Consider the following 55088-nt stretch of genomic DNA (forward strand, 5'->3'; position numbering starts at 1 on the left):
GGGGCGCGGAACGTATTCTTCGTATTGGCGGCTTTCGTGGCGGCGCGGCCGCTGCGGGCGGTAGTCGTCGTCATAGTCGGCGTCGAAGGGAACGACGCAGGCGGACAGCAGCAGGGTCAGCGAAGCGGGAACGGCCAGATAACGTAGTTTCATAATGGTTTTCCTGTGTGGTTGAGAAAATCTGCCGTGCGATGGCGGCGCCATCTTAGCCCAAGCCCCGTGGGGCGGCAGCAGGGTTAACTGAGATTTACGCCGTGCCGCCCGGCGTGTTGCGGCGGTGCTTTCAGACGGCCTTTTGCGTAAAAGGAACGATAAAAATATCCGTATAAACATGGTGTTGTTTTATTTTCTGTTAATATCTGTAAGAATTTCGCGGCAAGGGCGTCCAATACGTATCCCGTTCCCGATGTGCGGAACGTTTCCCTTCGATAACCGACAAAGGAATAAACATGAAACAGAAACTGCTCCCTTTATTGTGTGTTTTGGCTGCGGCGGCCTGTACGCCGAATCAGGACAACGCAGCCCAATCTGCGGCGGCATCGGCCGTTCAGACGGCCTCCGCCGCGCCGCAGGCCGCAGGCGCTTGGACGGCGGACGGCGCGCTGGTGCGCTTTGTCAGCAAAAAAACCAACACGCAGCAGAAAACGGTTGAGGAAGAATCGGCGTTTTCCGCGTCTTCGGCCAAGCTCGATGCGGACGGCGCGTTTGCCATGACCGTGGATTTGGCCAGCGTGAAAACCAATATCGACATCCGCGACCAGCGTTTGCGCGACTGGGTGTTTGAAACGGCGAAATTCCCGCAGGCAATGATTTCCGGCCGTTTGGACGCGGCGGCTATAGATGCTTTGAAAACGGGCGGAGAAACGGAGCTGAAACAGCCGCTGGTGTTGGAAGTGCATGGGCAGAAGCTCGACATCACTGCCGATTTGCGCCTGAAGCGGACGGCGGACGATACGGTGGAGGTGTCCACCGCGCAGCCTGTGGTGCTGGACGTGCAGCAGATGGACATGGCCGGCGGCGTGGCGAAGCTGGTGGAAGTGATGGGTTTGGCGTCGATAGACGGGCAGATTCCGGTGATGTTTGCCGGTACGTTTGTACGCAAGCCGTAAGCAAATCGGCAAAAAGGCCGTCTGAAAATCCTTGCGGGGTTTCAGACGGCCTTTGTCGCCTGACGCGGCAGCAGGCGGGAGGCCGTCTGAATGGTTCAAACAGGCTTTCAGAAGCGCCATTCGCGAGCAGACGGGAGTGGCCTTTGTTCTGCGTTTTGCTTGATGCGGCAGAGCCTGCCGATGAAACAAAAAGGTCGTCTGAAAAGTTTTTTCGGGTTTCAGACGGCCTTCGGGCGGATAGCAGGTATCACATGGAACGCGTGCGCCGCGGGGCGGCACACTCTGCGCACGATATAGCGAGCCAAAATAAAAAATATACGACGTTGCCGCGCCTTAGCTCAAAGAGGGCGGTTTTCTACGACATTGGAAATGCCAAGAAAACCAGTCTCGTATTACTCATACTGTCTGCGGCTTGCTGCCTTGTATCTTTTCTATTTTGGCTCACTATACAAAAGGAAAGGCCGTCTGAAAAACCTGTGCGGGGTTTTCAGACGGCCTTTTTATCCGTGCGGCGGGGTCAGCATGCGGTGTCGGTTTCGTTTTCGCCGCTGTCGGCTTTGCCCTGGCGGCGGGAAAACTGTATGCCGAGCTGTTTCAGTTTGCGGTAGAGGTGGGTGCGCTCGAGGCCGACTTTCTGCGCGACGCGGCTCATGTTCTGGCCTTCCTGCGCGATGTGGTACTCGAAATAGCGGCGTTCGAGTTCTTCGCGCAATTCGCGCAGCGGCATGTTGAAGTCGAAGCCGCCCATGATTTCGGCGGCGGGCGCATTGTCCTGCTGCGGGCGGCCGAGCAGGGCGGCGACGGCGTTTTCGCCGATTTCGCCGTCTTCGCCGGCCAGTATCAGGCTTTTGACGACGGTGTGGAGCTGGTCGAAGTTGCCCGGCCAGTCGTATTGCTGCAGGGCGGCGAGGGCGGCGGCGCTGAATTTAGCAACGGGGATTTTTTGGGTTTCGGACAGCTCGGTGGCGATTTTGTTGACGAGGAAGGCAATATCTTCGGGCTGGCTGCGCAGGGGCGGGATGGCGATGGTGAGGCCGGAGAGCAGGGCGGCCAGGCGGGTATCGTAGTTGGGATTGTCGAGCATTTCTTCGGGGCGGCGGGTGCTCGGGCAGATAACGCGCACGCCGAGGCGCTCGGCTTTGTCGAGCAGGAAGACGATGCCCTGCTGGATGGTTTTGCTGTATTGGGCGATGTCGTTGAGGTAGAGCACGCCGCCGGCGGCTTTTTGCAGCAGCTCCATCGGGGTGTCGACGATGTATTCGGTTTTCGGTTCGACCCAGGCGGTGCCGGTTTTGTGGAAGTAGCGGGCGACGGTTTCGAAGGGGGAGCCGGTTTCGCCGGTGAGCAGGACGGCGCCGCTCTGGCGCACGGCGGCTTCAATGCGGCGGTTCATTTCCTGCACGGCGGGGCTGTTGCCGAGTTTGTCGAGCGAGAGGCCGGCGGCAGCCTGCATTTCGCCGTATTTGAGGGCGCGCTCGACTGTGCCGAGCAGCTTTTTCAGGGCGATGGGTTTTTCGAGGAAGTCCATCGCGCCAATTTTGGTGGCTTCCACGGCGGTGTCGATACTGGCGTGGCCGCTCATCATGACGACGGGCATGGTGAGCTGGCCGTTTTTCGCCCATTCTTTGAGCAGGGTGATGCCGTCGCAGTCGGGCATCCAGATGTCGAGCAGCACCATGGCGGGACGGGTCTGGTTGCGCAGCTGCCGCGCTTCTTCGGCGTTTTCGGCAAGGGCGACGGTGTAGCCTTCGTCTTGCAGAATGTCGGACAGCAGGTCGCGGATGCCGATTTCGTCGTCTACGATAAGGATGTCGTTACTTCTCATGGTCGCTTTCTACCAGTGCGGGTAAGGTGATTCTGACGCAGGCGCCGCCTTCGGGCGGGTTGGACAGGCTGATGCGGCCGCCGTGTTCTTCGATGATTTTTTTGACAACGGGCAAACCCAGGCCGGTGCCGCCGGGTTTGTCGGTGACATAAGGCTCGAAGGCGTTGATGAGCATGTCGCCGGTGAAACTTTTGCCGTTGTTGGCAACGGTCAGGCCTACGCTGCCTTCGGATACGGCGGTATGGATGCGGACAAGCGGCTGCGGCGCTTCTTCGGCGGCTTCGGCGGCGTTTTTGAAGATGTTGTGCAGCACTTGGCGCATCGCCGTGGTATCGGCCTGTATGGTGGCGGGTATATTACTCAAATCGGATTCAAATGTACACGCGCCCGCTTCGTAGAGCAGCAAAACTTCTTCAATGAGGCGGTTGAGATCCTGCGGCTCGGGTTTGAGCGCGGGTGAGCGGGCGTAGTTGCGGAAGTCTTCCACCATTTCCTTCATGGCGGCCACTTGTTTGACGATGGTGTCGGTGGAGCGGATGAGGATTTGCGCGTCCTGTTCGCCCAGTTTGTCCTGGAGTTTCCACGCCAGCCGCTCGGCGGAGAGCTGGATGGGGGTGAGGGGGTTGCGGATTTCGTGGGCGAGGCGTTTGGCGACTTCGCCCCAGGCGGCTTCTTTTTGCGCGCGCACAAGCAGGGTGATGTCGTCGAACACCAGTACCGTGCCGCCGCCGGTGTCTTCGGGCAGGGGGACGGCTTTGCACAGGAGGATGCGCGGTTCGCCGCCGCCGGTGTAGGCCGTCTGAACGGGCTTGTCCTGCGCGTCGGTGTCGAGGACGGTTTGGAACAGGCTGCCGACAAGGGCGTATTGTGGCACGTCGCGCGGCCAGTCGCGCCAGCGGCTGCCGGCCAGTTCGGACAGGGGCAGGCCGAGGATGCGTTCGGCGCTGCGGTTGAGGGTGTTCAGACGGCCTCCGTAATCGAGGGTGACGACGCCCGCCGTCAGGCTTTCCAATACGGTTTCGAGATAGTGGCGAGCGGCTTCCTGTTTGAGGCGGTTGAGCTTTTCGGCGTCGCTGGCGATGGCGAGCTGCTCGGTCATGTGGTTGAACAGGCGGGTGAGCTGGCCGAGTTCGTCGTTGCGGTAGACGGGGCGGCGTTGGGAAAAATCGCCTTCGGCCACGGCTTTGGCGCCTTCGGAGAGCGACAGGATGGGCTCGATGAAGCGGCGCGAGAAGTAGAGGGCGATCACCAGCGCCAGCATCACGGAGAGCAGGGCAGCGGCGAGCAGGGTGATGAGGAAGAAGGTTTGCAGACCCTGCTGGGCGTAGGTGAGCTGGGCGTATTTGCCGCGTGCGTTTTCGATGAGTTCGGCGTCGCGGGCGACGTTGTCGGGGATAGGCCGTCTGAAAAAGAGCGCCTGTTCGCGGCCGTTTTGCGGCGGCAGGGACAGCCAGCCTTCGGCGTAGAGCCTGCCGTTGATGCTGGCGACGCTGCGGGCGGAGCCGGTTTGTTTCAAACGGGCGGCGGTGTCGCCGTCGGGCTGCGGCGGGGGCAGGGCGGCGGGGTTGGTGATGATTTCTGTGCGGTTGCCGGCGGGATGGTAGAGGCCGGTTTGGCCGAAGGCGGCGGCTTCGCGGCTCTGTTTGACGGTCTGCGCCGCATCGCCGCCCATGGAAACGGCGCTGATGACTTCGATTTGCAGGCTTGCGGCACGGCGCACGCTGTCGTCGAGGGCGGCGTCGAGGGCGGATTTGCTGAGGGTCAGGCTGCTTTCGAGCGCCTGCGCGGTGTCGTTGCCGAACCAGGAATGGATGCTGTATGAGATAAATTGCGCCGATACGCCGAAGAGGAAAACGGCGGGCAGCACGGCCACCAGGCAGAACATGACCGCCAGCCGCCGCGCCAGCCGCGAGCCGAGCATATTGTATTGGTTGTGGCACAGCAGCAGCCAGCCGTAGCGCAGCAGCATGGCCAGCAGCATGACGACCATCAGGCCGCCTGCGGCAATCAGGTGCCAGAAGTATTCGGAGAGCGGGCTGCCGCTGTTGGTGGCGACGGTGAGGGCGTACACCAGCGCGGCGGCCAGCAGGAAGAAAATCAGATAGCGGCGGTGCATGGTTCAGCCTTTGCTGACCGACAGGGTTTTCCAGCCGGAATCGAGCTGCCAGTTTTTGGCGGTGAGCGAGTTGATTTGGAAGGGCTTGGGCAGTTGGGCGGTGCTCAGCGTCAGACGGATTTCGGCCTTCACTTCGTGCGCGTCGGTGCCGTCGAGCGTGCCTTTGGGCAGCACGCGCCAGTTGGCGATGGCGCCGATGCCGCGCAGGGCGGTGTCGAGGCCGGAGTATTCGGTGGAAAACGTGCCGATGGTGACGCGGTAGCGGTTGGTGAGCGGGTGGAAGGAGAGTTTGTAGGCGACGTCGTTGTCGCTGCCGACGAGTTGGCCGAGCTTGAATTTGTAGGCGGCCATGGTCGGCGAGGAGAGCCGGTAGCTGAGGGTGAAATAGAGCGGCACGCCCTGTTTGAGCGCCTGTTTGAGCTGGTCGGGCAACTCGGTGTGGAAGCGGCTGCTGATGTCGAGCTGGCCGCTTTCGGTGAGCACGGCCGCGCTGCGCGTGGGAGCGATGCTTTCGGCGGCGGCTTCAGACGGCCGCAAAAGCAGCACGGCGCCGCAGAGCAGGGCGGCGGCCGTGCGGGCGTGTTTACGGGCGTTTGCGGATAAGTGCGTAAAAAAAGCCATCTTGGGAAGGAGTGGGCAACAGGGTCTGCGGATCGGAGCAGGAGGCGTCGGCGTGGCGGGCGAGGAAGCGTTGCAGTTGCAGGCTGTTTTCTTCGGTGAAGAGCGAGCAGGTGGCAAAGAGCATGCGCCCGCCGGGTTTGACCGTTGTCCACAGCGCATCGAGCAAACCCTCCTGCTGGCGGGCGGTTTTGGCCGCGTCGGTGGGGAGGCGCAGCCATTTGATGTCGGGATTGCGGCGCACCACGCCCGAAGCCGTGCAGGGTACGTCGGCCAACACCGCGTCAAACTGCCTGCCATCATACCACGAAGCCAAATCCCGCGCGTCGGCAGCGGCCAGAGAGGCCGTCTGAAAGCCCAAGCGGTGCAGATTGTCGGCCACGCGTTTCAGACGGCCTGCGTCGATGTCCAACGCCGTTACTTCGCAATCGGCCATCTCCAAAATATGCCCCGTTTTGCCGCCCGGCGCGGCGCAGGCATCCAAGATGCGTTCGCCGTTTTGCGGCTGCAACAGATACGCCGCCTTCTGCGCGCCGAAGTCCTGCACCGACACCAGGCCGTCTGAAAAACCGGGCAGGCTGTTTACCGGCACGGCCTCGTCCGGCGTTACCGCGTAATCGTCAAGCGCACGCGCCCCGATGCCCGCTTCGGCGAGCTTGACCAAATAGCTTTCAGCGTTGCCGTGGCGGCGGTTGACGCGCAGCGTCATCGGCGGATGGCTTTGCAGCGCGGCGGCGATATTGTGCCAATGCTTGGGATAATGGTTTTGCAGATAAGCCAGCCACCAGCGCGGCAGATTGTATTTCGCCACATCGTCGGTCTTACACCACGTCGCGAGCTTGTCGCGCTCGCGCAAAAAGCGGCGCAACACGGCATTGGCAAACGAGCGGTACTGCCCGCGCCCGATGCGGCCGACGGCTTCCACCGCCTCGTTCACCACCGCGTGCGGCGCGTTGCGCGTGTAATGAAGCTGGTAAAGCGCGGTAATCAGCAGGCTTTCAAGCTCTTGGTTGCCAATCGGCTTGTTCAACAGCTTGCCGAGCATAAATTTGAGGCTGCCGAGATAACGCTGGCTGCCGTAAGCAATGTCTTGCAGCGCGCCGCTTTCCTGCGCGCTCAAATCGGGATGCGCGGCACGCACGCGCGCCAACACGTCTTGCAGGTTTTGCCCTGCGGCCACAGCGGCGGCGGTTTCGGCGGCAAGTTTCTGGGCGAGAGCCATGCTCATAACGGGATTCCTGTTTGAAAGGGTTTCAGGCGGCCTTTTGGTGTTGAGGCCGTCTGAAAAAGACGAAGGGACGAAAAAGCGGCGATTATACGGCAGACGGGCTTTCAGACGGCCTCTGCCAGATACGACACAGCGGCGGCGAGGCGTTCGGGGATTTCATGGAAATGGCCGCCGCTGTTGAGCGCGAAGGCCGTCTGAATGCCGCGCCCGCGCCACAGGTTTTCGGTGAAACGCATATTGTTTTCCACCGCAGCCATGCGTGGGTTTTTGCTGTTTTTTTCGGTGTCGCCGATGGAGAAATACGCGCGTTGCGGCGGCTTGGGCATGGCGTTGGCGGCGGCAAAATCCGTCCAGCCGTCAAACCACAGCGAGCCGGAAACGCAGGCAATCTTTTCAAACGGGTTTTTCTGATACGCGCACCAAGCAGCAAACAAACCCGCCAGCGAGTAGCCCGCGATGCCGCGCCATTGGGGGCGCAGGTTCAGACGGCCTTCGATGTCGGACAGCACGTCTGCCAGCCAAGCCAGATAATCCGCCGCGCCGCCGCTAAAATCGGCCGCTTTTTTAAACACGCGCGGCGCAGGCCAGGGCGTGAACGAATGTTCCCAATCGGACTCGTCCGCCGAGAGCAGCACAAGGCCGTCTGAAAGCAGCGCGGCCAGCGCGTCGGCTTCGTGCGGCTGTAAAAAAGTGAGCACCAGCGGTGCGTCGGCAGGGGTGTTGTCGGCGCGGTAAACGCGGAAAGTTTTTTGGTTGAGGGTAATCGTATTGGTAAGGTGCATGGCCGGTTGCTTATATATGTTGTTCGGAGGCCGTCTGAATGCGGTTTCAGACGGCGTAGGTTGGGTCGAGACCCAACAAAACCTTTAAATCATCTGTTTGTTGAGTCTTTAACCCAACCTACCTGCCGCACAATTGGCGTTCGCACGGTACACCGTCGTGATTGCCGTCCATTTTGGTGTTGGGGCAGTTGTGCAGGAAAAATTCGGCCTCTTCGCAAGAAGTCATTTGCGAGCAGTGCGTACGGCCGTCGCAGCGGAATTTTTGGGCAGACGTATTGCTTTTCTTCAGCTTGGGTTTGGCTTTGTTTTCGATGGCGGAAAGCGCGGCAGGTTTGTTTTTTTGCCAAAGAGCTTGGATTTCGTGGCTGTAAAAGTGCCAAATTCCTGCCGATACGGCGATGAGAAGAATAAGTTTTTTCATGGTGTCATGTGCAAAGCGGTTAAAGATGTGTGTTAACGGCAAATTGCCCAAGGCCGTCTGAACACGATATTCAGCCAAACAATTCGGCGTGCGAACCCAAACGATAGAGCAAAATGGTTTTGCGTGCTTCGTCGCGGCGGTAAACCAGCAGCAAATCGGGTTTGCCGTGGCATTCGAGATAGCCGACGTAATGGCTGATAAGCGGGTGCTCTTTGTATTTGGCGGGCAGAGGTTCGCCCGATACGAGCAAGTCCAAAACGGTTTTGACGGCCTGTTGCGCGGCCTTGTCGTGTTGGTAGCGTTTGCTGTCCTGCTTGAATTTGTTGGAAATTTCCAGCGTGTACATTACCACCCCAAATCACGCATCAAATCTTCAACAGTTTCATAGCGCGTACCGCCGTTGCGCTCCAAATCGGCGACGGCGGCCAGCGTTTCGGCATTTGGCCGCGCCAAGCCTTCGGGCAGCTCGGCTTTGGCGGCAAGCTGGGTCAGCAGCATTCGGGTAACGGCCGACAAGTCCAAACCCAAGGCTTTGGCGTTGGCGGCGGCTTTTTGTTTGATTTCGTTGTCGATGCGGATGGTCAGGGTGCTGTCCATGATGCGTTCCTGTTATTACGGATTTGTACTGACAATATTGTATGTGCAAATTTGTAATGACGCAATTTGCGTAGGGAAACAAAAGGCCGTCTGAAACGGAAAACTGCGTCTCAGACGGCCTTTGCCAATGTTGCTTCGTTATTCCAACATCGTGCCCGCTTCGATACTGCGCCCTGCGACAAAGGCGGCAATGTCCATGCGCTTGCTGCCTGCGGGTTGCAATTCTTTGATGTTTAACGCGCCTTCGCCGCAGGCGATGACGAGGCCGTCTGAAGTGCAGGACAACACTTCGCCCGCGCGGCCTTGTTGGTTGACTGTTTCGACGCGCCAGATTTTCAGCGGCTTGCCCTGATATTCCGTCCACGCGGCGGGGACGGGGTTGAAGGCGCGGATTTTGAGCTCGATGGCGGCGGCCGGTTCGCGCCAGTTGATACGTGCTTCTTCTTTGCTTAATTTTTGTGCGTAGGTAACGCCGTTATCGTGCTGGGCGGCGGCGTTCAGACGGCCTTCGCGCTCAAGTTGTTGCAAATCGGCGACAATGGCGGCCGCGCCGATGGCCATTAGTGCGTCGTGCACTTCGTTGGCGGTGTCGGTGTTGCGGATGGCGTAGCGGTGTTCGCTGACGACTGCGCCGGTGTCCAAGCCCGCGTCCATCTGCATGATGCACACGCCGGTTTCGGCGTCGCCCGCTTCGATGGCGCGTTGGATGGGCGCAGCGCCGCGCCAGCGCGGCAGCAGCGAGGCGTGGATATTGAGGCAGCCGTGGCGCGGCGCGTCCAATACTTCCTGCGGCAGTATCAGGCCGTAGGCGGCGACGACCATCACGTCTGCGCCGACGCTTTGCAACAGGGCGAGCGCATCGGCGTTGCCGCGCAGTTTTTCGGGCTGTTCGACGCGCAAACCGAGTTCCAGTGCGGCCTGTTTCACGGGCGAAGCCTGAAGCTGCATTCCGCGCCCTTTGGGGCGGTCGGGCTGGGTGAGCACAAGCGGGATGTCAAAACCCGCATCGGCGATGGCTTTGAGGGCGGCGGCGGCAAAATCGGGCGTGCCTGCGAAGATGATTTTCATGGGTGTGGCCTTGTGGAAACTTTCAGACGGCCTTGTCCGTGGTATGGAGGCCGTCTGAATGGGTTGGGCGGATAAGAATTTTTGCAGAGTCTGCGGCGGCCGTTTCAGACGGCCTTGGTGTCGGATTTCGGCGTGAAGCCGCTTTCGCGCGGGCAGGGCGGACAATGGCGGCGGCTTGAAAGAAGTTCAGGCCGTCTAAAAAAGCGGTGGTGCGGTTTCAGACGGCCTGTGTGTGTTTACATATTGTGTTTTTGGCGTTTTTTCAGCTTGGTTTTGATGCGGCCTTGTTTGAGCTGCGAGAGGTGTTCGACAAACACGATGCCCATCAGGTGGTCGAGTTCGTGCTGTACGCAGATGGCCAATAGGCCGTCGGCTTCGAGAGTGAATTTTTCGCCTTTTTTGTCAAGTGCTTCTACCTTTACACGCTCGGCGCGGGTTACCGTGTCGTAAATGCCGGGTACGGAGAGGCAGCCTTCTTCGTAAGTGGTTTGGCCGTCTTTTTCCACAATCACGGGGTTGATGAACACGCACGGCTCGCTGCGGTCTTCGCTCAAATCCATCACCACCACGCGCTCGTGCACGTCAACCTGCGTGGCCGCCAGCCCGATGCCGCGCGCCTCGTACATGGTTTCAAACATATCAGCAACCAGCGTTTGGATACGTTCGTCAATCTTTTCAACGGGCTTGGCTACCGTGTGCAGCCGCTCGTCGGGATATTGGAGGATGTTCAGTAAAGCCATTTCGTTCTCGATGGGTTTTGCGGGTGTTTATGCAGAATAATTTTAACGCTATGTGGTTTGCCGTAAAGAGTGGTAAAATCATGCGATAAATCGGCAAGGCAATTTTGTTTTGTGTTGCTACTTGTATTTTTTTAATGATGACTGCGTGAATGAATTTCAAGGGGAGTGTCATGCAAAAACGTATTATAACCCTGCTTTGTGCCGCCGGTTTGGCTATTTCCGCCCCGGCAATGTCTGCCGCGCTGAAGGTTCGCCCCGATGCGCCGACCCGCTATGTTGTGAAACAGGGCGATACTTTGTGGGGAATTTCAGGCAAATATCTGTATCGTCCTTGGCAGTGGAACCGCCTTTGGGGTGCGAACCGCAGCAAAATCCGCAATCCCGACCGCATTTATCCGGGTCAAGTGTTGGTTTTACGCTACGTTAACGGCCGTCCTCGCCTTTCGGTAGAGCACCGCGCAGGTTCGGACGGTATTCCGACCATCAAGCTGTCGCCGCGTGTGCGCGAGGTCAGCTCCGGTTACGGCATCCAAGCCATCAATGTGAATTTCTACCGCATGTTTATGCAGCATCCGCAGATTATCGACCAGATGCAGACGCAGCATGCGCCGCGCTTGGTTGAAGGTCCTGACGGCCGTATGCTGTATTCGAAAGGCGACCGTGTATACGCCTATGAGATTACCGAGCCCGGCCGCTATTTGGTTTACCGTGCGCGCAAAGACATTACCGATCCCGAAACCAAGAAATATTTGGGTCAGGAAGTGGTGTTCAGCGGCGTAGTCAGCACTTTGGCCGGTACGAACAGCGCGTTGGACGGCCGCAGCAAGGCGGATGCCGAGGCATTGCCGGACAACGAGTACTACACACGCGTTCATCCGTTGGTAAAACTGCCGACGCAGACTGCGCAGCCGATGGTAGTTGAAGAGGCTGTATCCGAAATCCGCAAAGGCGACTTCCTGCTGAAAATGGACGAGAGCGGCGACAGCTTCAATATGATGCCCCATGCGCCCAGCCAGCATATCGATGCCCGCGTGGTTTCGATTTTTGACGGCATCAGCGAGGCCGGCCAGTTCCAAACCATTACGCTGAACAAGGGTGAGGAAGACGGCTTGGACAAAGGCACGGTATTGAGCCTTTACAAGCGCAGCCGCCAAATCAAAACCGATTTGCAAAAAGGCAAAGACGGCAGCCGCAGCGTGGTGAAATATCTCTCCATCCCTGCTGAAGAAGTGGGTTTGGCGATGGTGTACCGTACCAGCAAACACCTTGCATCGGCCATTATTTTGGAAAGCGCCACCAGCATCAGCGTGGGTGACACAGCTTCCGAGCCGGGTCATGATTTGGATAATATGTCGGACGATGGTCGTCACGAGCCGAATGTTCCGCAAGATTCGCATGACGACGAACATAACTCAACTAATGTGAAGAGCAATATCAACCTTCATTAATGTACGTGGCGTTTGCTTGGAGGCCGTCTGAAAAATTTTCAGACGGCCTTTTGTTTGTGTCGGGCAAAGCTGTGAAGTGTTCTGATAAAACGGAAAAAAATGTGGCTGTGCGGCAGTTGGTTGGAGAGGAGAGACAAAATCTTCTTAACATAATTTAATAGTAACTATTATCATTTAGTTATTGAAATTATTGGATTTTTTTGTGCGATTTTGAAATCGCGCTCTTTAAATTGCCGTCTGATTTGGCTAAAATGGCAGCCGTTTGATTACGTTATCTGTTAATGATTCGAGTGTGACGCTATGTTGGCAAATTACCTGCCCGTTTTGGTTTTTATGCTGATCGGCCTGGCCGCCGGCATCCTGTTTCTGGCTTTGGGCACGCTGTTGGGGCCCAAGCGCCATTACGCCGAGAAAGACGCGCCGTTTGAGTGCGGCTTCGAGGCTTTTGAAAACGCAAGGATGAAGTTCGACGTGCGCTACTACCTGGTGGCGATACTCTTCATTCTATTTGATTTGGAAGTGGCTTTTATGATCCCGTGGGCGGTGGTGTTTAAAGACTTGGGCATGGTCGGATTCTGGCCGATGCTGGTGTTTATCGCCGTTTTGGGCATAGGCTTTGTTTACGAATGGAAAAAAGGTGCGCTGGAATGGGAATAGAAGGCGTTTTGAATAAAGGTTTCATCACCACCAGCGCGGATACCGTGCTCAACTACATGCGCACCGGCTCGCTGTGGCCGGTGACTTTCGGTTTGGCCTGCTGCGCGGTGGAGATGATGCACGCCGGTATGGCGCGCTACGACCTTGACCGCTTCGGCATTATCTTTAGGCCTTCGCCGCGCCAGTCCGACCTGATGATTGTTGCCGGCACGCTGTGCAACAAAATGGCGCCGGCGCTGCGCCGCGTGTACGACCAGATGGCCGAGCCGCGCTGGGTGCTGTCTATGGGTTCCTGCGCCAACGGCGGCGGCTACTACCATTATTCCTATTCCGTGGTGCGCGGTTGCGACCGCATCGTGCCGGTGGACGTGTACGTTCCCGGCTGCCCGCCCACCGCCGAAGCGCTGCTTTACGGCCTGATTCAGCTTCAGGGCAAAATCAAGCGCACCTACACCATCGCCCGCAACTAGGAGCACGCCATGCATGTAAACGATTTGCACGCCGCCGTGCAGCGGCTGTTGGGCGACAAGGCCGGCACCGTGCTGCTGGCTTTCGGCGAAGTAACCGTCGAATGCCGCCCCGAGCACTACATCGACATTATGACTACCCTGCGCGACCACGAAGAGCTGCATTTCGAGCTGCTGGTGGATTTGTGCGGCGTCGATTACAGCACTTATAAAAACGAAGCATGGCAGGGCAAGCGCTTTGCCGTAGTCAGCCAGCTGTTGTCGGTGAAAAACAACCAGCGCATCCGCGTGCGCGTGTGGGCGGACAACGACGATTTTCCGGTTGTCCAAACCGTTACCCCGATTTACAACAGTGCCGACTGGTACGAGCGCGAAGCCTTCGATCTCTACGGCATTATTTTCAACGACCACCCCGACCTGCGCCGCATCCTGACCGACTACGGCTTTGTCGGACATCCTTTCCGCAAGGATTTCCCCATTTCCGGCTATGTGGAGATGCGTTACGACGAAAAAGAAAAACGCGTGATCTACCAGCCGGTTACCATCGAGCCGCGCGAGATTACCCCGCGCGTTGTCCGCGAGGAGAACTACGGTGGCCACTAAACTCAGAAACTACACCATCAACTTCGGCCCGCAGCACCCCGCCGCCCACGGCGTATTGCGCATGATTTTGGAATTGGACGGCGAAACCATCGTCCGCGCCGACCCCCATATCGGCCTGCTGCACCGCGGCACCGAAAAGCTGGCCGAAACCCGCACCTTCCTGCAAACCCTGCCCTATATGGACCGCTTGGACTACGTTTCCATGATGGTCAACGAGCAGGCCTACTGCCTGGCGGTGGAAAAACTGCTTGGCATCGACATCCCCATCCGTGCCAAATACATCCGCACCATGTTTGCCGAGGTAACGCGCATCCTGAACCACCTGATGGGTGTCGGTTCGCACGCGCTCGACATCGGCGCCATGACCGCGATTCTCTACGCCTTCCGCGACCGCGAAGACCTGATGGACTTGTACGAAGCCGTCTCCGGCGCGCGCATGCACGCCGCCTATTTCCGTCCCGGCGGCGTGTACCGCGATTTGCCCGACTTTATGCCCAAATACGAGCCGAGCAAGTACCGCAGCGCCAAAGTATTGAAAGAACTCAACGCCTGGCGCGAAGGCAGCATGCTCGACTTCATCGACGCCTTCTGCGAGCGTTTCCCGTCGCGCATCGACGATTTGGAAACCCTGCTTACCGACAACCGCATCTGGAAGCAGCGTACCGTCGGCATCGGCGTCGTTTCGCCCGAGCGCGCCATGCAAAAAGGCTTCACCGGCGTGATGCTGCGCGGCTCCGGCGTCGAATGGGACGTACGCAAAACCCAACCCTACGAAGTCTATGACCAAATGGACTTCGACATCCCCGTCGGCGTCAACGGCGACTGCTACGACCGCTACCTGTGCCGCATCAACGAAATGCGCCAGTCCACCCGCATCATCAAACAATGCGCCGACTGGCTGCGCGTCAATCCCGGCCCGGTGATTACCGACGACCACAAAGTCGCCCCGCCCAAACGCACCGAAATGAAGCTCGGTATGGAAGATTTGATCCACCACTTCAAACTCTTCACTGAAGGCATGCACGTACCCGAGGGCGAAACCTATACCGCCGTCGAACATCCCAAAGGCGAATTCGGCATCTACCTGATTTCCGACGGCGCCAACAAACCCTACCGCCTGAAAATCCGCGCCCCCGGCTTCGCCCACCTGCAAGGCATGGACGAAATGGCCAAAGGCCACATGCTGGCCGACGTCGTCGCCATCATCGGCACCCAGGACATCGTATTCGGAGAGGTGGACAGATAATGTTATCCGCAGAATCCCTGAAACAAATCGACACCGAGCTGGCCAAATACCCCGCCGACCGCCGCCGATCCGCCATTATGGGCGCGCTACGCATCGCCCAAACCGAAAAAGGCTGGCTCGCCCCCGAAACCATCGAGTTTGTCGCCGAATACGTCGGCATCAGCCCCGCGCAGGCCTACGAAGTCGCTACTTTCTACAATATGTACGACATCAAACCGGTGGGCAAATACAAACTCACCGTCTGCACCAACCTGCCCTGCGCCCTGCGCGGCGGCGTCGATGCCGGCGAATACCTGAAGAAAAAACTCGGCATCGGCTACGGCGAAACCACCGCCGACGGCAAATTCACCCTGGTCGAAGGCGAATGCATGGGCGCCTGCGGCGATGCCCCGGTGATGCTGCTCAACAACCACAAAATGTGCAGCTTTATGGATGCTATGGCGATTGATGCGAAGCTGGCGGAGTTGGAATAGAGCGGTTTGAGGTAATCTGAGACAATATTTCCAGCTATTTTAGATAAAAATGGACTACAAAATAGATGTTTATGAAGCTGATGAACTCAATCAGTATCGATTTGTGCTTGGCTCAATATCAGCTAAAACACTTTGCGTATTCGGTATAAATCCAAGTACAGCAGATGATAAAAACCCTGATCCCACGATCAAAAGAGTAATGGGATTTGTTGAGCGCAATGGTTATACCAGTTTCGTAATGTTTAATTTGTATCCTAAAAGAGCTACTGATCCGCATGATTTGCCTACTGTAGCTGATGAAGTAGCAATACAGAAGAATATTGAAATTATTTCTAAAATTGTTTCTCAGATTATTGAGCAACAAAAACAATGTGATGTGTTGTTGGCATGGGGTGGCTCATTTTATTTGCGCAATTATTTTGATACTTGTTTGAAGAAAATGTATAACTCTTTGAATGGATATCCAATAAATTGGTTAAGAATAGGAGAGTTATTGAAATCAGGACAACCAAGGCATCCATCACGGCAGTCCTATGAATTAAAGTTTGAAACTATGGATATGAATGCGTTTTTGTCTCGTTAGCAAAGTTGGGTTTCGACTCAACAAAAACGTAAAGCAGCCTGAAAACCCGTAGGGTGCGCACCGCGCACCAAATCTCACCGCAATCCGATAGGCGAAACATAGCAACCCCCCCCGGGAGCGCGCCATGAAACCGCTTTTATTTGTAAGCGCCGCAGCATTGTTGATGAGCGGCTGCGCGTCTGTCGAAGAATATTTCAACGGCACATCGCCCCACACCTGCTACGGCTTGGGCAACCCAGAATGCGTCAGACAAGGCTACCACCCTGGCGGAGGCATAATGCAGCCTGGCGCAACCGCCTACGAACAGTAGCAAAAACGGTAGCGTAAGGCAGCCTGAAAAGGCCGTCTGAAAACCATAGGCCGGATTCTCGAATCCGACAGCCGCCCGCAAGGCGGCATCAGGCAGCCTGAAACCGTAAAACCTACAGCAATCCATTCCCTCTCCCGCCCCGCGGTGGAGGGCTAGGGTGGGGGCAGCGGTGCAACAGAAACCGCCGCCACACCCGCAAACAAAAAAGCGTTTCCGCAGAAACACCACCCCCACCCCGACCCTCCCCCGCAAGGCAGGGGAGGGAGCAGAAGAAACATCTGTTTCAGACGGCCTTAAAAGCAGCCTGAAAACCAAACAGGCCGTCTGAAAGGCCGCCCGAACCGAACAAACCAAACAACCCCGAGCAAGCACCATGGCTATTTACCAAACAGGCGTGATTTTCGACAACGTGGACACCCGCGATCCCGACTGCTGGACACTCGATTCCTACCTCCAACGCGGCGGCTACCAAGCCCTGCGCAAAATCCTGTCCGAAAACACCAGCCAAGACGACGTCATCGCCGAAGTCAAAGCCTCCGGCCTGCGCGGCCGCGGCGGCGCAGGCTTTCCCACCGGTCTCAAATGGAGCTTTATGCCCCGCTCCTTCCCCGGCACCAAATACGTCGTCTGCAATACCGACGAAGGCGAGCCCGGCACCTTCAAAGACCGCGACATCATCTTCTTCAATCCCCACGCCCTGATCGAAGGCATGATTATCGCCGGCTACGCCATGGGCGCGCCCGCCGGCTACAACTACATCCACGGCGAAATCTTCGAAGGCTACCAGCGCTTTGAAGCCGCGCTGGCGCAGGCGCGCGCGGCCGGCTATCTCGGCCAGAACATTCTCGGCAGCGAGTTCTCCTTTGAACTCTATGCCGCCCACGGCTACGGCGCCTATATCTGCGGCGAAGAAACCGCCTTGCTCGAATCGCTGGAAGGCAAAAAAGGCCAACCGCGCTTCAAGCCGCCGTTCCCCGCATCCTTCGGCCTATACGGCAAGCCCACCACCATCAACAACACCGAAACCTTTTCTTCCGTCCCCTTTATCATCCGCGACGGCGGCCAGACCTTTGCCGACAAAGGCATCGAAAACGCCGGCGGCACCAAGCTGTTTTCCATTTCCGGCCATATCGAGCGCCCGGGCAACTACGAAGTGCCGCTGGGTACGCCGTTTGCCAAAATCCTGGAAATGGCTGGCGGCATGAAAAACGGCAAAAAACTCAAAGCCGTTATCCCCGGCGGTTCGTCCGCACCGGTGCTGCCCGCCGACATCATGATGGAATTGAACATGGACTACGATTCCATCGCCAAAGCCGGCTCGATGCTCGGTTCGGGCGCGATTATCGTGATGGACGAAGACGTGTGCATGGTCAAAGCGCTCGAGCGCCTGAGCTATTTCTACCACGAAGAATCCTGCGGCCAATGCACCCCCTGCCGCGAAGGCACCGGCTGGCTGTACCGCATCGTCCACCGCATCGCCAACGGCCAGGGGCGCATGGAAGACTTGGATCTGCTCGATTCCGTCGGCAACAATATGGCCGGACGCACCATCTGCGCCCTGGCCGACGCCGCCGTCTTCCCCGTGCGCAGCTTCACCAAACACTTCCGCGACGAGTTCGTCCACTACATCGAACACGGCCGGCCGATGAAAGAGCATAAGTGGTGTTAAAGGCAGCCTGAAAGTAAAAAGGCCGTCTGAAACCGAACAACCGACAGCAACCGAATCCCCTCTCCAGCTTGCGGGGGAGGGCTAGGGTGGGGGTAGTAGGGCAACAGCAATTTCCGCCACGCCCGCAAACAAAAAAAGCGTTTCCGCAGAAACGCCACTCCCACCCCGCCCCTCCCCCGCAGGGCAGGGGAGGGAGACAGAAGCAACACTGTTTTCAGACGGCCGCCAAGGCAGCCTGAAACGTAAAAAAGCCACCCGAAACCCGTAGTTCGGATACTCGTATCCGATAAGCCGCTCCAAGCGGCTGTAAGGCAGCCTGAAAACCGGCAACGCAAGTTTCAGCGAAGTGAAAAAACACCCCAAGGCCGTCTGAACGCCGCAAACCGCGTTTTCAGGCTGCCCCAAACCATTACCCATTTAAAGAAAACCCCGTAACTAGGAAACCACCATGTTACAAATCGAAATCGACGGCAAACAAGTGTCGGTAGAGCAGGGCGCGACGGTAATCGAAGCCGCGCAAAAGCTCGGCACCTACATCCCGCACTTCTGCTACCACAAGAAACTTTCCATTGCTGCCAACTGCCGCATGTGCCTGGTGGAAGTGGAAAAAGCGCCCAAGCCGCTGCCCGCCTGCGCCACGCCGGTAACCGACGGCATGGTGGTGCGCACCCATTCCGAAAAAGCGCGTCAGGCGCAGGAAGGGGTGATGGAGTTTCTGCTGATCAACCACCCGCTCGATTGTCCGGTATGCGACAAGGGCGGCGAGTGCCAGTTGCAGGACTTGGCGATGGGCTACGGCAAAACCACCAGCCGCTACACCGAAGCCAAACGCGCCGTTGTCGGCAAAGATATGGGACCCTTGATTTCCGCCGCCGAAATGAGCCGCTGCATCCACTGCACCCGCTGCGTGCGCTTCACCGAAGAAATCGCCGGCGAACAGGAAATCGCCATGGCCTACCGCGGCGAGTTTTCCGAAATCATGCCCTTTGTCGGTAAAGTGGTGGAAACCGAATTGTCGGGCAACGTTATCGACCTGTGCCCCGTCGGCGCGCTGACCAGCAAGCCCTTCCGCTTCAACGCCCGCACTTGGGAATTGAGCCGACGAAAATCCGTTTCCGCCCACGACTCTTTGGGCAGCAACCTGATTGTGCAGGTGAAAGAACACACCGTGCGCCGCGTACTGCCGCTGGAAAACGAAGCCATCAACGAATGCTGGCTGTCCGACCGCGACCGCTTCGCCTACGAAGGCCTGTACCACGACAGCCGCCTGAAAAACCCGAAAATCAAGCAGGGCGGTGAATGGATCGATGTTGATTGGAAAACCGCGCTCGAATATGTGCGCACTTCGCTGGACTGCGTCGGTAAAGACGGACAGCAGGATCAAATCGGCATCTGGGCCAACCCGATGAATACCGTCGAAGAGCTGTATCTGGCGAAAAAACTGGCGCAGGGTCTCGGCATCAAACATTTCGACACCCGCCTGCAGGCGCAGGATGCCCGTTTGGCAGGCAGCCTGAAAGGCGCGCAATGGCTCGGCCAGAGCATTGAAGACTTGGGCAATGCCGGCGCCATTCTGGTGCTCGGCGCCAACCTGCGCAAAGAGCAGCCGCTCCTGACCGCCCGCCTGCGCCGCGCCACCAACAACGGCAGCCAGATCAGCGTGCTCGCCAGCAGCAAAGAAGCGCTGCATATGCCGCTTGCCGCGCAGCAAATCCTGCATCCGAACCAATGGGCAGGCTGCCTGAAAACCCTGGCGCAGGACTTGGAAAACGGTATCGGCGGCAGCCTGAAAACCGCCGAGCAGGCCGCCATTGTGCTGGGCGCCGAAGCGCAGAACCATCCCGATTACGCCGCCATCTATGCCGCCGCGCAGGAGCTGGCCGATGCTACCGGCGCCAAGCTCGGCATTCTGCCGCAGGCGGCCAACAGCGTCGGCGCTGATGTGCTGGCAGTCAATAACGGACAGACCATTGCCGAAATGATTGCCCAGCCGAAAAAAGCCGTGCTGCTGTTGAACGTCGAACCCGAAATCGACGTGGCCAACGGCGGCCGTGCCGTGGCCGCGCTGCGCGAAGCGCAAACCGTGATGGCCTTCACCCCCTATGTCAGCGACACTCTGCTAGACGTGTGCGACCTGCTGCTGCCGATTGCGCCCTTTACCGAAACTTCCGGCAGCCTGATCAATATGGAAGGCCGCTTGCAGTCCTTCCACGGCGTATCCAAAGGCTACGGTGACAGCCGCCCGCTGTGGAAAATCCTGCGCGTGCTGGGCAATATTTTTGAAGTGGACGGCTTTGAGTTCGACAGCAGCGAAGAAGTGCTGCAAGAAGCAATCGACAAAGACGCGCTGGCCGGCAAACTCGACAACCGCAGCAGCTGGCAGGGCGCAGCCGCGCCGGCCGGCAGCGGGCTGACCCGCGTCGGCGGCACCGGCATCTACCACACCGACGCCATCGTACGCCGCGCCGAATCGCTGCAGCAAACCGGCCACGCCCAAGTGCCCGCCGCCCGCGTCCACCCGCTGACGCTGGCCGCGCTCGGCCTGCTCGACGGCGACAGCGTGCGCGCCAAACACGGCGAGCACAGCGTTACCGTCAGCGTTGCCGCCGACAAAACGCTGCCGGAAAACATCGTCCACCTGCCGCTGCACAGCGCCAACGCCGAATTGGGCGGCATGATGAACGCCATCGAACTGGAAAGGGCTTAAGCAATGCAAGAATGGTTCCAAACCCTGTTTTCAGGCTGGCTCGGCCCCATCGGCAGCGACATCGGCCTGATTGTGGCGATCGTCGTCAAAATCGTCATCATCCTGATTCCGCTGATTCTCACCGTTGCCTACCTGACTTACTTCGAGCGCAAAGTTATCGGCTTTATGCAGCTGCGCGTCGGCCCCAACGTAACCGGCCCGTGGGGCTTGATCCAGCCCTTTGCCGACGTGTTCAAACTGCTGTTTAAAGAAGTAACCCGCCCCAAGCTCTCGAACAAGGCGCTGTTCTATATCGGCCCGATTATGTCGCTGGCGCCGTCGTTTGCCGCTTGGGCGGTGATTCCCTTTTCCGAAAAATGGTTGCTCACCAACATCAACGTCGGCCTGCTCTACATCCTGATGATTACCTCGCTGTCGGTGTACGGCGTGATCATCGCCGGCTGGGCGTCCAATTCCAAATACTCATTTCTCGGCGCCATGCGCTCTTCCGCGCAAACCATTTCCTACGAAATCGCCATGGGCGCGGCCTTGCTGTGCGTGGTGATGGTTTCAGGCAGCCTGAATTTTTCCGAAATCGTTGCCGCCCAAGCGCAGGGCATCGCCGGCGGTTCGGTATTCTCGTGGAACTGGCTGCCGCTGTTTCCGGTGTTTATCATTTATCTGATTTCCGCCGTTGCCGAAACCAACCGCGCGCCCTTTGACGTGGCCGAGGGCGAGAGCGAAATCGTCGCCGGTTTCCACGTCGAATACTCCGGTTTCGCCTTTGCCCTGTTCTTTTTGGCCGAATACATTTTCATGATCCTGATTGCCGCGCTGACATCGCTGATGTTTCTCGGCGGCTGGCTCTCGCCCTTCCCGCAAAGCTGGGGCGCTGTCGGCACGCCGTCGGCCTTCTGGATGTTTGTCAAAATGGCGATGGTGCTATACGGCTATCTGTGGATACGCGCCACCTTCCCGCGCTACCGCTACGACCAAATCATGCGCCTGGGCTGGAAGGTGCTGATCCCGATCAGCTTCGTGTTTATCGTCGTGCTGGCGCTGTGGATGGTCTCGCCGCTGAGCTTGTGGAAATAGGCCGTCTGAAAAGCAAAAGCAGCCTGAAAAGGCAGCCTGAAAAAAAAGGACAAGCAAATGATCGAATACAGCAATAGCAAAACCATTACCGCCGAACAGTTTGCGGGCGTACTCGAGCGTTCCGGCATCCGCCGTCCCACTACCGACCTGCCGCGCCTGCAAACCATGCTCGATCAGGCCGACATCCTGTGGACGGCATGGGACGGTGCGAACCTTGTCGGCGTTGCCCGCTCTCTTACCGACTTCGCCTACGCTTGCTATCTGTCCGATCTTGCCGTCGATACCGCCTGCCAGCATCAGGGCATCGGCCGCGAACTCGTCCGCCGCACACAGGCGCAAATCGGCGAAAAAGTCGCCCTGATTCTGCTTTCCGCCCCTGCCGCGATGGACTACTACCCGAAAATCGGCTTTGAAAAAGCCGAAAACGCCTTTATCGTCAAACGTACCGCCTGACACGGCAAGGCAGCCTGAAAACGCACAACGCAAGTTTCAGCAAAGTTTAAAACCAAAACCAAACACCAAAATCCCCTAAAACGGAGGATACGAACCCAATGGCAAACCTAGTCAAAACCTTCCTGCTCGGCGAGCTGGTCAAAGGCATGGGGCTGACCCTGAAAAACTTCTTCGCCCGCAAGGAAACCATCTACTTCCCCGAAGAAAAAACCCCGCAGTCCGTGCGTTTCCGCGGCCTGCACGCCCAACGCCGCTACCCCAACGGCGAAGAGCGCTGCATCGCCTGCAAACTGTGCGAAGCCGTCTGCCCCGCAATGGCGATCAACATCGAATCCGAAGAGCGCGAAGACGGCACCCGCCGCACCACCCGCTACGACATCGACCTGACCAAGTGCATCTTCTGCGGCTTCTGCGAAGAAGCCTGCCCCACCGACGCCATCGTCGAAACCCATATTTTCGAGTACCACGGCGAGAAGAAAGGCGATCTGCACTTCACCAAACCCATGCTGCTGGCCATCGGCGACAAATACGAAGAAGAAATCGCCAAACGCAAAGCGGCGGATGCGCCCTACCGTTGAGGCAGCCTGAAAGGCAAAAGGCTACCTGAAAACCTTAAACTGCCGTCATTAGTGAATAGGTCGGGCATTTATGCCCGACAAACGCCGGCCAATTTGAAACATGTCGGGCATCAATGCTCGACCTACAAACTGAAAACACAAGCAACGTAGGGTGTGTGGCTCCGCCACGCACGCGGCAAAGCAAAAGCAGCCTGAAACGCAAAAGGCAGCCTGAAATCCAAACAGGAGCAGCACCATGAGCAAAACCCTCGTCATCGTCGCGCATCCGAGTATTGCGCAGTCCGCCGTCAACAAACGCTGGCTTGCCCAATTGCGCCGATACCCCGAACGCTTTACCGTGCACGAGCTTTACGCCACCTACCCCGACGGCAAAATCGACATCGCCGCCGAACAGCGGCTGGCGGACGCGCATCAGGCTTTGGTATTGCAGTTTCCCGTGTATTGGTTCAACTGCCCGCCGCTGCTGAAACAATGGCTGGACGACGTGCTGACCTACGGCTGGGCATACGGTTCGCAAGGCAAAGCCCTGGCAGGCAAGAAAACCGCGATTGCCGTGTCGCTGGGCACGCCCGCTGCCGACTACACGCGCGAAGGCGCAGTCGGCTGCACCGTTGCCGAAGCACTGCGCCCGTTTGAATTGTCCCTGCGCTACTGCAACGCCGACTACCGCCCGATGTTTGCCTTCCACACCATCGACAGCAACGCGGGCTACACCGAAGCCGCTTTGCAGGCGATAGAGCAAAGCGCGGCGGATTATGTGGCGTGGCTGGATGCGCTGGCGCAGGCAGCCTGAAACCGTAAGAGGCTACCTGAAAAACCAAACAGGCCGTCTGAAACCCGCAGCCATGCAGCTTGGGAAAGCCTGAAAGAAAAAATAAAATGTTTAAAATCATTATGCTGGTAAAGAAGAAAACCGAACTCGACACCGAGGCATTTATCGCCCGCTGGCAGCAGCATTCTGAAAAAGTGCTGGGTTTGAAGGACGTACTGAATATCCGCCATTACGCCAAAACGCTGCCGTTTCAGGCCGGTGCGCAACCTGCCACCCAGCGCGGCACGCTGCCGTTTGCGTTTGATGCGATGGGCGAGCTGTGGTACGACAGCCGCGACGATTTCCAACGCGCCCGCGAAACCGAAGCAGGGCAGGCGGCACTGGCCGCACTGCGCGAGGATGAAGCCGAGTTCGTGGATTTGCAGCATTCCGTCATGTGGTTTGGCGAAGAAGAGCGCGTGATTTGAAGTCAAAGGCAGCCCAGACCCCAAAAAAAGGCCGTCTGAAAAGCATTGAAAAACCCCCACCGGAAAGACCTTTATGAGCTTCCAACTGATTATGTTCTACACCCTCGCCGCCATCATCCTGTTTGGCGCGCTCAAAACCGTAACCGCCAAGAACCCCGTGCACGCCGCGCTGTATCTGGTGCTCACCTTCTGCATGAGCGCCATGATGTGGATGCTGATGCAGGCCGAGTTTCTCGGCATCACGCTGGTGGTGGTGTATGTCGGCGCGGTGATGGTGTTGTTCCTGTTTGTGGTGATGATGCTCAACATCGACATCGAAGAAATGCGCAAAGGCTTCTGGCGCAACGCCCCCGCCGCGCTCACCGTCGGCGTGCTGATGGCCGTCGCCCTGATTCTGATACTGGTGTCGCCCAAAACCAATCTTGCCGCCTTCGGCCCGATGAACGACATCCCCGCCGATTACAGCAACGTGCGCGATCTCGGCAGCCAGATTTACACTACCTATCTGCTGCCCTTTGAGCTTGCCGCCGTGCTGCTGGTGTTGGGCATGGTCGCCGCCATCGCCCTGGTACACCGCAAATCCACCAACCCCAAACGCATCGACCCCGCCGACCAGGTCAAAGTCGATGCCAAACAAGGTCGCCTGCGCATGGTGAAAATGGCCGCCGTGGTGCAGACCCCGTCCGCCGCCGCAGCCGAAGAAACCGACGATGCCGCCGATTCGGAGAACAAAGCATGATTACGCTGACACACTATCTGGTACTCGCCGCCCTGCTGTTCGGCATCAGCGCCATGGGCATCTTTATGAACCGCAAAAACGTACTCGTTTTGCTGATGTCCATCGAGCTGATGCTCCTGGCCGTAAACTTCAACTTCATCGCCTTTTCGCAATACCTGGGCGACACCGCCGGCCAGATTTTCGTCTTTTTCGTCTTGACCGTAGCCGCCGCCGAATCCGCGATTGGTTTGGCGATTATGGTATTGGTGTTCCGCAACCGCCGGAGCATCAACATCAGCGATTTGGACAGTTTGAAAGGGTAGGGCGGTTTCAGACTGCTTTGCAGGCTGTCTGAAAAGCAGACGTAGGTTGGGTTGCAAACCCAACAAAATGCTGAAAACGCAAACGTCGTTGTTGGGTCTCGACCCAACCTACAAGACTCTTGGCTGAAACCGCCGACAGTCAAAGCCGAAAAAAGATTCCCGCCTGCGCGGGAATGACGAAAATGAAAGAAACCGCCGTTTCAGACGGCCTGCAAAGCAGCCTGAAATCCAAAGGCCGTTTGAAACCCAAGCAAGCCGCGTTTTTTCCGAAAGATTAAAAGTTCAACCCCTAAGGTTCACAACATGACTGATATGACTTTATACCTCACCATCGCCCTTCTGCCGCTGGCGGGCTCGCTGCTGGCGGGGCTGTTCGGCAACAAAATCGGCCGCGCAGGGGCGCATTCGGTAACGATACTCGGCGTGGCGGTGTCGGCCGTGTTGTCCGGCTGGGTGCTGTGGGGCTTTATCGACGGCTCGCGCGCCAAGTTCGACGAAAACGTCTATACCTGGCTCACAATGGGCGGCATTGATTTCTCGGTCGGCTTTCTGGTCGATTCGATGACGGCGATGATGATGGCGGTGGTCACCGGCGTGTCGCTGATGGTGCATATCTACACCATCGGCTATATGCACGACGAAGCAGTAGGCTACCAACGCTTTTTCAGCTATATCTCATTGTTTACTTTCAGCATGCTGATGCTGATTATGTCCAACAACTTCATCCAGCTTTTCTTCGGCTGGGAAGCGGTGGGCTTGGTGTCGTATCTGTTGATCGGTTTTTATTTCAAAAAACCGTCGGCCACCTTTGCCAATTTGAAAGCGTTTCTGGTCAACCGCGTCGGCGACTTCGGCTTTGTGCTGGGCATCGCGCTGGTGCTGGCCTATTTCGGCGGCAGCCTGCGCTATGCCGACGTGTTCGCCTATCTGCCGCAGGTGCAAAACGCCACCATCGAGCTGGTTCCGGGCGTGCAGTGGTCGCTGATTACCGTAACCTGCCTGCTGCTGTTTGTCGGCGCAATGGGTAAATCCGCCCAATTCCCGCTGCACGTCTGGCTGCCCGACTCGATGGAAGGCCCGACGCCGATTTCCGCGCTGATTCACGCGGCAACGATGGTTACTGCCGGCCTATTTATGGTGTCGCGCATGTCGCCGATTTACGAATTGAGCAGCACCGCCTTGAGCGTCATCATGGTCATCGGCGCAATTACCGCCCTGTTTATGGGCTTTCTCGGCACAATTCAAAACGACATCAAACGCGTGGTGGCCTATTCCACCCTGTCGCAGCTCGGCTATATGACCGTGGCGCTGGGCGCGTCGGCCTACTCCGTGGCCATGTTCCATGTGATGACCCACGCCTTCTTTAAAGCCCTGCTGTTTCTCGCCGCCGGCAGCGCCATCATCGGTATGCACCACGACCAAGACATGCGCCATATGGGCAACCTGAAAAAATACATGCCGATCACCTGGCTCACCATGCTGCTGGGCAATCTGGCGCTTATCGGCACGCCCTTCTTCTCCGGTTTCTATTCCAAAGATTCCATCATCGAAGCGGCCAAACTCAGCAACCTGCCCGGCAGCGGCTTTGCCTACTTCGCCGTACTCGCCAGCGTGTTTGTAACCGCGTTTTACGCGTTCCGCCAATACTTTATGGTGTTCCACGGTAAAGAAAAATGGCGCGAGCTGCCCGAGCACCACGACGATCATCATTCAGACGGCCACCATCACGGCCTGGGCAAACACGATAACCCGCACGAAAGCCCGTGGGTAGTAACCCTGCCGCTGGTATTGCTGGCCATTCCGTCCGTGATTATCGGCTACATCGCTATCGAACCCATGCTGTACGGCGACTTCTTCAAAGGCGTGATTTTCGTCAACCACGAAGCACACCCCACCATGCACCTGATGAAAGAAGAATTCCACGGCGCGCTGGCGATGGTGTCGCACAGCCTGCACTCGCCCGTGCTGTATCTCGCTATCGCAGGCGTGGTAAGCGCCTGGGTCTTGTACATCAAAGCCCCGGGTCTGCCCGCCAAAATCGCCGCCGCCTTCCGCCCCGTGTACGTATTGTTTGAAAACAAATACTACCTCGACACGATTTACTACAACGTTTTCGCCAAAGGCAGCCGCGCATTGGGCACATTCTTCTGGAAAGCCATCGACACCGCCATCATCGACAACGGCCTCGTCAACGGCAGCGCCAAACTCGTCGGCGCCGTCTCCGCCCAAGTACGCAAAATGCAAACCGGCTTTATCTACACCTACGCCGCCTTTATGGTAACCGGCGTACTAGTGCTGATTGTGGCGTTTTTCTGGGGGCTTTGGTTCGGATAATTGGTGTTTCAGACGGCCTTTGGGTTGCAGGGCAGCCTGAAAGCAAAAAGGCCGTCTGAAAAACAGAACACCGCGTGAAACCCTGCAAGCAGACGCCCACCCACTGCCGTCATTCCCGCGCAGGCGGGAATCTTGGCGCAGATGCAGCAACCCCGTGTTTCAACTGCCAATCATTGAAGCCGGAAAAAGATTCCCGCCTGCGCGGGAATGACGAAACAGAAAGAAACAGCCGTTTTCAGACGGCCTTGAAAGCAGCCTGAAAAACGAAAGGCCGTCTGAAAGCGGGTTTGCAGGCTTCTGCAAAACCCAAAATAGGAAGCGATATGCACCGCCATCCCTTAGCCGGACAGCCTGCCGTGTATATTATGGCCAGCGGCAGAAACGGCGTGCTGTATATCGGCGTTACCATGAACCTGCCCGAGCGGGTATGGCAACATAAAAACAGCCTTGATTTCGACAGCTTTACCGCCCGTTACAATGTGCACGATCTGGTGTGGTACGAACTGTTCGAGCATATGCCCGCTGCCATCGCCAAAGAAAAAACCCTGAAAAAATGGCGGCGAGAATGGAAAATCAGACTGATAGAAGAACAGAATCCCGAGTGGCTGGATTTGTTCGCCGGTCTGATACGTTAGAAGGACAAGGCAGCCTGAAAATAAACAGGCCGTCTGAAAAGCAAAAAGGCCGTCTGAAATCCTGCAAACAGCCGCCCCACCACTGCCGTCATTCCCGCGCAGGCGGGAATCTCGGTGGAATTGAACGAATGCAGGTTCAAGCCGCCATTGTTGGAGCGGAAATAAGATTCCCGCCTGCGCGGGAATGACGGCAGTAGAAGCAACACCGTTTTCAGACGGTCTCAAACAGCAGCCTGAAAACAATGGTCGTAGGGTGTGTGGCTCTGCCACGCACGCGGATAAAACCAAAGGCAGCCTGAAACTCCGCAAACAGCCGTGCCCACCACAGACGTCATTCTCGCGCAGGCGGGAATGACGGGTGTAAATAGTTATGTATAAATGAAATTAACAAGTTATGTGGTAAAGCATGATACCGGCTTTGCCCCCAATCCGTATTACGGTTTTTTAACTTTGGCAACCTGCAAGCCGAAGATCAGGCAGAGTGCCAATATCGGCGATATTCTTGTCGGCACCGGTTCTGCACGGGGTGTCGGCAATAATAAAATTATTTATGTCGGTGTTGTCTCTGAGGTGTTGAGCACGATAGATTATTCTATTGATCCGCGCTTTGAAGCAAAAAAACCAAGTAATCAAGACGAAAAGGCGAAAAGAGGCGACAACATTTATTACTGGCAGGATGGGCAATGGCAGCAGATTAAAAATATCTCGCATGGCAAAGGCGAAATATATGATGATTTGCAGCCCAATCGTATCTTGGTTTGCGAAAAATTTTGGTATCTCGGCAATCAGGCTAAGATGATTCCTGAAGAATTTTTAGAAATAGTAAAAATCGGCCCCGGCCATAAAAATACTATAGATGAAACTTTAATAAACGATTTTATGAAATGGATAGGACAGTTTCCTCGAGGAGTAATGGGAGAACCAAGCAGTTTAAGTTTCTGTAGCTCCGACAAGATTCCCGCCTGCGCGGGAATGACGGCAGTAGAAGCAACACCGTTTTCAGACGGCCTCAAAAGCAGCCTGAAATAACAGAGGCCGTCTGAAAGGCTACCTGAAAACCCGAAAGGCCGTCTGAAACCCCTTTACCCAACCCACCCACGCAACCCAAACCGAATTATTTTTACAAACCACAGGCAAACACTATGTTTTCAAACAACCTACTCAGCTTGGCAATCTGGGTGCCGATAGCGGCCGGTATTCTGGTCTTGGCGACCGGTTCCGACCGGCGGGCGCTGTTGGCGCGCATTCTTGCGCTGATTGGCGCGGCGGCCGGATTTTTGGTAACGCTGCCGCTGTTTACCCGTTTCGACCGTTTGAGCGGCGGCTTCCAGTTTCAGGAATTCCACCAGTGGATTCCCACGCTCAATATCAACTACGCGCTGGGGGTGGACGGTATTTCGGTGCTGTTTGTCATTCTCAACGCCTTTATCACGCTGATGGTGGTGCTGGCGGGCTGGGAAGTGATACAGAAGCGGCCGGCGCAGTATATGGCGGCGTTTCTGATTATGAGCGGCCTGATTAACGGCGCGTTTGCGGCGCAGGATGCCCTGCTGTTTTATGTGTTCTTCGAGGGCATGCTGATTCCGCTGTATCTGATTATCGGCGTGTGGGGCGGCCCGCGCCGCGTGTATGCGTCGGTGAAGCTGTTTCTCTATACGCTGATGGGTTCGCTCCTGATGCTGGTGGCGATGGTGTATCTGTCGTATCAGGCAGGCGGCAGCTTTGCGATTGCCGATTTCCAGAATCTGAAACAGATTCCGCTCGGCATCCAACAGATTTTGTTTGTCGCCTTTTTCCTGTCGTTTGCCGTGAAAGTGCCGATGTGGCCGGTGCACACCTGGCTGCCCGACGCGCACGTTGAAGCGCCGACCGGCGGCTCGATGGTGCTGGCGGCGATTACGCTGAAAGTGGGCGCATACGGCTTCCTGCGCTTTATCCTGCCGATTCTGCCCGACGCGTCGCGCTTTTTCGCACCGGCGATTGTGGTGTTGAGCCTGATTGCGGTGATTTACATCGGCATGGTCGCGCTGGTGCAGACCGATATGAAAAAACTGGTGGCCTATTCGTCCATCAGCCATATGGGTTTTGTTACGCTGGGGATGTTCCTGTTTCTCGACGGCCGTCTGAACGACTGGGCGCTCAAAGGTGCAATCATGCAGATGATTTCGCACGGCTTCGTTTCCGCCGCGATGTTTATGTGCATCGGCGTGATGTACGACCGCCTGCACACGCGCAACATCGCCGATTACGGCGGCGTGGTGAATGTGATGCCCAAGTTTGCCGCCTTTATGATGCTCTTCGGCATGGCCAACGCCGGCCTGCCTGCGACTTCGGGCTTTGTCGGCGAGTTTATGGTGATTATGGGTTCGGTTGAAGTAAATTTCTGGGTGGGCGCGCTGGCCGCGCTGACGCTGATTTACGGTGCGTCTTACACGCTGTGGATGTACAAACGCGTGATTTTCGGCGCGATTACCAATCCGCACGTGGCCGAGATGAAAGACATCAACGCCCGCGAGTTTCTGATTTTGGCGGTGTTGGCCGCCACCGTGTTGGGTATGGGCTTGTGGCCGGAGCCGTTTATCGCCGTGGTGCATCAGGCGGCCAACGATCTGATTACCCAAGTGGCGCAAAGCAAGATTTGAGGTGTGTGAATGAATACGAATAGTTTGAACCTGCTCCCCGCGCTGCCTGAAATCGTGCTGCTGTGCGGCCTGTTTTCCGTGCTGCTGATTGATTTGTGGCTCAAAGACGGTCAGCGCCGCGTTACCCATTATCTGAGCCTGCTTGTGCTGGCGCTGGCCGCTGCCGCGCAGTGCTATGTCTGGACGCCAGTCGCCGTCAGCATTTTTAGCGATATGTATCTTTCAGACGGCCTCTCGCAGCTGGCCAAGCTCACCATGTACGCCGCGCTGGCCGCCGCCTTCGTTTACGCCGCGCCCTACAACCGCGTGCGCAGCATTTTCGGCGGCGAGTTCTACACCCTGTCGCTGTTCGGCCTCACCGGCATGAGCATGATGGCGAGCGCGGGACACTTTCTCGTTGCCTACATCGGGCTGGAGCTGCTGTCGCTGTCGCTTTACGCCATGATTGCCCTGCGCCGCGATTCCGCCCGCTCCGCCGAAGCCGCGCTGAAATATTTTGTTTTGGGTGCGCTGGCATCCGGCCTGTTGCTTTATGGCGTTTCCATGATTTACGGCGCAACCGGTTCGCTCAACTTCGCCACCATTCTCGCCAACAGCTATAGCGGCCTCGATCAGCCCTGGCTGATGAAACTGGGCTTGATATTCGTCGTTGTCGGCATCGCCTTCAAACTCGGCGCCGTGCCCTTCCATATGTGGGTACCCGACGTCTACGAAGGTGCGCCGACTTCCGTTGCCGCCATCGTCGGCAGCGCGCCGAAAATGGCCGCTGCCGTGTTCGCCGCCCGCATCCTCTACGGCGCGATGGACAACGAACATGCCGATTGGACGCAGATGCTGGCCGTGATTGCCGTCGCCTCCCTGCTTGTCGGCAACCTCGCCGCCATTATGCAGACCAACCTCAAACGCATGCTGGCCTATTCCACCGTCTCGCACATGGGCTTCGTGCTGCTGGCCTTCCTCGGCGGCAGCATCAGCTTCTCCGCCGGCCTCTACTATGCGCTTACCTATGTCGCCACCGCGCTGGTTGGCTTCGGCGTGCTGATGCAGCTTTCCGACGAAACGGCCGACTGCGAAACCATCGCCGACCTGGCCGGTCTCAACCAGCGCAACGCCTGGTACGCCTTCCTGATGCTGCTCACCATGTTCTCGATGGCAGGCATCCCGCCGCTGGTTGGCTTTTACGCCAAACTCCAGGTGATCCAGCTTCTGGTCGGCAAAGGCTATCTGTGGCTGGCCGTGTTCGCCGTCGTTATGTCGCTGATCGGTGCCTTCTACTACCTGCGCGTCGTGCGTACCATCTACTTCGACGAACCGCAAAACGTCCGCATCAGACCGGGCAGCGCGGTGGCGAAAGCCGTACTCTCGGCCAACGCCCTGCTGCTTCTGCTGTGGGGCATCCTGCCGCAAAGCGTGATGGACTGGTGCGTACAGGCCGTGCAGACCGCCGCAGGCTGATTGCACAGATACACAGAGGCCGTCTGAAACCCCGTTTCAGACGGCCTTTTTCGTTGTGCTCTTGGCAAGATGCGACGGCAAACGGAAGCGGCAAACAAACGTCATAGCCGCAGAAAGCAAAAAGGCCGTCTGAAAGCGCGAGATCCGCTTTCAGACGGCCTTTGGTACCTGTCCGCAACAATCAGGGCAAATCCCCAGTGGCCTTTTTCAGACGGCCTCTATAAAACCCGGTGCGCCAGCGCGGGCAGCCGCGTGCGGACGCTGTTGAGGCGCACGGGGTCGAGGTCGGCGGCGATCACACCCTCGCCTTCAGGCAGAACGGCGAGGATGTCGCCCCAAGGGTCGACTATCATGCTGTGGCCGAAAGTGCGCCGCCCGCTCTCGTGCGTGCCGCCCTGTCCCGCCGCCAGCACATAGCACTGGTTTTCCACCGCGCGGGCGCGCAGCAGCAACTCCCAATGCGCCTTGCCCGTGGTGTAGGTGAAGGCGGCGGGCAGCAGCAGTGCGGCGAAAGGGGCTTGGGCGCGGAAAAATTCGGGGAAACGCAGGTCGTAGCAGATACCCTGCGCCAGCGGCCAGCCGTCGGCGGCCAGCTTCGGCACGCTGCCACCCGCCGCGATGGTGTCGGCTTCGGCGTAACGCTCGCCCAAACCCGAGTAGCCGAACAGGTGCATTTTGTCGTAGCGGCCGAGCAGAGTGCCGTCGCGCCCGTAAACCGGCATGCTGTTGAGCACCTTGCCTGCTTCGCCGCTGTGCAGCGGAATAGTGCCGCCGAACAGCACCACGCCGCATTCGGCGGCGGCCTCTGCCAAGGCCGTCTGAAAACGCCCCGCGCCGAAGGGTTCGGCAAGGGCGAGCTTGTCTGTGTCGGCGTGTCCCATCAGCGGCCAGTATTCGGGCAGCAGCACCCAGCCCGCCCCCGCGTCCGCCGCTTGGCGCACCAGGCGGCGCATGGCGCGGATATTGGCTGCGGGATCGGCGGAGGAAACCATTTGCACCACGGCGGCGCGGATTTTTTCCATGTTTTTTTCCTTTCAGACGGCCTGTTCGTGTCAGATAGGCTGATTGCCAACCGCTCCTAATGCCTGCCAAACAGCTTCATCAGTGGCAGCACCACGGCGCAGGCCGCCGCGCCCGCCAGCAGGCCGACGGCCATGGCGGCAATCGCGCCCGCCAAACCGTCGTGTATGCCCACATGGTGTAAAAAGTCTGCCAAAACAGGCAGATTGTGGGCAATCAGGCCGCCGCCGACGAGGAACACCGCCAGCGTGCCCGCTACGCTCAGGCCGCGCATCAGCCACGGCATCAGGGCAATCAGGCCGTGCCCCAAGCCTTTGAGCGCACCGCCGCGGCGGATGAAAAACAGCCCCAAGTCGTCGAGCTTCACAATCACCGCCACCAGTCCGTACACAAACACCGTCATGCCCACACCGATCAGCAGCAGGGCGAGCGTGCGGTCGAGCAGCGGCGCACCCGCGCCCACCGTGCCCAGCGCGATGATGATGATTTCCGCCGACAGGATGAAATCGGTGCGGATGGCGCCTTTGATTTTCGCCTCTTCGCTGTCCAATTCGTCGGGCACGGCCTGCGGCGAATGTCCGGCAGCGGGGCGGCGGAAAAACTTGTGCAGCAGCTTTTCCACGCCCTCAAAACAGAGAAACAGCCCGCCCAGCATCAGCAGCGGCGTAATCAGCGCGGGCAGCAGCCACGACAGCAAAAGCGCGGCCGGTATCAGGATGAGCTTGTTGGCCAGCGAGCCTTTGGCCACGCGCCAGACGACGGGCAGCTCGCGCTCGGCCGACACGCCAGTGACCTGACCCGCGTTGAGCGCCAAATCGTCGCCCACCACGCCGACGGTTTTCTTGGCGGCGGCCTTGGTTATCAGCGACACGTCGTCGAGCACCGAAGCGATGTCGTCGAGCAGGGTAAAGAGGGAAGCGAAAGCCATAGCAGCCTTTCTCGGACGGTTTGTCCCAACGGAAAGAGCGGATTATACGGGCAAAGGCCGTCTGAAAAGCAGGTTTTGCGTCCAAACAGCCGTTTCAGACGACCTTTTTCAGACGGCCTTTTCTCCCTCTTTGTCGAACTCCTGCAAAAGAATGTCCAACACCGCCTGCGTGCGGGCGGACTGGATGCGGTAGGGCGTGACCGCGTACACATCCACGGAAGGCAGCGTCCAGTCGGGCAGCACGGTTTTCAGACGGCCTTCTGCCAAATCGGCGGCGATGTCGCCGTCAAGAAACAGCGCGAGCCCCAAGCCCGCCTTTGCCAGTTCCGCCAGCGCGTTGAGCTGGCCGCAGTAAATGCCTTGCGACGTGTCGAGCTCGAAAAAATCCGTGCCGCGCCGCATCGTCAGGCGCGCGGGCAGGTAGCGCAGCCAGCGGCAGGACGCCAAATCCTGCGGCGCGGCAACGGGGTGTTCTGCGAGATAGTCGGGCGAGGCGCAGATCAGCCAGCGCTGGCGCGTCAGCAGGCGGGCGACCAGATTTTCGTCATCGAGCGCGTGTTCCCCGCCGCGCAGGGCGATGTCGGCATCGCCGCGCTGCAAGTCGATCAGGCCGTCGCCGAACAGCAGCTGCGGGCGCACGGCGGGGTGGTCGCGCAGCAGGCGTCTCAGGCTGCGGTGCAGCGCGGGATGGGCGGCCATGGCCGAGGGCAGGGTGATTTTGATGCTGCCGCCGACGTCGGTATTGACCTGCCCGAGTGTGGCAAACGCCTCTTCGGTGCAGCGCAGCAGACGGCGGCACGAATCCGCCAGCGCCCGCCCCGCGTCGGTGGGCGTGAGCGAGCGCGTGCTGCGGTTGAGCAGCTTCACGCCGTAGGTGCTTTCCAAGCGGCTGATGTGCTGGCTGACGGCCGACGGAGTCATGTCCAGTTTTTCGGCGGCGGACGACATCGTGCCGCATTCGAGCAGCGTGGCGAAGGTGAGCAAAGATTTGATTTCCTGCATGGGGTCTCCTGTTTCTGCACAGGCCGTCTGAAAACGGTTCAGACGGCCTGATTGTGAAGCTGTACTTAATTTGAAAGTAAGCCCGCAGGCTATTATCGCGCCGCCCTTTTGTCAATAAAATGCGCGGCATCGCCAAACCAACACAAGAAAGGTACATCATGAAAATCGCAGTTATCGGCGCAACAGGCTTGGTCGGCAATGCCGTGGTACAGGAATTGGCGCAGCGCGGCCACAGCGTTACCGCGTTTGCCCGCAATACGGGAAAAGTGTTCCAAGCGGCCAACGTCGATGCCGTTGCCGCCGATGTCAACGCGTCTGATTTTGCAGCGCAGCTTAAAGGTTTCGATGCCGTGGTCAGTGCGTTCAACCCCGGCTGGGACAACCCGAATCTGGCCGCCGATTTCACACGCGGCGCGGACAGCATCGTCGCGGCGGCGTGGGCGGCGCAAGTGCCGTATTTATTGGTCATCGGCGGTGCGGGCAGCCTGAATGTCGCGCCCGGTCTGCAACTGGTGGACACGCCCGATTTTCCGGCCGACGTGTATCCCGGTGCCAACGCCGCCCGCGAGCTGCTGAACCGCCTGCGCGAACGCCGCGATGTCAACTGGGCGTTTCTCTCGCCTGCCGCCATGTTTGCCGTAAACCCTGTGAAATTTGAAAAAACCGGCGCATACCGCATCGGTGCGGACGACGTATTGCTCAACGCCGACGGCTCGCCCGCCGACATCGCCCTGCCCGACCTGGCCGCCGCGATTGCCGACGATGCGGAAAACAAAGCGCATCTGTTTAAACGCTTTACCGTGGCCGAAAAATAAGCGGCAGGCCGTCTGAAACCGATTCAACCCATAAATCACAAGGAAACCCGTTATGAAAAAAACCATCGCCCTGATTCTTGCCGCCGCCGCGCTGTCGGCAGGTACGGTACACGCCGCGCCGAAAGCCAAAGCCGCCGTCAAGCAGGCGCAAAGCCAAACCGAGCGCAACAAAGCCAACGCGCTGGCGTTTTACGAAATGGCGTTCAACCAACACCGCGTGCAGGAAGCGGCCGACAAATACGTCGGCAAAAGCTATCTCCAACACAATCCCGGCGTGGCCGACGGCGCGCAGGCTTTTGTCGATGCGTTCGCACCGTTTCTGAAAGAAAACCCGCAGTCCCGCGCCGAGATCAAACGCGTGCTGGCCGACGGCGATTTGGTCGCGCTGCACGTGTTCAGCCGCACCTCGCCGCAGGACAAGGGCGAAGCGGTGGTGGACATTTTCCGCTTCGACAAGGCCGGTAAAATCGTCGAACATTGGGACGTGATTCAGGCCGTGCCCGACAAAACCGTCAGCGGCCGCTCTGTGTTTTAACAGGCCGTCTGAAAAGCAAAAGGCCGTCTGAAAGTCAGATTGGGCTTTCAGACGGCCTTTTTGCGTGCGGCTGTCAGGACGGGTTGGCTTTTTTCAGACGGCCTGCCGTTTGCCGTGCGGGCGGGAGGCCGTCTGAAAAACGGATGCGGGCAGGGAAAAGGCCGTCTGAAAAAGTTTAAAGGCCGTCTGAAAAAGCTTTCAGACGGCCTCAACGGGTTCGGACGCGGCTCAGATCAGACCGTGTTCGAGCAGTTTTTTACGCAGGGTGTTGCGGTTGATGCCGAGCATATCGGCGGCTTTGGACTGGTTGCCGCCGCATTGCGCCATCACGACTTGGAGCATGGGCTTTTCCACTTGGCGCAGCACCATGCCGTAAACGTTGGCGGCGGGTTCGCCGTCGAGGGTACGGAAATACTGATGCAGGTTTTGCTCGATGCAGTGGGCGATGTCGGTGGTTCGGTTCGGCATGGTGCACTCGTCTGGATGGTTTTTTAGGTTTTTTAGTCTGTTGCGCCGCGCGGCGGCAGCCCGTCAATGTCAGGCGCTATTGTAAGCAAAAAAAACGGTTTGTAACAGTTCTTTAAATTTTGTTAGCCGCATTGGCCGTTTCAGACGGCCATAAGCCGCTTCGGCGCTCGGGGGCGGTATCGAGGAAGGCGGCGACGGCGTCGTATTGCGCGGCGGCATTGTCGAGGGTGTTGGCTTGTTTGCGCAGGGCGGCGCCCTCGGCGAAAGGGGCGGTGTACCAGCCGATGTGCTTGCGGGCGATGCGTGCGCCGGCGGTGTCGCCGTAGAAGGCGTACATGGCTCGGAGGTGCTGCAAAAAGGTGTCGGCGGCCGTCTGAAAGGCAATGGGTGCGGGCGGCGTGCCGTGTTGCAGAAAGTGTTTGATTTCGGCGAAAAGCCACGGCCTGCCCTGTGCGCCGCGCCCGACCATCACGCCGTCGGCGCCGGTTTGCCGCAGCACGGCGGCGGCTTTTTCGGCGGAGGCGATGTCGCCGTTGACCCACAGGGGGATGGAGATGTCTTGCTTAACTTGGGCGATGAGTTCGTAAGAGGCGTCGCCTTTGTACATTTGCTCGCGGGTGCGGCCGTGCACGGCGAGGGCGGCGATGCCGGCCTGTTCGGCCATTTTGGCGATGGTGCGGATGTTTTTGTTGTTTTCGCAAAAGCCGAGGCGGGTTTTGAGGGTGACGGGTACGCCCGCCGCCGCGACGACGGCGGTCAGAATGTCGCCGACCAGTTTTTCGTTTTGCAGCAGGGCGCTGCCGGCCAGCACGTTGCAGACTTTTTTCGCCGGGCAGCCCATGTTGATGTCGATAATCTGCGCGCCCTGCTCGGCATTGTAGCGGGCGGCTTCGGCCATGCGCTGCGGGTCGCTGCCGACTATCTGCACGGCGCGGATGCCCTCTTCGCCGGCAAAATCGCTGCGGTGCAGGCTTTTTTGGGTGTGGCGCAGCGAGGGGTCGCTGTTGAGCATTTCGCTGACGGCGTAGCCCGCGCCGAAACGCCGTGCCAGTTGTCGGAAGGGTTTGTCGGTGATGCCCGCCATCGGCGCGAGGGCGGCGGGGGTTTCGATAAGGTATGAACCGATGGAGAACATGGGATGCGGGTGGAAAAAAGGGCGCGATTATATAGCGGAAGGGCGCTGCGGGGTTTGCAGGCCGTTCCCGCCTTCGCGGGAATGACGTTTCTGAAACGCCGTTTCAGACGGCCTTGACAGCGCCGCGCCGCGCGTTATCCTTGCGCGTTTTGGCAAACGGGAGGCGGCTGTGGTGCGGATGGTGTGTGCGGGAGTGGACGAGGCGGGGCGCGGGCCGCTGGCGGGCAGCGTGTTTGCCGCCGCTGTGGTGTTGCCGGAAACATACAATTTGCCGGGGCTGGCCGACTCGAAAAAACTCAGCGAGAAAAAGCGCGACGATCTGGCGGCGCGGATTAAGGAACAGGCGCTTGCGTGGAGCGTGGCTTCGGCGGGCACGGAAGAAATCGCCGAACTGAACATTCTGCACGCGGCGATGCTGGCGATGCGCCGCGCGGTGGCGGGACTGGCGCTGGTGCCCGACAAAATCCTCATCGACGGCAACCGCGTGCCGCCCGATCTTCCCGCGCCTGCCGAGGCAGTGGTGAAGGGCGACAGCAAAATCATCGAGATTTCCGCCGCTTCGGTGCTGGCGAAAACGGCGCGCGACGCGGAAATGTATGCGTTGGCAAAACGTTTCCCGCAATACGGCTTTGAGCGGCACAAGGGCTACGGCACGGCGGAACACCTTGCCGCGCTCAAACGCTTCGGCGCGCTGGCGGAGCACCGCCGCGACTTCGCGCCCGTGCGCGAAATACTGGCGCAGGGGCGGCTGTTCGAATAAGGATTGGAGGCCGTCTGAAAAACCGTTTTCCCGTTTTTCAGACGGCCTGCGGCACAAACAGGCTTTGAGGCCGTCTGAAAACAGAAAAAAGGACAGGATAAAGATGAATATTACGGTGTTGGCCGTCGGCACGAAGGTGCCGCGCTGGGTGGACGAAGCGGTAAACGAATACGCCAAGCGCTTCGGCCGCGACGTGGATTATGTGTTGAAGGAAATCAAACCCGAAAAGCGCGGCGCGGGCGTGAACGCGGCGCAGGGCATGGCGGCGGAGGAAAAACGCATCCTCGACGCGCTGCCTGCGGGGGCGCTGGTTGTGGCGCTGGACGAGCGCGGCAAAGCGCCGACCTCGGTGGAACTGGCGGCTTATCTGCAAAGCTGGCGGCAGAACGGCGAACACGTCTGCTTTCTGATCGGCGGCGCCGACGGCATGACCGACGCGCTCAAAAGCCGCGCCGCGCTGCTGCTGCGCCTGTCGAGCCTGACGCTGCCGCACGGCATGGTGCGCGTGCTGCTGACCGAGCAGCTCTACCGCGCAGTGTCGATTCTGAACAATCATCCCTACCATCGGGAGTAGGGTACGGAGAGGCCGTCTGAAAAAGGGTTTCAGACGGCCTCCGAATGTTTTTCCGTACGTTTTTCCGTTCCGCCGCAAGTCTGCGTGGCAATGTGAAGCAAAAGGCCGTCTGAAACCGCAATCGGGTTTCAGACGGCCTTTTTACGGCTGCCCGTTTATTTGGCGGCGGCGAGCGCCTGTGCCAAATCGGCGAGCAAGTCGTCGATGTGTTCGATGCCGACCGACAGACGCACCATGTCTTCGCCGACGACTGCGGCTTGCAGCTCTTCGGGCGATAGCTGGCGGTGGGTGGTGCTCGCGGGATGGGTGGCCAGCGATTTGGCGTCGCCGATGTTCACCAGACGCAGGAAGAGTTGCAGCGCGTCGATGAATTTTGCCCCTGCTTCGCGTCCGCCCTTGATGCCGAAGCTGAGCAGGCCGGAGGCTTTGCCGCCGTAGTCGCGGTCGATCAGTGCTTTGTAGGGGCTGTTGTCCAAAGCGGGGTAGTTGACCCAGGCGACTTGCGGGTGGTTTTGCAGGTAGCGGGCGACGGCGAGGGCGTTTTCGCAATGGCGCTCCATACGCAGGGCAAGCGTTTCCAGTCCTTGCAGCAGTAAAAAGGCGCTCATCGGGCTGAGTGCGGCGCCGGTGTTGCGCAGCGGTACGACGCGGGCGCGGGCGATGTAGGCGGCGGCGCCGAAGTGTTCGCTGTAATTGACACCGTGGTAGGAGGGGTCGGGCTGGTTCAGGATGGCATCGAAGCGCGGGTTGCCCGCCCAGGCGAATTTGCCGCTGTCGATAATCGCGCCGCCGATGGTGGTGCCGTGGCCGCCGATGTATTTGGTCAGCGACTGGATGACGATGTCGGCGCCGTGTTCGATGGGGCGGTAGAGGGCGGGCGAGGGGACGGTGTTGTCGACCATCAGCGGCAGACCCTGCGCGTGTGCGGCAGCGGCAAAGGCGGGGATGTCGATAACGTTGATGGCGGGGTTGCCGATGGATTCGGCGTAAACGAGGCGGGTGCGGGCGTCGGCAAGCGCGGCGATTTGTTCGGGTTTGTCGGGATCGACAAAGCGCACTTTGATGCCCTGCTGCGGCAGGGTGTGGGCGAAGTAGTTGTAGGTGCCGCCGTAGAGGGTTTTGGTGGCGATGATGTTGTCGCCCGCCTGCGCGATGGTTTGCACGGCGTAGGTGATGGCGGCCATGCCGCTTGCCACCGCCAGCGCGGCGATGCCGCCTTCAAGCTGCGCGAGTCGCTCTTCGAGCACGGCGGTGGTGGGGTTCATGATGCGGGTGTAGATGTTGCCCGCGACGTTGAGGTTGAAGAGGTCGGCGCCGTGTTGGGTATCGTCGAAGGTGTAGGAGGTGGTTTGGTAGACGGGCACGGCGGCGGCGCGGGTGGAGGGGTCGGAACGGTAGCCGGCGTGCAGGGCGATGGTTTCGCGTTTCATGGCGGTTTCCTTCTAGGAAAAACAGCAGGTTTATGGATAGGGATGAGTAAAGTAGACAAAAGGCCGTCTGAAAACCCGGTTTCGGGTTTTCAGACGGCCTTTTGTCAGCGGCGGAGCTGTTTGGCAGCTTCAATGGCGTAGTAAGTCAAGATGCCGTCGGCGCCGGCGCGTTTGAATGCGAGCAGGCTTTCTAAGATAACTTTGTCGCCGTCGAGCCAGCCGTTTTGGATGGCGGCCTGCAGCATGGCGTATTCGCCGGAGACTTGGTAGGCGTAGGTTGGTACGCCGAACTCGTCTTTGATACGGCGCACGATGTCGAGATACGGCAGGCCGGGTTTCACCATCACCATGTCTGCGCCCTCTTGGATGTCGAGGGCGATTTCGTGCAGGGCTTCGTTGCTGTTGGCCGGATCCATCTGGTAGGTTTTTTTGTCGGCTTTGCCGAGGTTGCCGCTGCTGCCGACGGCATCGCGGAACGGGCCGTAAAAGGCGGAGGCGTATTTGGCGGAGTAAGCCATGATGCGGGTGTGGATGTGGCCTGCGTCTTCGAGGGCTTCGCGGATGGCGAGGATGCGGCCGTCCATCATGTCGGACGGGGCGACAACCTGCGCGCCTGCGTCGGCGTGGCACAGGGCTTGGCGCACCAATACTTCGATGGTTTCGTCGTTAAGCACATAGCCGTCTGAATCGGTGAGGCCGTCTTGGCCGTGCACGGTATAGGGGTCGAGCGCGATGTCGGTCATGATGCCCAGTTCGGGAAACCGCTCGCGCAGGGCGCGGACAACGGTGGGCACGAGGCCTTCGGGGTTGTAGGCTTCTTCGGCGGCGGCGGTTTTGTTGCGGGTAACGACGGGAAACAGCGCGAGCATGGGAATGCCGAGTTTGACGGCTTCTTCGGCGGTAAAAAGCAGTTTGTCGAGGCTTTGGCGTTTCACGCCGGGCATGGACGGGATGTTTTCTTCCTGTCCGCTGCCTTCGAGTACGAACACAGGGTAAATCAAGTCGTCGGCGGTAAGCGTGTGTTCGCGCATGAGGCGGCGGGAGAAGTCGTCTTTGCGCATGCGGCGCATGCGGGTGGCGGAAACGTAACGCGGCGGAAAATTCATCGGTCTTCCTTTTGTATGGTCGGTAGTCAAAATAAAAGGGCGGATTATACGCCCGCCAATCCGCATGGGCAGAATCTGATTGAACGGTGTAAGAAAATTTCTTTACGAAACATTGGTGTTTTTGAAACGCTCGAAATATTTCCGCACAAAAGCTTGCAAAGGGTTTCCGGGTTCTGTATAGTTCACATCTTCGCTGCTTCGGCGGCGCTGTTCTTTAACAAAACGATTACCGATAAGTGTGAGTGCGCGAGCCTCACACTGCGACAAAAACAGACAGAAGATGTTTTCATTGACTGTCGGTTTCTTTGAAGCAGACCAGAAGTTATAAGTTAGAGATTGAACATAAGAGTTTGATCCTGGCTCAGATTGAACGCTGGCGGCATGCTTTACACATGCAAGTCGGACGGCAGCACAGAGAAGCTTGCTTCTTGGGTGGCGAGTGGCGAACGGGTGAGTAATGTATTGGAACGTACCGAGTAATGGGGGATAACCAATCGAAAGATTGGCTAATACCGCATACGTCCTGAGGGGGAAAGCGGGGGATCTTCGGACCTCGCGTTATTCGAGCGGCCAATATCTGATTAGCTGGTTGGTGGGGTAAAGGCCTACCAAGGCGACGATCAGTAGCGGGTCTGAGAGGATGATCCGCCACACTGGGACTGAGACACGGCCCAGACTCCTACGGGAGGCAGCAGTGGGGAATTTTGGACAATGGGCGCAAGCCTGATCCAGCCATGCCGCGTGTCTGAAGAAGGCCTTCGGGTTGTAAAGGACTTTTGTCAGGGAAGAAAAGGCTTTTGATAATACCAGGAGCTGATGACGGTACCTGAAGAATAAGCACCGGCTAACTACGTGCCAGCAGCCGCGGTAATACGTAGGGTGCGAGCGTTAATCGGAATTACTGGGCGTAAAGCGGGCGCAGACGGTTTGTTAAGCAGGATGTGAAATCCCCGGGCTCAACCCGGGAACTGCGTTCTGAACTGGCAGGCTAGAGTGTGTCAGAGGGGGGTAGAATTCCACGTGTAGCAGTGAAATGCGTAGAGATGTGGAGGAATACCGATGGCGAAGGCAGCCCCCTGGGATAACACTGACGTTCATGCCCGAAAGCGTGGGTAGCAAACAGGATTAGATACCCTGGTAGTCCACGCCCTAAACGATGTCGATTAGCTGTTGGGCAGCTTGACTGCTTAGTAGCGTAGCTAACGCGTGAAATCGACCGCCTGGGGAGTACGGTCGCAAGATTAAAACTCAAAGGAATTGACGGGGACCCGCACAAGCGGTGGATGATGTGGATTAATTCGATGCAACGCGAAGAACCTTACCTGGTCTTGACATGTACGGAATCCTCCAGAGACGGAGGAGTGCCTTCGGGAGCCGTAACACAGGTGCTGCATGGCTGTCGTCAGCTCGTGTCGTGAGATGTTGGGTTAAGTCCCGCAACGAGCGCAACCCTTGTCATTAGTTGCCATCATTAAGTTGGGCACTCTAATGAGACTGCCGGTGACAAACCGGAGGAAGGTGGGGATGACGTCAAGTCCTCATGGCCCTTATGACCAGGGCTTCACACGTCATACAATGGTCGGTACAGAGGGTAGCCAAGCCGCGAGGCGGAGCCAATCCCAGAAAACCGATCGTAGTCCGGATTGCACTCTGCAACTCGAGTGCATGAAGTCGGAATCGCTAGTAATCGCAGGTCAGCATACTGCGGTGAATACGTTCCCGGGTCTTGTACACACCGCCCGTCACACCATGGGAGTGGGGGATACCAGAAGCAGGTAGGCTAACCGCAAGGAGGCCGCTTGCCACGGTATGCTTCATGACTGGGGTGAAGTCGTAACAAGGTAGCCGTAGGGGAACCTGCGGCTGGATCACCTCCTTTCTAGAGAAAAAAGAGGCTTGTGCATTCACACTTATCGGTAATCGAAAGAGCGTTACAAAGGGTTTGTAGCTCAGGTGGTTAGAGCACACGCTTGATAAGCGTGGGGTCGTAGGTTCAAGTCCTACCAGACCCACCAAAAAAACCGTACGGACAAAATCCGATGCAGCAAGACGGGGGCATAGCTCAGTTGGTAGAGCACCTGCTTTGCAAGCAGGGGGTCATCGGTTCGATCCCGTTTGCCTCCACCACATACTTTACAAATCAAAAAGGGTTGCTATAATGCGCAGCCCGTTTTGATTTGCGAAGTAGACAAAATCGAACGCATAGATCTTTAACAAATTGGAAAGCCGAAATCAACAAACAAACGAAGTAAGGTTTGTGTCTGCATGAAACAGCCGGAAGGCCGTCTGAAAGCAGGTAGTTTTAAATAACAGACAAACCGAATACAGAAATTTGGGTGATGATTGTATCGACTTAACCCTGAAACACAAAAGGCAGGGTTAAGACACAACAAGCAGTAAGCTTTATCAAAGTAAAGGCCTTAAGGAACGTAGCTAGTCAACGGCGAAACTCCAAAGTCAGAAAGGTGCTTCAAATGATAGAGTCAAGTGAATAAGTGCATCAGGTGGATGCCTTGGCGATGATAGGCGACGAAGGACGTGTAAGCCTGCGAAAAGCATCGGGGAGCTGGCAATAAAGCTTTGATCCGGTGATGTCCGAATGGGGAAACCCACCGCATTCAGTGCGGTATCCTTGTCTGAATACATAGGACAAGAGAAGCGAACCCGGAGAACTGAACCATCTAAGTACCCGGAGGAAAAGAAATCAACCGAGATTCCGCAAGTAGTGGCGAGCGAACGCGGAGGAGCCTGTATACGATAGCCGTCGGGATAGAAGAAAGAATTGGAAACTTCTGCCATAGTGGGTGATAGCCCCGTATTCGAAATTCCGGCGGTGGTACTAGGTATACGACAAGTAGGGCGGGACACGAGAAATCCTGTCTGAAGATGGGGGGACCATCCTCCAAGGCTAAATACTCATCATCGACCGATAGTGAACCAGTACCGTGAGGGAAAGGCGAAAAGAACCCCGGGAGGGGAGTGAAATAGAACCTGAAACCTGATGCATACAAACAGTGGGAGCGGATTTATTCCGTGACTGCGTACCTTTTGTATAATGGGTCAACGACTTACATTCAGTAGCGAGCTTAACCGGATAGGGGAGGCGCAGGGAAACCGAGTCTTAATAGGGCGATTGAGTTGCTGGGTGTAGACCCGAAACCGAGTGATCTATCCATGGCCAGGTTGAAGGTGCCGTAACAGGTACTGGAGGACCGAACCCACGCATGTTGCAAAATGCGGGGATGAGCTGTGGATAGGGGTGAAAGGCTAAACAAACTCGGAGATAGCTGGTTCTCCCCGAAAACTATTTAGGTAGTGCCTCGAGCTAGACACTGATGGGGGTAAAGCACTGTTATGGCTAGGGGGTCATTGCGACTTACCAACCCATGGCAAACTAAGAATACCATCAAGTGGTTCCTCGGGAGACAGACATCGGGTGCTAACGTCCGGTGTCAAGAGGGAAACAACCCAGACCGCCAGCTAAGGTCCCAAATGACAGATTAAGTGGTAAACGAAGTGGGAAGGCACAGACAGCCAGGATGTTGGCTTAGAAGCAGCCATCATTTAAAGAAAGCGTAATAGCTCACTGGTCGAGTCGTCCTGCGCGGAAGATGTAACGGGGCTCAAATCTGTAACCGAAGCTGCGGATGTACTTTTAGTGCATGGTAGGGGAGCGTTCTGTAGGCCTGCGAAGGTGTCTCGTAAGGGATGCTGGAGGTATCAGAAGTGCGAATGTTGACATGAGTAGCGATAAAGCGGGTGAAAAGCCCGCTCGCCGAAAGCCCAAGGTTTCCTACGCAACGTTCATCGGCGTAGGGTGAGTCGGCCCCTAAGGCGAGGCAGAAATGCGTAGTCGATGGGAAACGGGTTAATATTCCCGTACTTTGATTCAATGCGATGTGGGGACGGAGAAGGTTAGGTTAGCAAACTGTTGGAATAGTTTGTTTAAGCCGGTAGGTGGAAGACTTAGGCAAATCCGGGTCTTCATAACACCGAGAAGTGACGACGAGTGTCTACGGACACGAAGTAACCGATACCACGCTTCCAGGAAAAGCCACTAAGCTTCAGTTGGATCAGAACCGTACCGCAAACCGACACAGGTGGGCAGGATGAGAATTCTAAGGCGCTTGAGAGAACTCGGGAGAAGGAACTCGGCAAATTGATACCGTAACTTCGGGAGAAGGTATGCCCTCTAATGTGAAAGACTTGCTCTGTAGGCATAGGAGGGTCGCAGAGAATCGGTGGCTGCGACTGTTTATTAAAAACACAGCACTCTGCAAACACGAAAGTGGACGTATAGGGTGTGACGCCTGCCCGGTGCTGGAAGGTTAATTGAAGATGTGAGAGCATCGGATCGAAGCCCCAGTAAACGGCGGCCGTAACTATAACGGTCCTAAGGTAGCGAAATTCCTTGTCGGGTAAGTTCCGACCCGCACGAATGGCGTAACGATGGCCACACTGTCTCCTCCCGAGACTCAGCGAAGTTGAAGTGGTTGTGAAGATGCAATCTACCCGCTGCTAGACGGAAAGACCCCGTGAACCTTTACTGTAGCTTTGCATTGGACTTTGAAGTCACTTGTGTAGGATAGGTGGGAGGCTTAGAAGCAGAGACGCCAGTCTCTGTGGAGCCGTCCTTGAAATACCACCCTGGTGTCTTTGAGGTTCTAACCCAGACCCGTGATCCGGGTCGGGGACCGTGCATGGTAGGCAGTTTGACTGGGGCGGTCTCCTCCCAAAGAGTAACGGAGGAGTTCGAAGGTTACCTAGGTCCGGTCGGAAATCGGACTGATAGTGCAATGGCAAAAGGTAGCTTAACTGCGAGACCGACAAGTCGAGCAGGTGCGAAAGCAGGACATAGTGATCCGGTGGTTCTGTATGGAAGGGCCATCGCTCAACGGATAAAAGGTACTCCGGGGATAACAGGCTGATTCCGCCCAAGAGTTCATATCGACGGCGGAGTTTGGCACCTCGATGTCGGCTCATCACATCCTGGGGCTGTAGTCGGTCCCAAGGGTATGGCTGTTCGCCATTTAAAGTGGTACGTGAGCTGGGTTTAAAACGTCGTGAGACAGTTTGGTCCCTATCTGCAGTGGGCGTTGGAAGTTTGACGGGGGCTGCTCCTAGTACGAGAGGACCGGAGTGGACGAACCTCTGGTGTACCGGTTGTCACGCCAGTGGCATCGCCGGGTAGCTAAGTTCGGAAGAGATAAGCGCTGAAAGCATCTAAGCGCGAAACTCGCCTGAAGATGAGACTTCCCTTGCGGTTTAACCGCACTAAAGAGTCGTTCGAGACCAGGACGTTGATAGGTGGGGTGTGGAAGCGCGGTAACGCGTGCAGCTAACCCATACTAATTGCTCGTGAGGCTTGACTCTATCATTTGAAGGACTTTAAAACCTTTAAGATAATGCTTACATCGGACTTGTTCCGATACTTTCATCACAGTTGATTTGACGACGGTTTGTAACCGTCCGGCTTTACCGATTTGACAGTTTACGTCTGGCGGCCATAGCGAGTTGGTCCCACGCCTTCCCATCCCGAACAGGATCGTGAAACGACTCAGCGCCGATGATAGTGTGGATTCCCATGTGAAAGTAGGTCACTGCCAGACACTTATTCCGAACCCCCGCAAAAAGCGGGGGTTTTTGTTTGTTCATGCCGGAGTAAGAATTCGTGCCTGTTTGTTTGTGCCGTAGTAGGGGTTTGAGGCTTTATCCCGGGTATGCGTCATTCGGGCCGGGTATGCATCATGGTGTAGGTTTCGGTCTGCTGCTATCTTTATCTTAAGCTTCTTCTGTCGGATAAAACAGAATGTTGCTCCGGGAAAATGCTTGCCGATTCGGCAGTTTTTAATTATGATATCCGTTCTTGATTGTGCCGGCCCGTCCGGTGTGTGTGCCGGAACATTATTTCGGTTGTGTGCAAAAAGAAACCGGAATGGTGTGCCGCTTATGTGTCAGAAAGGAAAATTATGATGAAGAAAATCCTGTTCGGATTGGCAGCCTATGCGCTGGCGGCTCTGGCCGCCGCTGCGGTTAATATCAATACGGCAACGGTGGAGGAGCTGAAAGCCCTGCCGGGCATCGGCCCGGCCAAAGCCCAGGCCATTGCCGACTACCGTAAGGAAAACGGTGATTTCAAATCGGTTGAGGATTTGAAAAAGGTCAAAGGCATCGGCGAGGGTATCTTCGGCAAGCTCAAGGATGAGGCTACCGTCGGTTCCTCACCCAATGCCAAAGCAGCCAAACCCGCCGCACCTGCCGCCAAAAACGTACCGCCCGCTCCCGCCGCCAAAAAGTAGACAGGCTGAAAAAGAAAATTTGATTGGGAGTGCTCGAAAAACAGGCGTATCATCCGCCTGTTTTTTTGCAGGAGGTTCAAATGGCCAAAAAATTTCCCATTCATCCCAAGCGCCCCGAGCGTATATGCTGGGGATGTGACAAGTATTGTTCGGCAGACGATTTGCAGTGCGGAAACGGTTGCGAGCGTATCCAGCATCCGTGCGAATTGGACGGAGAAGAGTGGTATAAAAAGGGCGATTGGAGCAATCTGCTGACTCAGGAGCAACTCGCGGATTTGGGGCTGCTGTCGGAAGCGTTGCAGAAGGAGCAGACAAAAGAAGGGACGAAACCGCATATCAGATTGGCTGTGGAACAGGCGGGGTAGGGCGTTTTTTGGTGGAAAAACAGGCGGCGTCCGTTTGGCAGCCGCCGTTTTGTTTCGCTTGCCAAAACGCGGAATTTTGCCGCATGCCATCCGCTCTTTGGATACAATCCGCCGCAATTTTTAACTAATTGTGAGCCAATACAAAAATCTATGGCATTGCTGCCTGGTATCTTTTCATTTTGGCTCACATAAGTTGTAGAAAATCCTAGCGTTGTTTACAGTATTCCAAGGACAATACTGTTATGAACATACACAAAAACACCCGCCTTACCCCGCACCACCGCCAAGCCATTTGGACGGCTTACACGCAGGAAAAAGAAAGCGTTATCTCACTTGCCCGCCGCTACATGGTCAGCCGGCCCACTATCTACCGCATCCTCAAAGCCGCACGGGTTAAATTGCTCGTGCCGCAAAACAGCACCAACAACCGCTTCAAACAAGCGTATTACGGAATACGCCGCTTGGCCAAAGTGGAACGCGCCATCCAAGAGAAATTCAAAAAGCAGGCCAAACGCTACAACAAGTCCTATCCCGGCGAAATGGTGCACGTCGATACCAAACGGCTGCCGCTGCTAAAAGGACAAAAAGCCACCGATAAGCGCGATTACCTGTTTGTTGCCATTGACGATTTCTCCCGCGAGCTGTACGCCGCCATCCTGCCGGACAAGACTGCCAGGAGCGCAGCCAGGTTTCTCTGCGAACAGGTAATCAAACCCTGTCCGTACCAAATTGACTGCATCTATTCGGACAACGGCAGCGAGTACAAAGGTGCGGCCAGCCACCCGTTCGGCATTGCCTGTTTTGAAAACGGCATCAATCGGAAGTTTACCCGTCCTGCCCGTCCGCAGACTAACGGCAAAGCCGAAAGGGTGATACGGACGATTATGGAAATGTGGCACGACAAACAGCAGTTTGACAGCCCTGAGCATCGGCAAAAAGAGCTGTGCCGTTTTGTGAATTTCTACAATACCGTCAAGCCCCACAGCAGCCTGAAATGGGATACGCCCTTTGAAGTGCTGCAGGCTTATTTTTCTCAACCTGTGGTGTAAATAACGCGAACTTTTCTAACACATAAGTACAACAGAGGCCGTCTGAAAATGGAACACATCACCTTCAACCTTTGGCAAACCATACGCGAAGAAGCCGCGCAGGCGGCGGCGGAAGAGCCCATGCTGGCCAGTTTCCTGCACATGACCGTGCTGCGGCACGACAGCTTGGAACGTGTGCTGGCCTTCCATCTGTCGAGCAAACTCGCCAGCCCCACCATGGATATGCGGATTCTTTACGAGCTGTACCTCCATGCCTTGGAAACCGATCCCGAAATTGCCGCAGCGGCCGGCGCGGACATCGTCGCGTATTACGAACGCGACCCCGCCTGCGACCAATACTGCCTGCCGCTGCTTTATTTCAAAGGTTTCCACGCCATTCAGGCACACCGTATCAACCACTGCCTGTGGCGCGAAGGCCGCAAAACGTTGGCCTATTTTCTGCAAAACCGCGCATCCGAAGTGTTCGGCGTCGATATCCATCCTGCCGCCAAATTCGGGCGCGGCATCATGATCGACCACGGCACGGGCGTCGTGATTGGCGAAACCGCCGTGCTGGGCAACGACATTTCCATCCTGCACGGCGTTACCCTCGGCGGCTCGGGCAAAGAGGGGGGCGACCGCCATCCGAAAATCGGCGACGGCGTGATGATAGGCGCGAACGCCTCCGTGCTCGGCAACATCCGCGTTAACGAATGCGCCAAAATCGGCGCGGGCAGCGTCGTGGTGGCCGACGTGCCGCCGTTCACCACCGTGGTCGGCGTGCCCGCGAAAACCGTCGGGAACAAAAGCAAAGTCAAACCTTCGGCCGAAATGAACCAAAACTTCTTTGAAGAAGACCATCAGGACTTTTATATCTGACGCCCCGCCGTTTTTTCAGACGGCCTGCAAACTCGGCGGATTGTATTTGGAGTACAATCCGCCGCTTTCCGTTCTCAACACAAACAGGCCGTCTGAAAAGACGGTTTCCATCCATGAAACACAGCACCATCGAAAAATTCCGCGGCAAAACCGCCATCATCGGCATCGTCGGCCTGGGCTACGTCGGCCTGCCGCTGGCGCTGCGCTACGCCGAAGCGGGTTTCCGCGTCCTCGGCTTCGACATCGACCCTGCCAAAGTCGGCAAACTCAACAGCGGCCGAAGTTATATCGAACACATCCCAGCCGCCAAAATCGCCGCCGCCGTTTCAGACGGCCTCTTCTCCGCCACCACCGACTTCTCCCGCATCGGCGAAGTCGAAGCCGTGATTTTGTGCGTACCCACCCCGCTCAACAAATACCGCGAACCGGACATGAGCTTCGTTATCGACACCACCGACGCGGTCAAACCCTATCTGCGCGCCGGACAAGTATTGTCGCTCGAATCCACCACCTACCCCGGCACGACCGAAGAAGAGCTGCTGCCGCGCGTGGAAGAAGGAGGCCTGAAAGTCGGCGAAAACGTGTTCCTCGTGTACTCGCCCGAACGCGAAGACCCGGGCAACCCCGATTTTGAAACCCGCACCATCCCCAAAGTCATCGGCGGCCACACCCCCGCCTGCTTGGAAGTCGGCCTCGCGCTTTACCAACCGGCCATCGACAAAGTCGTGCCCGTCAGCTCCACCAAAGCGGCCGAACTCACCAAACTTCTGGAAAACATCCACCGCGCCGTCAACATCGGTTTGGTTAACGAGATGAAAATCGTGGCCGACAAAATGGACATCGACATCCACGAAGTCATCAATGCCGCCGCCACCAAACCCTTCGGCTTCGTCGCCTACTATCCCGGCCCCGGCTTAGGCGGCCACTGCATCCCCATCGACCCCTTCTACCTCACTTGGAAAGCCCGCGAATACGGCGTGAACACCCGCTTCATCGAGCTGGCCGGCGAAGTAAACTCGCACATGCCCGAATATGTGGTGAACAAAACCGTACTCGCGCTCAACGACCGCCAACGCGCCATCAAAGGCAGCAAAGTGCTGGTCTTGGGTATCGCCTACAAGAAAAACGTGGACGATATGCGCGAAAGCCCGTCGGTAGAAGTGATGGAACTCTTGCGCGACTTGGGCGCGGACATTTCCTACTCCGACCCGCACGTCCCCGAATTCCCCGTGATGCGCGAACACTCGTTCGACCTCAAAAGCGTACCGCTGACCGCCGAGAGCATCGCGTCCTACGACTGCGTCGTGCTCACCACCGACCACGACAAATTCGACTACGGCCTGCTCAAACAGCACGCCAAGCTCATCATCGACACACGCGGCAAATACCAAGGCCGCCACGCCAACATCGTCAAAGCATAAAGGCCGTCTGAAATGTTTGAACCCGTACGCTACGAAACCATCACCGGCCGCAAAATCAAATTCGCCCTTGTGGGCTGCGGCCGCATCTCCAACAACCACTTCGGCTCGTTTGAAGCCCTGAAAGACGACTGCGAAGTCGTGGCCGTATGCGACACCGACCCCGCCGCCCTTCAGACGGCCGTAGAGCGCACCGGCGCGAAAGGCTATGCCGACTACGCGCAGATGCTCGCCGAAACCGACGCCGACATCATCGTACTCACCACTCCCTCCGGCCTGCATCCGCAGCAGGCGGTGGACGCGCTCGAATCCGGTTTCCACGTTGTAACCGAAAAACCGATGGCCACCCGCCTTGCCGACGGCGAACGCATGGTGCAGGCCGCCGACAAAGCGGGCAAACGCCTCTTTGTCGTCAAACAAAACCGCCTCAACGCCACCCTGCAACTGTTGAAACGCGCCGTCGAAGAAAAACGCTTCGGCAAAATCTGCATGGTGCACCTCAACGTATTCTGGACGCGCCCGCAGTCGTATTACGACCAAGGGGGCGGCTGGCGCGGCACATGGGAATTTGACGGCGGCGCATTTATGAACCAGGCCAGCCACTACGTCGATTTGACGGAATGGCTCATCGGCCCTGTTGAAGACGTACAGGCCATGATTTCCACCCACCGCGACATCGAAGCCGAAGACACCGGCGTAATGAACATCCGCTGGCGCAACGGCGCACTCGGCTCGATGGCCGTCACCATGTGCACCTACCCGAAAAACCTCGAAGGCTCGATTACCATCCTGGGCGAAACCGGCACGGTACGCATCGGCGGCATGGCCGTCAACGAAATCCAAGAATGGAATTTCGCCGACAGCCGCGACTACGACGGACAAATCAAAGCTGCCAACTACGAAACCACCTCGGTTTACGGCTTCGGCCACCCGCTCTACTACAAAAACGTCATCGATGTGATGCGCGGCCAAGCCAAACCGATTACCGACGGGCGCGAAGGCCTCAAATCGCTGGAGCTGCTCATCGCCGCCTACCGCTCTGCCCGCGACAACCAAACCGTCTCCCTGCCGCTGGTTTACTGAACGCAGCACATAAAAGAGGCCGTCTGAAAAAACCTGCGAAGCAGGTTTTTTCAGACGGCCTCCCCGTTTCAGACGGCCTCCCCGTTTCAGACGGCCTCCCCGTTTCAGACGGCCTCCCCGTTTCAGACGGCCTCCCCGTTTCAGACGGCCTCCCCGTTTCAGACGGCCTCCCCGTTTCAGACGGCCTCCCCGTTTCAGACGGCCTCCCCGTTTCAGACGGCCTCCCCGTTTCAGACGGCCTCCCCGTTTCAGACGGCCTCCCCGTTTCAGACGGCCTCCCCGTTTCAGACGGCCTCCCCGTTTCAGACGGCCTCCCCGTTTCAGACGGCCTCCCCGTTTCAGACGGCCTCCCCGTTTCAGACGGCCTCCCCGTTTCAGGCCTCCCCGTTTCAGACGGCCTCCCCGTTTCAGACGGCCTCCCCGTTTCAGACGGCCTCCCCGTTTCAGACGGCCTCCCCGTTTCAGACGGCCTCAACCCTTTCAGAAACACCGAAACGTGCGGGCACCTGCGGCACACATTCTGCGCCCCAACAATGTTTTCAGACGGCCGCCCCCAAAGGTTGCCGTCTGAAAAAAGGCCGTCTGAAACCCGGGCGGTTTCAGACGGCCTCTGTGTTGCGGCCTTATTTCTGGTTGTCTTTGATGAGTTTTTCCAGCTGCGGCATGGGCACGTAGCCTGCCGTGGTTTTGCCGTTGGGGAAGGCGATGGCGGGGGTGCCGTGGAAGCCGAACTGTTCGCCCAGCGAAGTGGTTTCGGCGACGGGGTTGTCGCAAGCGGCAACCTGCGGCGGCATGACGCCTTTGCGCATCCAGTTGATCCAGGCGGCGGTGCGGTCGCTTTGGCACCAGATTTGTTCGGCTTTGCGCGCCGCGTCGGGATGCAGGCTCGCCAAAGGCATCATAAAGCTGTAAATCGTGATGTCGGTCATTTTGGCAAACTCGTGTTCCAGTTTTTTGCAGAACGGGCAGTCGGGATCGGAGAATACCGCCACTTGCAGCTTGCCGTTGCCGCGCACTTCTTTGATGGCCATGTCGAAGGGCAGGCTGTTGTAGTCGATGGCGCTCAGCTCGGCGGTGCGCTCGTCGGTGAGGCTTTTGCGGTTTTTGATGTCGATCATGTCGCCGACTATCATGAATTCGCCTTTGGCGTCGCTGTAGACGATGGTTTTGCCGCTCAACACGGCTTCGTAAATGCCCGCCATCGGCGTGGGGCGGACGCTTTGGACTTTGAGCTGCTGCTCGGCATAGGCTTTTTCCAGCGCCGTGCGGATGGTTTGTTCCACAGCGGCATCGGCTTTGGCGCCCTGTTGTGCGGCGGATTTGGCGGGATGGTGTGCGACTTGCGCCTGGTTTTGTCCGCAGGCGGCCAGCATCAGCGCGGCTGTCAGGACGGGCAGGATTTTTTTGTTCATAGCGGCTTTGGTTTCCTCAAATTGAAAAGCGGCCGCCATTATGCCGAAAAAATGCCGTTTGCGCCTGCCAATTTGCATGACAAAAAACGCCGCTTGCCGCACAATCCGCCCGTTTCAAACCGAAGAAACCGGCTTTACTCCATGACCCAACCCAGCCTGCCCGACTGGCACACGCCGCAGGAATGCCTCGTCATTTTGTCCGCCCTGCCGGAAAACCGCCGCAACAGAGCCCTGTATCTCCTGCCCGACCGATTCGCCGGCGAAGATTTTCAGACGGCACACGCAGCCGTCTTGCGCCTGCTGCACTCGCCGCAGATGCGCGGTTTGGAAAACGTCAAATGCTGGCTGTACGAAGTGCTTTCGGGCGGTGCGGATTGGACGGCGTGGCAGACGGAAATCCTCGCCGCGTCCGACGGTTTGCACCTCGAAACCTGCCGCACCTTCGGCGATTGGGTCGGCATGCACGGCGATACCGCTGTTGAAAAAGCGGAAGCACTCGTGCACGCCCTGTTTGCTCTGCCGCCAAGCCCGCAGACGGTCGAAATCCTGTTCGGCTGCCTTTATTGGCACGAAACTCTGTGCCGCCGCCACCCCGAATGGGAAGAGTGGCTGCAAAAGCAAATCCGCCCGCAACCCGCCAAGGAAGAAAACCCATGACCCCCATCCTCGCCTTCGACATCGAAACCGTGCCCGACGTGCGCGGCATCCGCACC

Annotated in this window: 55 protein-coding genes, 2 tRNA genes and 3 rRNA genes (2 of these 60 only partly in view); 40 read left to right on the forward strand and 20 right to left on the reverse strand. The window is 57.6% G+C overall.

All coding sequences use genetic code 11. The annotated features are described in order from the left end of the window. Positions 1 to 153 carry the 5' end (the start) of an MliC family protein gene (locus ACG2K1_RS01480; RefSeq protein ID WP_009427085.1) on the reverse strand. 351 nt of this gene lie to the left of the window's left edge, so only the first 153 of its 504 coding nucleotides appear in the window; its start codon is at positions 151 to 153; its stop codon lies beyond the left edge, outside the window. Positions 154 to 449: 296 nt separating this feature from the next. Between ACG2K1_RS01480 and ACG2K1_RS01485 the strand changes: the two genes are divergently transcribed. Further along, entirely contained in the window at positions 450 to 1109 is a 660-nt protein-coding gene (locus ACG2K1_RS01485) for a YceI family protein (protein WP_009427087.1), read from the forward strand. A 517-nt stretch (positions 1110 to 1626) separates the two neighbouring features. On the opposite strand, the gene ACG2K1_RS01490 is transcribed toward ACG2K1_RS01485, so the two are convergent. The 10 genes from ACG2K1_RS01490 to def form a co-directional block, all read right to left on the reverse strand. Continuing rightward, on the reverse strand, positions 1627 to 2934 hold the full coding sequence (locus ACG2K1_RS01490; RefSeq protein ID WP_395429295.1) for a sigma-54-dependent transcriptional regulator: 1308 nt from the start codon (positions 2932 to 2934) through the stop codon (positions 1627 to 1629). Next, positions 2924 to 5050 (reverse strand): ATP-binding protein, encoded by a 2127-nt coding sequence (locus tag ACG2K1_RS01495; RefSeq protein ID WP_395429296.1) that lies wholly within the window; start codon positions 5048 to 5050, stop codon positions 2924 to 2926. The genes ACG2K1_RS01490 and ACG2K1_RS01495 overlap by 11 nt, the downstream gene beginning before the upstream one ends. A 3-nt stretch (positions 5051 to 5053) precedes the next feature. Then, complete coding sequence (locus ACG2K1_RS01500; RefSeq protein ID WP_395429297.1) at positions 5054 to 5671, reverse strand: DUF4390 domain-containing protein; 618 nt, start codon at positions 5669 to 5671, stop codon at positions 5054 to 5056. Next, the gene (gene rsmB, locus ACG2K1_RS01505) at positions 5634 to 6896 is read right to left on the reverse strand and encodes a 16S rRNA (cytosine(967)-C(5))-methyltransferase RsmB (RefSeq protein WP_395429298.1); all 1263 of its coding nucleotides are present in this window, start codon (positions 6894 to 6896) and stop codon (positions 5634 to 5636) included. The genes ACG2K1_RS01500 and rsmB overlap by 38 nt, the downstream gene beginning before the upstream one ends. A 104-nt stretch (positions 6897 to 7000) precedes the next feature. After that, positions 7001 to 7678 carry an alpha/beta hydrolase-fold protein gene (locus ACG2K1_RS01510; protein WP_395429299.1) on the reverse strand — a complete coding sequence of 226 codons (678 nt, stop codon included), beginning with the start codon at positions 7676 to 7678 and terminating at the stop codon, positions 7001 to 7003. 118 nt (positions 7679 to 7796) lie between these two features. After that, positions 7797 to 8099, reverse strand: coding sequence for an excalibur calcium-binding domain-containing protein (locus ACG2K1_RS01515; RefSeq protein ID WP_009427095.1), 303 nt, complete (start codon positions 8097 to 8099; stop codon positions 7797 to 7799). Between the two features lie 70 nt (positions 8100 to 8169). Next, the gene (locus ACG2K1_RS01520; protein WP_395429300.1) at positions 8170 to 8445 is read right to left on the reverse strand and encodes a type II toxin-antitoxin system YafQ family toxin; all 276 of its coding nucleotides are present in this window, start codon (positions 8443 to 8445) and stop codon (positions 8170 to 8172) included. After that, positions 8445 to 8696 carry a type II toxin-antitoxin system RelB/DinJ family antitoxin gene (locus ACG2K1_RS01525; protein ID WP_395429301.1) on the reverse strand — a complete coding sequence of 84 codons (252 nt, stop codon included), beginning with the start codon at positions 8694 to 8696 and terminating at the stop codon, positions 8445 to 8447. Before ACG2K1_RS01525 ends, ACG2K1_RS01520 begins: the two co-directional genes overlap by 1 nt. A gap of 138 nt (positions 8697 to 8834) precedes the next feature. Continuing rightward, positions 8835 to 9764 (reverse strand): methionyl-tRNA formyltransferase, encoded by a 930-nt coding sequence (gene fmt / locus ACG2K1_RS01530; protein WP_395429316.1) that lies wholly within the window; start codon positions 9762 to 9764, stop codon positions 8835 to 8837. Positions 9765 to 10000: 236 nt separating this feature from the next. Continuing rightward, complete coding sequence (gene def, locus ACG2K1_RS01535) at positions 10001 to 10504, reverse strand: peptide deformylase (RefSeq protein WP_395429302.1); 504 nt, start codon at positions 10502 to 10504, stop codon at positions 10001 to 10003. 170 nt (positions 10505 to 10674) lie between these two features. Here def and ACG2K1_RS01540 point away from each other — a divergent pair, with 170 nt between their 5' ends. From ACG2K1_RS01540 to nuoN, 22 genes are all read left to right on the forward strand, one after another. Further along, positions 10675 to 11952 carry a LysM peptidoglycan-binding domain-containing protein gene (locus tag ACG2K1_RS01540; RefSeq protein ID WP_036496579.1) on the forward strand — a complete coding sequence of 426 codons (1278 nt, stop codon included), beginning with the start codon at positions 10675 to 10677 and terminating at the stop codon, positions 11950 to 11952. A gap of 300 nt (positions 11953 to 12252) precedes the next feature. Beyond that, positions 12253 to 12609, forward strand: a complete 357-nt coding sequence (locus ACG2K1_RS01545) for an NADH-quinone oxidoreductase subunit A (RefSeq protein WP_009427103.1) — start codon at positions 12253 to 12255, stop codon at positions 12607 to 12609. After that, a complete protein-coding gene (locus ACG2K1_RS01550) occupies positions 12600 to 13079 on the forward strand; it encodes an NADH-quinone oxidoreductase subunit B family protein (protein WP_009427104.1) in 480 nt (159 codons plus the stop codon). Before ACG2K1_RS01545 ends, ACG2K1_RS01550 begins: the two co-directional genes overlap by 10 nt. A 9-nt stretch (positions 13080 to 13088) precedes the next feature. Continuing rightward, the gene (locus tag ACG2K1_RS01555; RefSeq protein ID WP_395429303.1) at positions 13089 to 13679 is read left to right on the forward strand and encodes an NADH-quinone oxidoreductase subunit C; all 591 of its coding nucleotides are present in this window, start codon (positions 13089 to 13091) and stop codon (positions 13677 to 13679) included. Further along, the gene (gene nuoD, locus ACG2K1_RS01560; protein WP_009427106.1) at positions 13669 to 14925 is read left to right on the forward strand and encodes an NADH dehydrogenase (quinone) subunit D; all 1257 of its coding nucleotides are present in this window, start codon (positions 13669 to 13671) and stop codon (positions 14923 to 14925) included. The genes ACG2K1_RS01555 and nuoD overlap by 11 nt, the downstream gene beginning before the upstream one ends. Next, positions 14925 to 15398 (forward strand): NADH-quinone oxidoreductase subunit NuoE, encoded by a 474-nt coding sequence (gene nuoE, locus ACG2K1_RS01565; RefSeq protein WP_009427107.1) that lies wholly within the window; start codon positions 14925 to 14927, stop codon positions 15396 to 15398. The genes nuoD and nuoE overlap by 1 nt, the downstream gene beginning before the upstream one ends. Positions 15399 to 15447: 49 nt before the next feature. Beyond that, positions 15448 to 15981, forward strand: coding sequence for a DUF1643 domain-containing protein (locus ACG2K1_RS01570; protein ID WP_009427108.1), 534 nt, complete (start codon positions 15448 to 15450; stop codon positions 15979 to 15981). Between the two features lie 124 nt (positions 15982 to 16105). After that, the gene (locus ACG2K1_RS01575) at positions 16106 to 16291 is read left to right on the forward strand and encodes a hypothetical protein (protein WP_036496582.1); all 186 of its coding nucleotides are present in this window, start codon (positions 16106 to 16108) and stop codon (positions 16289 to 16291) included. A 373-nt stretch (positions 16292 to 16664) separates the two neighbouring features. After that, positions 16665 to 17960: an NADH-quinone oxidoreductase subunit NuoF gene (gene nuoF, locus ACG2K1_RS01580; protein ID WP_009427111.1), complete on the forward strand. Its 1296-nt coding sequence runs from the start codon at positions 16665 to 16667 to the stop codon at positions 17958 to 17960. Between the two features lie 448 nt (positions 17961 to 18408). Further along, complete coding sequence (gene nuoG, locus ACG2K1_RS01585; RefSeq protein WP_395429304.1) at positions 18409 to 20667, forward strand: NADH-quinone oxidoreductase subunit NuoG; 2259 nt, start codon at positions 18409 to 18411, stop codon at positions 20665 to 20667. A gap of 3 nt (positions 20668 to 20670) precedes the next feature. Continuing rightward, positions 20671 to 21741, forward strand: a complete 1071-nt coding sequence (gene nuoH, locus ACG2K1_RS01590) for an NADH-quinone oxidoreductase subunit NuoH (protein WP_238747571.1) — start codon at positions 20671 to 20673, stop codon at positions 21739 to 21741. Positions 21742 to 21798: 57 nt separating this feature from the next. Next, positions 21799 to 22194: a GNAT family N-acetyltransferase gene (locus ACG2K1_RS01595; RefSeq protein WP_036496584.1), complete on the forward strand. Its 396-nt coding sequence runs from the start codon at positions 21799 to 21801 to the stop codon at positions 22192 to 22194. Positions 22195 to 22292: 98 nt separating this feature from the next. Beyond that, entirely contained in the window at positions 22293 to 22772 is a 480-nt protein-coding gene (nuoI, locus tag ACG2K1_RS01600; RefSeq protein ID WP_009427116.1) for an NADH-quinone oxidoreductase subunit NuoI, read from the forward strand. Positions 22773 to 23007: 235 nt separating this feature from the next. Further along, positions 23008 to 23565 (forward strand): NAD(P)H-dependent oxidoreductase, encoded by a 558-nt coding sequence (locus ACG2K1_RS01605; protein ID WP_009427119.1) that lies wholly within the window; start codon positions 23008 to 23010, stop codon positions 23563 to 23565. An 86-nt stretch (positions 23566 to 23651) separates the two neighbouring features. Further along, complete coding sequence (locus tag ACG2K1_RS01610; protein ID WP_009427120.1) at positions 23652 to 24011, forward strand: EthD domain-containing protein; 360 nt, start codon at positions 23652 to 23654, stop codon at positions 24009 to 24011. Between the two features lie 73 nt (positions 24012 to 24084). Beyond that, positions 24085 to 24750, forward strand: a complete 666-nt coding sequence (locus ACG2K1_RS01615) for an NADH-quinone oxidoreductase subunit J (protein WP_395429305.1) — start codon at positions 24085 to 24087, stop codon at positions 24748 to 24750. Further along, positions 24747 to 25052 (forward strand): NADH-quinone oxidoreductase subunit NuoK, encoded by a 306-nt coding sequence (gene nuoK / locus ACG2K1_RS01620; protein ID WP_395429306.1) that lies wholly within the window; start codon positions 24747 to 24749, stop codon positions 25050 to 25052. Before ACG2K1_RS01615 ends, nuoK begins: the two co-directional genes overlap by 4 nt. Positions 25053 to 25355: 303 nt before the next feature. Further along, positions 25356 to 27386, forward strand: coding sequence for an NADH-quinone oxidoreductase subunit L (gene nuoL / locus ACG2K1_RS01625; protein ID WP_395429307.1), 2031 nt, complete (start codon positions 25356 to 25358; stop codon positions 27384 to 27386). Positions 27387 to 27709: 323 nt separating this feature from the next. Beyond that, on the forward strand, positions 27710 to 28021 hold the full coding sequence (locus tag ACG2K1_RS01630) for a GIY-YIG nuclease family protein (RefSeq protein WP_395429308.1): 312 nt from the start codon (positions 27710 to 27712) through the stop codon (positions 28019 to 28021). Between the two features lie 378 nt (positions 28022 to 28399). Next, on the forward strand, positions 28400 to 29050 hold the full coding sequence (locus tag ACG2K1_RS01635) for a hypothetical protein (protein ID WP_009427131.1): 651 nt from the start codon (positions 28400 to 28402) through the stop codon (positions 29048 to 29050). A 113-nt stretch (positions 29051 to 29163) separates the two neighbouring features. Continuing rightward, complete coding sequence (locus ACG2K1_RS01640; protein ID WP_395429309.1) at positions 29164 to 30663, forward strand: NADH-quinone oxidoreductase subunit M; 1500 nt, start codon at positions 29164 to 29166, stop codon at positions 30661 to 30663. A 9-nt stretch (positions 30664 to 30672) separates the two neighbouring features. Then, a complete protein-coding gene (gene nuoN, locus ACG2K1_RS01645) occupies positions 30673 to 32118 on the forward strand; it encodes an NADH-quinone oxidoreductase subunit NuoN (protein ID WP_094031030.1) in 1446 nt (481 codons plus the stop codon). A 218-nt stretch (positions 32119 to 32336) separates the two neighbouring features. Here nuoN and ACG2K1_RS01650 read toward each other — a convergent pair whose 3' ends face one another. From ACG2K1_RS01650 to ACG2K1_RS01660, 3 genes are all read right to left on the reverse strand, one after another. Continuing rightward, a complete protein-coding gene (locus tag ACG2K1_RS01650; protein ID WP_009426771.1) occupies positions 32337 to 33140 on the reverse strand; it encodes a carbon-nitrogen hydrolase family protein in 804 nt (267 codons plus the stop codon). Positions 33141 to 33196: 56 nt separating this feature from the next. Beyond that, on the reverse strand, positions 33197 to 34066 hold the full coding sequence (locus ACG2K1_RS01655; protein WP_009426772.1) for a DUF808 domain-containing protein: 870 nt from the start codon (positions 34064 to 34066) through the stop codon (positions 33197 to 33199). A gap of 108 nt (positions 34067 to 34174) precedes the next feature. Then, complete coding sequence (locus ACG2K1_RS01660) at positions 34175 to 35068, reverse strand: LysR family transcriptional regulator (protein WP_009426773.1); 894 nt, start codon at positions 35066 to 35068, stop codon at positions 34175 to 34177. Between the two features lie 158 nt (positions 35069 to 35226). On the opposite strand from ACG2K1_RS01660, the gene ACG2K1_RS01665 reads away from it, so the two are divergent. Both ACG2K1_RS01665 and ACG2K1_RS01670 read left to right on the forward strand, forming a co-directional pair. Next, complete coding sequence (locus ACG2K1_RS01665; protein ID WP_395429311.1) at positions 35227 to 35883, forward strand: NAD(P)-dependent oxidoreductase; 657 nt, start codon at positions 35227 to 35229, stop codon at positions 35881 to 35883. Between the two features lie 52 nt (positions 35884 to 35935). Then, entirely contained in the window at positions 35936 to 36418 is a 483-nt protein-coding gene (locus ACG2K1_RS01670) for an ester cyclase (protein ID WP_009426775.1), read from the forward strand. Between the two features lie 228 nt (positions 36419 to 36646). On the opposite strand, the gene ACG2K1_RS01675 is transcribed toward ACG2K1_RS01670, so the two are convergent. Both ACG2K1_RS01675 and dusB read right to left on the reverse strand, forming a co-directional pair. Beyond that, complete coding sequence (locus ACG2K1_RS01675; protein ID WP_036496425.1) at positions 36647 to 36886, reverse strand: Fis family transcriptional regulator; 240 nt, start codon at positions 36884 to 36886, stop codon at positions 36647 to 36649. A 112-nt stretch (positions 36887 to 36998) separates the two neighbouring features. Continuing rightward, positions 36999 to 38021: a tRNA dihydrouridine synthase DusB gene (gene dusB / locus ACG2K1_RS01680; RefSeq protein ID WP_009426777.1), complete on the reverse strand. Its 1023-nt coding sequence runs from the start codon at positions 38019 to 38021 to the stop codon at positions 36999 to 37001. Positions 38022 to 38199: 178 nt separating this feature from the next. Between dusB and rnhB the strand changes: the two genes are divergently transcribed. After that, the gene (gene rnhB / locus ACG2K1_RS01685; RefSeq protein ID WP_395429317.1) at positions 38200 to 38781 is read left to right on the forward strand and encodes a ribonuclease HII; all 582 of its coding nucleotides are present in this window, start codon (positions 38200 to 38202) and stop codon (positions 38779 to 38781) included. A gap of 103 nt (positions 38782 to 38884) precedes the next feature. Then, the gene (rlmH, locus tag ACG2K1_RS01690; protein WP_395429312.1) at positions 38885 to 39355 is read left to right on the forward strand and encodes a 23S rRNA (pseudouridine(1915)-N(3))-methyltransferase RlmH; all 471 of its coding nucleotides are present in this window, start codon (positions 38885 to 38887) and stop codon (positions 39353 to 39355) included. 155 nt (positions 39356 to 39510) lie between these two features. Here rlmH and ACG2K1_RS01695 read toward each other — a convergent pair whose 3' ends face one another. Together ACG2K1_RS01695 and hemB are read right to left on the reverse strand one after the other, a co-directional pair. Beyond that, positions 39511 to 40785, reverse strand: coding sequence for an O-acetylhomoserine aminocarboxypropyltransferase/cysteine synthase family protein (locus ACG2K1_RS01695; protein WP_395429313.1), 1275 nt, complete (start codon positions 40783 to 40785; stop codon positions 39511 to 39513). 104 nt (positions 40786 to 40889) lie between these two features. Next, entirely contained in the window at positions 40890 to 41891 is a 1002-nt protein-coding gene (hemB, locus tag ACG2K1_RS01700) for a porphobilinogen synthase (RefSeq protein WP_036496427.1), read from the reverse strand. A gap of 338 nt (positions 41892 to 42229) precedes the next feature. Here hemB and ACG2K1_RS01705 point away from each other — a divergent pair. The 11 genes from ACG2K1_RS01705 (at position 42230) to ACG2K1_RS01755 (ending at position 52963) form a co-directional block, all read left to right on the forward strand. Then, a 16S ribosomal RNA gene (locus tag ACG2K1_RS01705) occupies positions 42230 to 43770 on the forward strand. A gap of 59 nt (positions 43771 to 43829) precedes the next feature. After that, positions 43830 to 43906: transfer RNA gene (locus ACG2K1_RS01710), tRNA-Ile, on the forward strand. 36 nt (positions 43907 to 43942) lie between these two features. Further along, a tRNA-Ala gene (locus ACG2K1_RS01715) sits at positions 43943 to 44018 on the forward strand. A gap of 354 nt (positions 44019 to 44372) precedes the next feature. Next, positions 44373 to 47264: ribosomal RNA gene (locus tag ACG2K1_RS01720) — 23S ribosomal RNA — on the forward strand. 123 nt (positions 47265 to 47387) lie between these two features. Then, positions 47388 to 47500: ribosomal RNA gene (gene rrf, locus ACG2K1_RS01725) — 5S ribosomal RNA — on the forward strand. The 16S, 23S and 5S rRNA genes sit together here with 2 tRNA genes alongside, the layout of an rRNA operon. Before the next feature lie 363 nt (positions 47501 to 47863). After that, entirely contained in the window at positions 47864 to 48190 is a 327-nt protein-coding gene (locus ACG2K1_RS01730; RefSeq protein WP_395429613.1) for a ComEA family DNA-binding protein, read from the forward strand. Positions 48191 to 48270: 80 nt separating this feature from the next. Continuing rightward, positions 48271 to 48555, forward strand: a complete 285-nt coding sequence (locus tag ACG2K1_RS01735; RefSeq protein WP_062546253.1) for a DUF3079 domain-containing protein — start codon at positions 48271 to 48273, stop codon at positions 48553 to 48555. 242 nt (positions 48556 to 48797) lie between these two features. Beyond that, positions 48798 to 49604 (forward strand): integrase core domain-containing protein, encoded by an 807-nt coding sequence (locus ACG2K1_RS01740; protein ID WP_395429626.1) that lies wholly within the window; start codon positions 48798 to 48800, stop codon positions 49602 to 49604. Between the two features lie 48 nt (positions 49605 to 49652). Beyond that, positions 49653 to 50462: a serine O-acetyltransferase gene (gene cysE, locus ACG2K1_RS01745; protein WP_009425183.1), complete on the forward strand. Its 810-nt coding sequence runs from the start codon at positions 49653 to 49655 to the stop codon at positions 50460 to 50462. A 113-nt stretch (positions 50463 to 50575) separates the two neighbouring features. Further along, the gene (locus tag ACG2K1_RS01750; protein ID WP_009425184.1) at positions 50576 to 51883 is read left to right on the forward strand and encodes a nucleotide sugar dehydrogenase; all 1308 of its coding nucleotides are present in this window, start codon (positions 50576 to 50578) and stop codon (positions 51881 to 51883) included. Positions 51884 to 51895: 12 nt separating this feature from the next. Beyond that, positions 51896 to 52963, forward strand: coding sequence for a Gfo/Idh/MocA family protein (locus tag ACG2K1_RS01755; protein WP_395428376.1), 1068 nt, complete (start codon positions 51896 to 51898; stop codon positions 52961 to 52963). Here the strand turns inward: ACG2K1_RS01755 and ACG2K1_RS01760 are convergent. After that, on the reverse strand, positions 52902 to 53453 hold the full coding sequence (locus tag ACG2K1_RS01760) for a hypothetical protein (RefSeq protein ID WP_402838499.1): 552 nt from the start codon (positions 53451 to 53453) through the stop codon (positions 52902 to 52904). The genes ACG2K1_RS01755 and ACG2K1_RS01760 overlap by 62 nt on opposite strands. A gap of 133 nt (positions 53454 to 53586) precedes the next feature. Continuing rightward, a complete protein-coding gene (locus ACG2K1_RS01765) occupies positions 53587 to 54375 on the reverse strand; it encodes a thioredoxin fold domain-containing protein (protein WP_395428375.1) in 789 nt (262 codons plus the stop codon). Positions 54376 to 54516: 141 nt separating this feature from the next. On the opposite strand from ACG2K1_RS01765, the gene ACG2K1_RS01770 reads away from it, so the two are divergent. Together ACG2K1_RS01770 and ACG2K1_RS01775 are read left to right on the forward strand one after the other, a co-directional pair. Beyond that, entirely contained in the window at positions 54517 to 55032 is a 516-nt protein-coding gene (locus ACG2K1_RS01770) for a hypothetical protein (RefSeq protein WP_395428374.1), read from the forward strand. Continuing rightward, a protein-coding gene (locus tag ACG2K1_RS01775) for a 3'-5' exonuclease (protein WP_395428373.1) crosses the window boundary here: on the forward strand, positions 55029 to 55088 show its 5' end (the start). The gene runs 732 nt beyond the window's last position; the window shows 60 of its 792 coding nt (coding positions 1-60); the start codon lies at positions 55029 to 55031; the stop codon falls past the right edge of the window. Before ACG2K1_RS01770 ends, ACG2K1_RS01775 begins: the two co-directional genes overlap by 4 nt.

The sequence above is a fragment of the Neisseria sp. 23W00296 genome, from assembly GCF_044772855.1.
In the GTDB taxonomy this organism is placed as follows: Bacteria; Pseudomonadota; Gammaproteobacteria; order Burkholderiales; family Neisseriaceae; genus Neisseria.

Excerpts from the sequence above, each read along its gene's own strand:
- ACG2K1_RS01485 (WP_009427087.1), top strand. The coding sequence starts at position 450 with ATGAAACAGAAACTGCTCCCTTTATTGTGTGTTTTGGCTGCGGCGGCC.
- ACG2K1_RS01490 (WP_395429295.1), bottom strand. The coding sequence starts at position 2,934 with ATGAGAAGTAACGACATCCTTATCGTAGACGACGAAATCGGCATCCGC.
- ACG2K1_RS01495 (WP_395429296.1), bottom strand. The coding sequence starts at position 5,050 with ATGCACCGCCGCTATCTGATTTTCTTCCTGCTGGCCGCCGCGCTGGTG.
- ACG2K1_RS01500 (WP_395429297.1), bottom strand. The coding sequence starts at position 5,671 with ATGGCTTTTTTTACGCACTTATCCGCAAACGCCCGTAAACACGCCCGC.
- rsmB (WP_395429298.1), bottom strand. The coding sequence starts at position 6,896 with ATGAGCATGGCTCTCGCCCAGAAACTTGCCGCCGAAACCGCCGCCGCT.
- ACG2K1_RS01510 (WP_395429299.1), bottom strand. The coding sequence starts at position 7,678 with ATGCACCTTACCAATACGATTACCCTCAACCAAAAAACTTTCCGCGTT.
- ACG2K1_RS01515 (WP_009427095.1), bottom strand. The coding sequence starts at position 8,099 with ATGAAAAAACTTATTCTTCTCATCGCCGTATCGGCAGGAATTTGGCAC.
- ACG2K1_RS01520 (WP_395429300.1), bottom strand. The coding sequence starts at position 8,445 with ATGTACACGCTGGAAATTTCCAACAAATTCAAGCAGGACAGCAAACGC.
- ACG2K1_RS01525 (WP_395429301.1), bottom strand. The coding sequence starts at position 8,696 with ATGGACAGCACCCTGACCATCCGCATCGACAACGAAATCAAACAAAAA.
- fmt (WP_395429316.1), bottom strand. The coding sequence starts at position 9,764 with ATGAAAATCATCTTCGCAGGCACGCCCGATTTTGCCGCCGCCGCCCTC.
- def (WP_395429302.1), bottom strand. The coding sequence starts at position 10,504 with ATGGCTTTACTGAACATCCTCCAATATCCCGACGAGCGGCTGCACACG.
- ACG2K1_RS01540 (WP_036496579.1), top strand. The coding sequence starts at position 10,675 with ATGCAAAAACGTATTATAACCCTGCTTTGTGCCGCCGGTTTGGCTATT.
- ACG2K1_RS01545 (WP_009427103.1), top strand. The coding sequence starts at position 12,253 with ATGTTGGCAAATTACCTGCCCGTTTTGGTTTTTATGCTGATCGGCCTG.
- ACG2K1_RS01550 (WP_009427104.1), top strand. The coding sequence starts at position 12,600 with ATGGGAATAGAAGGCGTTTTGAATAAAGGTTTCATCACCACCAGCGCG.
- ACG2K1_RS01555 (WP_395429303.1), top strand. The coding sequence starts at position 13,089 with ATGCATGTAAACGATTTGCACGCCGCCGTGCAGCGGCTGTTGGGCGAC.
- nuoE (WP_009427107.1), top strand. The coding sequence starts at position 14,925 with ATGTTATCCGCAGAATCCCTGAAACAAATCGACACCGAGCTGGCCAAA.
- ACG2K1_RS01570 (WP_009427108.1), top strand. The coding sequence starts at position 15,448 with ATGGACTACAAAATAGATGTTTATGAAGCTGATGAACTCAATCAGTAT.
- ACG2K1_RS01575 (WP_036496582.1), top strand. The coding sequence starts at position 16,106 with ATGAAACCGCTTTTATTTGTAAGCGCCGCAGCATTGTTGATGAGCGGC.
- nuoF (WP_009427111.1), top strand. The coding sequence starts at position 16,665 with ATGGCTATTTACCAAACAGGCGTGATTTTCGACAACGTGGACACCCGC.
- nuoG (WP_395429304.1), top strand. The coding sequence starts at position 18,409 with ATGTTACAAATCGAAATCGACGGCAAACAAGTGTCGGTAGAGCAGGGC.
- nuoH (WP_238747571.1), top strand. The coding sequence starts at position 20,671 with ATGCAAGAATGGTTCCAAACCCTGTTTTCAGGCTGGCTCGGCCCCATC.
- ACG2K1_RS01595 (WP_036496584.1), top strand. The coding sequence starts at position 21,799 with ATGATCGAATACAGCAATAGCAAAACCATTACCGCCGAACAGTTTGCG.
- nuoI (WP_009427116.1), top strand. The coding sequence starts at position 22,293 with ATGGCAAACCTAGTCAAAACCTTCCTGCTCGGCGAGCTGGTCAAAGGC.
- ACG2K1_RS01605 (WP_009427119.1), top strand. The coding sequence starts at position 23,008 with ATGAGCAAAACCCTCGTCATCGTCGCGCATCCGAGTATTGCGCAGTCC.
- ACG2K1_RS01610 (WP_009427120.1), top strand. The coding sequence starts at position 23,652 with ATGTTTAAAATCATTATGCTGGTAAAGAAGAAAACCGAACTCGACACC.
- ACG2K1_RS01615 (WP_395429305.1), top strand. The coding sequence starts at position 24,085 with ATGAGCTTCCAACTGATTATGTTCTACACCCTCGCCGCCATCATCCTG.
- nuoK (WP_395429306.1), top strand. The coding sequence starts at position 24,747 with ATGATTACGCTGACACACTATCTGGTACTCGCCGCCCTGCTGTTCGGC.
- nuoL (WP_395429307.1), top strand. The coding sequence starts at position 25,356 with ATGACTGATATGACTTTATACCTCACCATCGCCCTTCTGCCGCTGGCG.
- ACG2K1_RS01630 (WP_395429308.1), top strand. The coding sequence starts at position 27,710 with ATGCACCGCCATCCCTTAGCCGGACAGCCTGCCGTGTATATTATGGCC.
- ACG2K1_RS01635 (WP_009427131.1), top strand. The coding sequence starts at position 28,400 with ATGAAATTAACAAGTTATGTGGTAAAGCATGATACCGGCTTTGCCCCC.
- ACG2K1_RS01640 (WP_395429309.1), top strand. The coding sequence starts at position 29,164 with ATGTTTTCAAACAACCTACTCAGCTTGGCAATCTGGGTGCCGATAGCG.
- nuoN (WP_094031030.1), top strand. The coding sequence starts at position 30,673 with ATGAATACGAATAGTTTGAACCTGCTCCCCGCGCTGCCTGAAATCGTG.
- ACG2K1_RS01650 (WP_009426771.1), bottom strand. The coding sequence starts at position 33,140 with ATGGAAAAAATCCGCGCCGCCGTGGTGCAAATGGTTTCCTCCGCCGAT.
- ACG2K1_RS01655 (WP_009426772.1), bottom strand. The coding sequence starts at position 34,066 with ATGGCTTTCGCTTCCCTCTTTACCCTGCTCGACGACATCGCTTCGGTG.
- ACG2K1_RS01660 (WP_009426773.1), bottom strand. The coding sequence starts at position 35,068 with ATGCAGGAAATCAAATCTTTGCTCACCTTCGCCACGCTGCTCGAATGC.
- ACG2K1_RS01665 (WP_395429311.1), top strand. The coding sequence starts at position 35,227 with ATGAAAATCGCAGTTATCGGCGCAACAGGCTTGGTCGGCAATGCCGTG.
- ACG2K1_RS01670 (WP_009426775.1), top strand. The coding sequence starts at position 35,936 with ATGAAAAAAACCATCGCCCTGATTCTTGCCGCCGCCGCGCTGTCGGCA.
- ACG2K1_RS01675 (WP_036496425.1), bottom strand. The coding sequence starts at position 36,886 with ATGCCGAACCGAACCACCGACATCGCCCACTGCATCGAGCAAAACCTG.
- dusB (WP_009426777.1), bottom strand. The coding sequence starts at position 38,021 with ATGTTCTCCATCGGTTCATACCTTATCGAAACCCCCGCCGCCCTCGCG.
- rnhB (WP_395429317.1), top strand. The coding sequence starts at position 38,200 with ATGGTGTGTGCGGGAGTGGACGAGGCGGGGCGCGGGCCGCTGGCGGGC.
- rlmH (WP_395429312.1), top strand. The coding sequence starts at position 38,885 with ATGAATATTACGGTGTTGGCCGTCGGCACGAAGGTGCCGCGCTGGGTG.
- ACG2K1_RS01695 (WP_395429313.1), bottom strand. The coding sequence starts at position 40,785 with ATGAAACGCGAAACCATCGCCCTGCACGCCGGCTACCGTTCCGACCCC.
- hemB (WP_036496427.1), bottom strand. The coding sequence starts at position 41,891 with ATGAATTTTCCGCCGCGTTACGTTTCCGCCACCCGCATGCGCCGCATG.
- ACG2K1_RS01730 (WP_395429613.1), top strand. The coding sequence starts at position 47,864 with ATGAAGAAAATCCTGTTCGGATTGGCAGCCTATGCGCTGGCGGCTCTG.
- ACG2K1_RS01735 (WP_062546253.1), top strand. The coding sequence starts at position 48,271 with ATGGCCAAAAAATTTCCCATTCATCCCAAGCGCCCCGAGCGTATATGC.
- ACG2K1_RS01740 (WP_395429626.1), top strand. The coding sequence starts at position 48,798 with ATGAACATACACAAAAACACCCGCCTTACCCCGCACCACCGCCAAGCC.
- cysE (WP_009425183.1), top strand. The coding sequence starts at position 49,653 with ATGGAACACATCACCTTCAACCTTTGGCAAACCATACGCGAAGAAGCC.
- ACG2K1_RS01750 (WP_009425184.1), top strand. The coding sequence starts at position 50,576 with ATGAAACACAGCACCATCGAAAAATTCCGCGGCAAAACCGCCATCATC.
- ACG2K1_RS01755 (WP_395428376.1), top strand. The coding sequence starts at position 51,896 with ATGTTTGAACCCGTACGCTACGAAACCATCACCGGCCGCAAAATCAAA.
- ACG2K1_RS01765 (WP_395428375.1), bottom strand. The coding sequence starts at position 54,375 with ATGAACAAAAAAATCCTGCCCGTCCTGACAGCCGCGCTGATGCTGGCC.
- ACG2K1_RS01770 (WP_395428374.1), top strand. The coding sequence starts at position 54,517 with ATGACCCAACCCAGCCTGCCCGACTGGCACACGCCGCAGGAATGCCTC.